The 40,951-nt window shown below is 64.3% G+C and carries 32 protein-coding genes and 1 pseudogene (1 of these 33 running past the window's edge); 24 read left to right on the top strand and 9 right to left on the bottom strand.

The window, feature by feature from the left end:
• Positions 1 to 264 precede the first annotated feature (264 nt).
• From ABIB24_RS22725 to ABIB24_RS22710, 4 genes and pseudogenes are all read right to left on the bottom strand, one after another.
• Positions 265 to 1,851, bottom strand: coding sequence for an ABC-F family ATPase (locus tag ABIB24_RS22725; RefSeq protein WP_025338972.1), 1,587 nt, complete (start codon positions 1,849 to 1,851; stop codon positions 265 to 267).
• A gap of 32 nt (positions 1,852 to 1,883) precedes the next feature.
• Positions 1,884 to 2,252: pseudogene (locus ABIB24_RS22720) on the bottom strand (site-specific integrase).
• A 3-nt stretch (positions 2,253 to 2,255) separates the two neighbouring features.
• A complete protein-coding gene (locus ABIB24_RS22715) occupies positions 2,256 to 2,423 on the bottom strand; it encodes a hypothetical protein (protein WP_170978841.1) in 168 nt (55 codons plus the stop codon).
• Between the two features lie 10 nt (positions 2,424 to 2,433).
• Positions 2,434 to 3,108, bottom strand: a complete 675-nt coding sequence (locus ABIB24_RS22710; RefSeq protein WP_137163837.1) for an SOS response-associated peptidase — start codon at positions 3,106 to 3,108, stop codon at positions 2,434 to 2,436.
• Positions 3,109 to 3,600: 492 nt separating this feature from the next.
• Between ABIB24_RS22710 and ABIB24_RS22705 the strand changes: the two genes are divergently transcribed.
• The 7 genes from ABIB24_RS22705 (at position 3,601) to ABIB24_RS22675 (ending at position 18,976) form a co-directional block, all read left to right on the top strand.
• Positions 3,601 to 3,753: a hypothetical protein gene (locus ABIB24_RS22705; protein ID WP_354317274.1), complete on the top strand. Its 153-nt coding sequence runs from the start codon at positions 3,601 to 3,603 to the stop codon at positions 3,751 to 3,753.
• A 314-nt stretch (positions 3,754 to 4,067) separates the two neighbouring features.
• Positions 4,068 to 4,400: a hypothetical protein gene (locus ABIB24_RS22700; RefSeq protein ID WP_049866762.1), complete on the top strand. Its 333-nt coding sequence runs from the start codon at positions 4,068 to 4,070 to the stop codon at positions 4,398 to 4,400.
• A 130-nt stretch (positions 4,401 to 4,530) separates the two neighbouring features.
• Positions 4,531 to 4,842, top strand: a complete 312-nt coding sequence (locus ABIB24_RS22695) for a hypothetical protein (RefSeq protein WP_354317275.1) — start codon at positions 4,531 to 4,533, stop codon at positions 4,840 to 4,842.
• 408 nt (positions 4,843 to 5,250) lie between these two features.
• Positions 5,251 to 14,376, top strand: a complete 9,126-nt coding sequence (locus ABIB24_RS22690; protein WP_354317273.1) for an Ig-like domain-containing protein — start codon at positions 5,251 to 5,253, stop codon at positions 14,374 to 14,376.
• A complete protein-coding gene (locus tag ABIB24_RS22685; RefSeq protein WP_025338979.1) occupies positions 14,376 to 15,647 on the top strand; it encodes a TolC family protein in 1,272 nt (423 codons plus the stop codon). The genes ABIB24_RS22690 and ABIB24_RS22685 overlap by 1 nt, the downstream gene beginning before the upstream one ends.
• On the top strand, positions 15,637 to 17,799 hold the full coding sequence (locus ABIB24_RS22680) for a type I secretion system permease/ATPase (RefSeq protein WP_085663644.1): 2,163 nt from the start codon (positions 15,637 to 15,639) through the stop codon (positions 17,797 to 17,799). The genes ABIB24_RS22685 and ABIB24_RS22680 overlap by 11 nt, the downstream gene beginning before the upstream one ends.
• Positions 17,789 to 18,976 carry a beta-barrel domain-containing protein gene (locus ABIB24_RS22675; RefSeq protein ID WP_354317272.1) on the top strand — a complete coding sequence of 396 codons (1,188 nt, stop codon included), beginning with the start codon at positions 17,789 to 17,791 and terminating at the stop codon, positions 18,974 to 18,976. Before ABIB24_RS22680 ends, ABIB24_RS22675 begins: the two co-directional genes overlap by 11 nt.
• Before the next feature lie 10 nt (positions 18,977 to 18,986).
• On the opposite strand, the gene ABIB24_RS22670 is transcribed toward ABIB24_RS22675, so the two are convergent.
• Positions 18,987 to 19,844 (bottom strand): LysR family transcriptional regulator, encoded by an 858-nt coding sequence (locus ABIB24_RS22670; RefSeq protein WP_354317270.1) that lies wholly within the window; start codon positions 19,842 to 19,844, stop codon positions 18,987 to 18,989.
• Between the two features lie 90 nt (positions 19,845 to 19,934).
• Here ABIB24_RS22670 and ABIB24_RS22665 point away from each other — a divergent pair, with 90 nt between their 5' ends.
• The 3 genes from ABIB24_RS22665 (at position 19,935) to ABIB24_RS22655 (ending at position 22,324) form a co-directional block, all read left to right on the top strand.
• Entirely contained in the window at positions 19,935 to 20,348 is a 414-nt protein-coding gene (locus ABIB24_RS22665) for a VOC family protein (protein ID WP_137163842.1), read from the top strand.
• A 27-nt stretch (positions 20,349 to 20,375) separates the two neighbouring features.
• Positions 20,376 to 21,644, top strand: a complete 1,269-nt coding sequence (locus ABIB24_RS22660) for a cation:dicarboxylate symporter family transporter (RefSeq protein WP_085591144.1) — start codon at positions 20,376 to 20,378, stop codon at positions 21,642 to 21,644.
• 257 nt (positions 21,645 to 21,901) lie between these two features.
• Entirely contained in the window at positions 21,902 to 22,324 is a 423-nt protein-coding gene (locus ABIB24_RS22655) for an anti-virulence regulator CigR family protein (RefSeq protein WP_013972524.1), read from the top strand.
• A gap of 306 nt (positions 22,325 to 22,630) precedes the next feature.
• Here the strand turns inward: ABIB24_RS22655 and ABIB24_RS22650 are convergent, their stop codons facing one another.
• A complete protein-coding gene (locus ABIB24_RS22650; protein WP_137164798.1) occupies positions 22,631 to 22,831 on the bottom strand; it encodes a hypothetical protein in 201 nt (66 codons plus the stop codon).
• Between the two features lie 134 nt (positions 22,832 to 22,965).
• On the opposite strand from ABIB24_RS22650, the gene ABIB24_RS22645 reads away from it, so the two are divergent.
• Positions 22,966 to 23,325 carry a hypothetical protein gene (locus tag ABIB24_RS22645; protein WP_354317268.1) on the top strand — a complete coding sequence of 120 codons (360 nt, stop codon included), beginning with the start codon at positions 22,966 to 22,968 and terminating at the stop codon, positions 23,323 to 23,325.
• Between the two features lies 1 nt (position 23,326).
• Here the strand turns inward: ABIB24_RS22645 and osmE are convergent, their stop codons facing one another.
• Both osmE and ABIB24_RS22635 read right to left on the bottom strand, forming a co-directional pair.
• Positions 23,327 to 23,683: an osmotically-inducible lipoprotein OsmE gene (gene osmE / locus ABIB24_RS22640; protein ID WP_137163844.1), complete on the bottom strand. Its 357-nt coding sequence runs from the start codon at positions 23,681 to 23,683 to the stop codon at positions 23,327 to 23,329.
• 274 nt (positions 23,684 to 23,957) lie between these two features.
• Complete coding sequence (locus ABIB24_RS22635) at positions 23,958 to 24,164, bottom strand: hypothetical protein (protein WP_025338990.1); 207 nt, start codon at positions 24,162 to 24,164, stop codon at positions 23,958 to 23,960.
• Between the two features lie 229 nt (positions 24,165 to 24,393).
• Here ABIB24_RS22635 and ABIB24_RS22630 point away from each other — a divergent pair, with 229 nt between their 5' ends.
• From ABIB24_RS22630 to ABIB24_RS22600, 7 genes are all read left to right on the top strand, one after another.
• Complete coding sequence (locus tag ABIB24_RS22630; protein WP_137163845.1) at positions 24,394 to 25,374, top strand: quinone oxidoreductase family protein; 981 nt, start codon at positions 24,394 to 24,396, stop codon at positions 25,372 to 25,374.
• Positions 25,375 to 25,387: 13 nt separating this feature from the next.
• Positions 25,388 to 26,236, top strand: coding sequence for a TauD/TfdA dioxygenase family protein (locus tag ABIB24_RS22625; protein WP_013972530.1), 849 nt, complete (start codon positions 25,388 to 25,390; stop codon positions 26,234 to 26,236).
• A gap of 54 nt (positions 26,237 to 26,290) precedes the next feature.
• Entirely contained in the window at positions 26,291 to 27,340 is a 1,050-nt protein-coding gene (locus tag ABIB24_RS22620; RefSeq protein ID WP_039613499.1) for a beta-keto acid cleavage family enzyme, read from the top strand.
• A gap of 194 nt (positions 27,341 to 27,534) precedes the next feature.
• Positions 27,535 to 28,851 carry an MFS transporter gene (locus ABIB24_RS22615; RefSeq protein ID WP_137163846.1) on the top strand — a complete coding sequence of 439 codons (1,317 nt, stop codon included), beginning with the start codon at positions 27,535 to 27,537 and terminating at the stop codon, positions 28,849 to 28,851.
• Positions 28,848 to 29,501, top strand: coding sequence for a DsbA family protein (locus ABIB24_RS22610; RefSeq protein WP_137163847.1), 654 nt, complete (start codon positions 28,848 to 28,850; stop codon positions 29,499 to 29,501). The genes ABIB24_RS22615 and ABIB24_RS22610 overlap by 4 nt, the downstream gene beginning before the upstream one ends.
• On the top strand, positions 29,498 to 29,824 hold the full coding sequence (locus ABIB24_RS22605) for a Rieske (2Fe-2S) protein (protein ID WP_137163848.1): 327 nt from the start codon (positions 29,498 to 29,500) through the stop codon (positions 29,822 to 29,824). The genes ABIB24_RS22610 and ABIB24_RS22605 overlap by 4 nt, the downstream gene beginning before the upstream one ends.
• On the top strand, positions 29,821 to 30,837 hold the full coding sequence (locus ABIB24_RS22600; RefSeq protein ID WP_137163849.1) for a YeiH family protein: 1,017 nt from the start codon (positions 29,821 to 29,823) through the stop codon (positions 30,835 to 30,837). Before ABIB24_RS22605 ends, ABIB24_RS22600 begins: the two co-directional genes overlap by 4 nt.
• Positions 30,838 to 31,099: 262 nt before the next feature.
• On the opposite strand, the gene ABIB24_RS22595 is transcribed toward ABIB24_RS22600, so the two are convergent.
• Positions 31,100 to 32,128 carry an AraC family transcriptional regulator gene (locus tag ABIB24_RS22595; protein ID WP_137163850.1) on the bottom strand — a complete coding sequence of 343 codons (1,029 nt, stop codon included), beginning with the start codon at positions 32,126 to 32,128 and terminating at the stop codon, positions 31,100 to 31,102.
• 307 nt (positions 32,129 to 32,435) lie between these two features.
• On the opposite strand from ABIB24_RS22595, the gene ABIB24_RS22590 reads away from it, so the two are divergent.
• From ABIB24_RS22590 to ABIB24_RS22565, 6 genes are all read left to right on the top strand, one after another.
• A complete protein-coding gene (locus ABIB24_RS22590; RefSeq protein ID WP_274078858.1) occupies positions 32,436 to 33,014 on the top strand; it encodes an RBBP9/YdeN family alpha/beta hydrolase in 579 nt (192 codons plus the stop codon).
• 74 nt (positions 33,015 to 33,088) lie between these two features.
• Entirely contained in the window at positions 33,089 to 35,044 is a 1,956-nt protein-coding gene (locus ABIB24_RS22585) for a DUF1302 domain-containing protein (protein WP_085616459.1), read from the top strand.
• 38 nt (positions 35,045 to 35,082) lie between these two features.
• Complete coding sequence (locus tag ABIB24_RS22580; RefSeq protein WP_025339000.1) at positions 35,083 to 36,441, top strand: DUF1329 domain-containing protein; 1,359 nt, start codon at positions 35,083 to 35,085, stop codon at positions 36,439 to 36,441.
• Between the two features lie 21 nt (positions 36,442 to 36,462).
• Positions 36,463 to 37,458 (top strand): WD40/YVTN/BNR-like repeat-containing protein, encoded by a 996-nt coding sequence (locus ABIB24_RS22575; RefSeq protein WP_137163851.1) that lies wholly within the window; start codon positions 36,463 to 36,465, stop codon positions 37,456 to 37,458.
• Positions 37,459 to 37,473: 15 nt separating this feature from the next.
• Positions 37,474 to 39,939, top strand: a complete 2,466-nt coding sequence (locus tag ABIB24_RS22570; protein ID WP_274078860.1) for an efflux RND transporter permease subunit — start codon at positions 37,474 to 37,476, stop codon at positions 39,937 to 39,939.
• Positions 39,932 to 40,951 carry the 5' portion of an acyl-CoA dehydrogenase C-terminal domain-containing protein gene (locus ABIB24_RS22565; RefSeq protein WP_274078861.1) on the top strand. It continues 759 nt past the right edge of the window, so only the first 1,020 of its 1,779 coding nucleotides appear in the window; the start codon lies at positions 39,932 to 39,934; the stop codon falls past the right edge of the window. Before ABIB24_RS22570 ends, ABIB24_RS22565 begins: the two co-directional genes overlap by 8 nt.

The raw sequence follows: 40,951 nt of genomic DNA, 5'->3' as shown, positions 1-40,951 counted from the left end.
AGGATTTGCATAGGCCTCAAGTGCGACACAGTCCCTGTGGGAGCGGGTTTACCCGCGAAGAGGCCGGCCCAGCCATACAAGATGGCCAGGCCGCCCCATCAATCAGACCAGCACACCCTGGCTACGCAGGTAATCGTCATTCGCGGGCTCGCCCGCTCCCACAGGATTTTGCATAGGCCTCAAATGCTACGCAGTCCCTGTGGGAGCGGGCATGCCCGCGAAGAGGCCGGCCCAGCCATACAAGATGGCCAGGCCGCCCATCAATCAGACCACTACACCCTGGCTACGCAGGTAATCGTCGTAGGTACCGCTGAAGTCCACCACGCCATCAGCCGACAGCTCGATGATGCGCGTGGCCAGCGACGACACGAACTCACGGTCGTGGCTGACGAACAGCAGGGTGCCCGGGTAGTTTTCCAGCGCCAGGTTCAGCGCCTCGATCGATTCCATGTCCAGGTGGTTGGTCGGCTCGTCCATCACCAGCACGTTCGGCTTCTGCAGGATCAGCTTGCCGAACAGCATGCGGCCTTGCTCACCACCGGAAATCACCTTCACCGACTTGAGAATCTCGTCGTTGGAGAACAGCATGCGCCCGAGGGTGCCGCGGATCACCTGCTCGCCGGAGGTCCACTGGCCCATCCAGTCGAACAGGGTCATGTCGTCTTCGAAGTCGTGGGCGTGGTCCTGGGCGTAGTAGCCCACTTCCGCGCTGTCGGTCCACTTCACTTCACCCTTGTCCGGGGTCATTTCACCGACCAGGGTGCGCAGCAGGGTGGTCTTGCCGATACCGTTGGGGCCGATGATCGCCACGCGCTCGCCAGCCTCGATGGTGAAGCCCAGGTCCTTGAACAGCACCTTGTCGTCGAAGGCCTTGGCCATTTTCTCGACGGTGACGGCCTGGCGGTGCAGCTTCTTGGTCTGTTCGAAGCGGATGAACGGGCTCACCCGGCTCGACGGCTTGACCTCGGCCAGCTGGATCTTGTCGATCTGCTTGGCCCGCGAGGTGGCCTGCTTGGCCTTCGAGGCGTTGGCCGAGAAGCGGCTGACGAAGGTCTGCAGTTCGGCGATCTGGGCTTTTTTCTTGGCGTTGTCCGACAGCAGCTGCTCGCGGGCCTGGGTGGCAGCGGTCATGTACTCGTCGTAGTTGCCCGGGAATACGCGTAGCTCGCCGTAGTCCAGGTCGGCCATGTGGGTGCAGACACTGTTGAGGAAGTGCCGGTCGTGGGAAATGATCACCATGGTGCTGTTACGCGCGGTGAGGATGGTTTCCAGCCAGCGGATGGTGTTGATGTCCAGGTGGTTGGTCGGCTCGTCGAGCAGCAGCACGTCCGGGTCCGAGAACAGCGCCTGGGCCAGCAGGACACGCAGCTTCCAGCCCGGTGCCACTTCGCTCATCGGGCCGAAGTGCTGTTCCAGCGGAATACCCAGGCCCAGCAGCAGTTCACCGGCACGGGATTCGGCGGTGTAGCCGTCCATCTCGGCGAATTCGGTTTCCAGCTCGGCGACGGCCATGCCGTCTTCCTCGGTCATTTCCGGCAGCGAGTAGATACGATCGCGTTCGGCCTTGACCTTCCACAGTTGGCCGTGGCCCATGATCACCGTGTCGATCACGGTGAATTCCTCGTAGGCGAACTGGTCCTGGCGCAGCTTGCCCAGGCGGGTGTTCGGCTCGAGCATGACCTGGCCGCCGGACGGCTCCAGGTCACCGCCGAGGATCTTCATGAAGGTCGACTTGCCGCAACCGTTGGCGCCGATCAGGCCGTAGCGGTTGCCGTTGTTGAATTTGACGGAAACGTTTTCGAACAGCGGCTTGGAGCCGAACTGCATGGTGATGTTGGCGGTAGAAATCAAGTGCTTGTCCTGCGGGGGTTCCAGAGGTGTATTTAGGCCATCTCGTCAGTCTTGGGCCAATTTTGGGCCAATTCGACTCGGGGCGGCAGCTTCTCCAGCTCCCTCCAGTCCGAGGAGGAGCTGATCCATTTCGCGTAGGTAGAAAGCAACATCTCGACGCTGTGACCAAGCTGGTTCGCGATGAACGCGGGTTCATCCCAGGCATCAGGCATAGGGTGGCGTAGGTGTGGCGGGTGTCGTACTGACGGCGTTCACGGATGTTCAGCGCCTTGGGCGCCGATTTGAAGTGGCGGATTGTAACACTTGGTTCGTTGATCCACAGCCCACCTTTGCTCGGCTGGAACAGAAATGGGCGGATCGGGTGCGCTGGCTTGGGATGCCCTGCGCTGGAGAGTTGCCATCCTCTAGGCCTGCTGGATGGCATTCAGCGCGCGCTCGTTGAGCAGCACTGATCTGCAGATACTTCTACGCGTCGCATAGAGGCGCGAGATCTTGGCCAGCTCGGTATGGCTGATTGCAGGGATACGGTCCTCATCGCAATGATCGCAGGCGCCGCACTTACGATCCTGCATCGCTGCGCATTCAAATCATACGCTGAAGCGGGCTCATCAGCTCGGCACCTTGGTTGCGCACATTCCCCACGGCGATACCCACCCGGTACCACTCGAAGGCTTCGGCCGGCTCACCCAGGTTGAGCACCAGTTGTTCTGCGCGCTCGCTGGGCATTGCTGCCGCGATCCACTCGTACGCCAGTTCTGGCGACAACACGACAGGCCGGCGGTCGTGAACGTCGACCATTCCGCCCTGAGCGTCCGCGGTAATGATGACGAACCCGTCGTGCACGGTGCCGGTGAACTGGCCGATCGAGGCGCAAAGGGCAGGGCGCCCATCCTGGCGGCGGATGTAGTACGGCTGCTTCTTCGGCCCACCTTCATCAACCCATTCGTACCAGCCGTCGATAGGGGTGATGGCCCGGTGCGGCCAGATCGCCCGGAAGAATGGACCATGCGCCACCTTCTCGACCCGCGCGTTGATCGGCGCAGCGCGATCGTTCGCCCAGTGCGGTCGCCATCCCCACCTCACCAGGTCCGCCCGTGGGCCTACGTCATCCATCCGCAGTACTGCCACCGGCGTGGTCGGCGCGATGTTGTACCGGCCAAGCGGCTGGTCGCCGACGTTGTTCCGCCAGGCCTCTGGCAGGCTCAGGGTTTCAACGAAGTCATGTATGCCACGGTACTGGCTGAGCCTTCCGCACATATTCGCTTCCTCCGAAACCATGAGCATAGGCCAGGGCATGGTTCCTCAGGCACATGGCAGCAGGGGGGCCGAGCATGGACGGAACGACCCTGATCGGATGTGACACGGCTTTGGAACAGCAATTGCTTTGACCCTGAGGCATTGATCATTCGGGGAACGCAAAAATGACTCAGGATGACCGCTATTACATGGCCTTCGTTGTGGTTGCCGTACTGCTCCTGGATCTGGTGGCGACACTGGTGTTCCTGAAGGCCATCGCCTGACCCCCGATTGTGGGTTCAGCCCCCCGGAATCGGGGCACCAGCAGGAAGACAATCCGGTCTTGGTCGGGTTTTGCTCGCGCTCTGGCGGGTTCATGGCCATACGGTACCGGAATGTCCTGCGCATGAAATCGCTGGCAAGAAGACCAACGGCCGGCCCCTGCCTGAACATCCCTCCTTTGTGCGGTCCAACGTAAGCAAGGCCTGGTTTCACCTGGCCGGAGGTACGCACATGAAACGCAAGACTGCATGGGTCGTAGTGTTGTCAGGGTTGCTGCTGCTCGGTGGTTGCTGGCCATATTGGCACCACGGTGGGCATCACGGCGGCGGCCATCACCGGCATTTCAACGATGGATACCATGGTGGTCAGGACTACCGCCGCTAATGATGCAGGCAGTAATCCCTTCCGTTTGCGGCCAGGCCTGTGCGAACACACTGCAAGACTACGCATGCTCGCCCAGGCTGGCCTGTCTGGAACTTGCCCGCTTATCCATGAACGAAGGTTAACTTCGCGGGGAAAGCCCGCCCTGAAACCGATATAGCAAACAAGCATATTGCCCGGCTGACGTTGAGCAGTAACATGGGCAAACAAAAACCAAAAAAAGGCATGCGGCTTGGCAACACTTTCCCAAGTTACTCGATGGGGCGGCAGGAGCGTGTCGCGTGAAGAGCTCAAGATCGGTAGCAGGTGCAATACTGATGTCCACTTTCGCCACACTGTTCATGGCAGGCTGCGCACATGACCCCGATGTGCGTGAGGGCCATGGGTATGCGGCCGGGGCCACGGAAAGAAGTACGCCGGCGTACCTGGGATGCGTCAAAAGCGAACTTCAAGGGAATGTGAAAACCTACCAGGTCGATGGCGATAACTCGGTCAGACTGTTCGTCGATAGTACCGACCCCGACAAGGCGGGTGGCCTGGTCGAGGTGCGGGGCACGGGTAACCAGCGCCAGTTTGCGGCCTATCAACGCGATGCCTGGTACGACCATGGCAGGCTGCTGGACGCCGCGCTGATGTGTTCTAAAGCATGATCAACTGACCCTCGCGAACAAAATGCCCGCCCTCGAGAGCGGGCTTTTTGCATTTGCCGACCCCAGCGGCAATAATCCGCTCATTTGAACGGAGAGCACCAGGTTGGAAGCAAGAAGCGTTGTCGCTGAAATGTTCATTGGAATGCCGACGCATTTCTGGGTGTTGCCGGTTGCCGGCCTGGTCGCCTGGTTCGGCCTGAAATGGGCGGAGCAATCCGATAACCGCGCCACCATGCTGCGGGCCGTGACCTACCTGCTGCTCATCGCGTTGGCGGTGTTGCCCAACGGCTTTTATGCGCTGTTTCCCCCGACGCCCGACATGCCCGAGCTGTTGTTGAATCGTGAACCGCTACCGAACTACGAAGGCCGCTTCTATCTGGATGCGTTCTACGTGTTCAGTGGGTGGGCACTGAGCAAAGTGGCAAAGCTCAAGTTAAGCTAGGGAAACGCTGAACGAGCCGCTCGAAGGCCAGCACCGAGCGGCCTACTGTCTCATGTTGCTCGATAATCTGCCTTGCTGTCGAGCTGGCCCAGGCTCAAGTTGAAAGGTTCGTCAAGAGCTTGAAGAAAACACGATCTGTTTGCATTTATCAAGGTGTGGGGCGGCTACTTTTCAACTAATACCTTCCTGTTAACACCAACTTTAAGTTACGCCATCCTGCAGTGAGGAAAGGGCTAACTCAAAAGTAATAGATCAAGTAGATTTTTGCGAGCCTTGATGATGATCCTCGCCGCAAGAGACCTTCCTGAAATATTTTAAAGAGCGTCTGGCGTTTTATGGGGGGCGTGCTATTTCTGGTTATACGCGTGCGATCGCTCGGTCGTGCTGTTGACAAAAGGACTGTCACGTATGTCGATTCAGGCCAAGGTATCTCCCCTCGCTCAAAGTGTTAATTCTGCCGCCCCTATCGCAATCCCCGATAACGGAATCCTGACGCTTACTCAGAGCAGTAACATTGTTCTGGATATTGCTCCCGAAAGCGTGACGAGCTACACAAAAAGCGGGGCGGACCTGATCGTACAACTGAAGTCTGGCGAGAGCCTGCGCATTGCCAACTTCTATGTCGAAGGGCAGCCGGTAAGCCAGTTGTACCTGGTAGACCGGGACAAGCTGCTGGCCGTCGACCTGCCCCCGGTCGCTGCCGATGGGCCGCTGTTGGCAGGTTATGTACCCCAGGAAACTGCGGCCGGGTTCGAGTCGCTCACTGGCGCCGACGGCACCATTGCCGGGCTCAGCCCCGGCGCTGCATTGCTGGCTGGGGCTGCGATCATTGGCAGCGGCGTCGCGATCGCCAACAGCAACGATGGCGGCGGCGGTGGTGGCGGCGGTGACGGCAGTGTGCCGCCTGACACCACGGCACCGGCGCCTGCCAGCGGACTGCAGATTGCCCCAGATGGCAGCAGCATTAGCGGCACGGCCGAGCCGGGCGCCACCGTGGGCATCGACAGCAACGGCGACGGGCAAACCGACGTCAGCGTGGTGGTCGGCCCCGACGGCAAATTCCAGATTCCACTGAATCCGCCACTGACCAACGGCGAAACGGTTACCGTGGTGGTGACCGATCCGGCCGGCAATAGCAGCCCGCCCGCGACCGTGCAGGCCCCTGACTTCCCCGATGCGCCGCAAATCAACCCGAGCAACGGCTCCAGCCTCAGCGGTACCGCCGAGCCGGGCAGCACCGTGGTGCTCACCGACGGCAACGGCAACCCCATCGGCCAGACTACTGCCGACGGCAACGGCAACTGGTCGTACACACCCGATAGCCCACTGCCCGATGGCACGGTGGTCAAAGCAGTGGTAGTGGATGCCGCCGGTAACAGCGGCCCGCCCGCCAGCATCATCATCGACGGCGTGGCGCCAGCGGCACCCGTGATCAACCCGAGCAATGGTACCGAGCTCAGTGGTACCGCCGAGCCGAACAGCACCGTGACCCTCACCGATGGCAGCGGTAACCCGATCGGCCAGGTGACGGCCGATGGCAACGGCAACTGGAGCTATACCCCCGCGACCCCGCTGCCCGATGGTACCGTGGTCAACGCGGTGGCCCAGGACGCGGCTGGCAATACCAGCGGGCAGGGCAGCACCACCGTGGATAGCGTGGCGCCGGGCGCTCCCACCATCGACCTGAGCGACGGCAGCAGCCTCAGCGGTACCGCCGAGCCGAACAGCACCGTAACCCTCACTGATGGCAGCGGTAATCCGATCGGCCAGGTGACGGCCGATGGCAGTGGCAACTGGAGCTATACCCCCGCGACACCGCTGCCCGACGGTACCGTGATCAACGTGGTGGCCCAGGATGCAGCTGGCAACACCAGCGCTCCGACGAGCACGACAGTGGATGCGCAGGCCCCGGCTGCACCAGTGGTCAACCCCAGCAATGGCACCACGATCAGTGGCACCGCTGAACCGGGCAGCACCGTTACCCTGACAGATGCCGGCGGCAACCCGATCGGCCAGGTCACCGCCGATGGCAGTGGCAACTGGAGTTTCACACCGGGCAGCCCGTTACCCAACGGCACCGTGGTGAACGCCACCGCGACCGACCCGACCGGCAACACCAGCGCTCCATCAAGTACCACAGTGGACTCGGTGGCCCCGGCCGCGCCGGTGGTACAGCCGAGCAACGGCAGCGAAATCAGCGGTACCGCCGAGCCGGGCAGCACCATCACCCTGACCGACGGCAGCGGCAACCCGATCGGCCAGACCACCGCCGACGGCAGCGGCAACTGGTCGTTCACCCCAGGCACACCGTTGCCGGATGGCTCCGTGGTCAATGCCACGGCGACCGACCCGGCCGGCAATACCAGCGGGCAGGGCAGCACCACCGTGGATGGCGTGGCCCCGGGCGTGCCCACCATCGACCTCAGCAACGGCAGCAGCCTCAGCGGCACCGCCGAGCCGAACAGCACCGTGACCCTCACCGATGGCAGTGGTAATCCGATTGGCGAAGCCACCGCTGACGGCAGCGGTAACTGGACGTTCACCCCAGCCACGCCGTTGCCCGATGGCACCGTGGTCAATGCCACGGCGAGCGACCCGGCTGGCAACACCAGCCCGGCAGCGACGGTCACCGTCGACTCCAGCGCGCCGGCTGCACCGGTGATCAATCCCACCAACGGCGCGACCATCGGCGGTACCGCTGAAGCGGGTGCCACCGTCACCCTGACAGATGGCAGCGGCAACCCGATCGGCCAAGTCACCGCCGACGGCAGTGGCAACTGGAGTTTCACACCGGGCAGCCCGTTACCCAACGGCACCGTGGTGAACGCCACCGCGACCGACCCGACCGGCAATACCAGCGCTCCATCGAGCACTACAGTGGACTCGGTGGCCCCGGCCGCGCCGGTGGTCCAGCCGAGCAACGGCAGCGAAATCAGCGGTACCGCCGAGCCGGGTAGCACCATCACCCTGACCGACGGCAGCGGCAACCCGATCGGCCAGACCACTGCCGACGGCAGCGGCAACTGGTCGTTCACCCCAGGCACACCGTTGCCGGATGGCTCCGTGGTCAATGCCACGGCGACCGATCCGGCCGGCAATACCAGCGGGCAGGGCAGCACCACCGTGGATGGCGTGGCCCCGGGCGTGCCCACCATCGACCTCAGCAACGGCAGCAGCCTCAGCGGCACCGCCGAGCCGAACAGCACCGTGACCCTCACCGACGGCAGTGGTAATCCGATTGGCGAAGCCACCGCCGACGGCAGCGGTAACTGGGCGTTCACCCCAGCCACGCCGTTGCCCGATGGCACCGTGGTCAATGCCACGGCGAGCGACCCGGCTGGCAACACCAGCCCGGCAGCGACGGTCACCGTCGATTCCAGCGCGCCGGCTGCACCGGTAATCAATCCGAGTAACGGCGCGACCATCGGCGGTACCGCTGAAGCAGGTGCCACCGTCACCCTGACCGATGGCAGCGGCAACCCGATCGGCCAGGTCACCGCCGACGGCAGCGGCAACTGGAGCTTTACCCCCGGCACACCGCTGGCCAACGGTACCGTAATCATCGCAACGGCAACCGACCCGACCGGCAACACCGGTCCGCAGGCCGCCACCACGGTGGACTCGGTAGCCCCGGCCGCACCAGTGGTCGAACTGAGCAACGGCAGCGAAATCAGCGGCACCGCCGAGCCAGGCAGTACCATCACCCTGACCGATGGCAGCGGCAACCCGATCGGCCAGACCACTGCCGACGGCAGCGGCGACTGGAGCTTCACCCCCGGTACGCCGCTGGCCGACGGAACCGTGATCAACGCCACGGCGACCGACCCGGCCGGCAATACCAGCGGGCCGGCCAGCACCACCGTGGACGGCGTGGCCCCGGGTGTACCTACCATCAATCTCAGCAACGGCAGCAGTCTTAGTGGCACCGCCGAGCCGAACAGCACCGTGACCCTCACCGACGGCAGCGGTAATCCCATTGGCGAAGTCACAGCTGACGGCAGCGGCAACTGGACGTTCACCCCAGCCACGCCGCTGCCCAATGGCACCGTGGTCAATGCCACGGCGAGCGACCCGGCGGGCAACACCAGCCCGGCAGCGACGGTCACCGTCGATTCCAGCGCGCCGGCTGCACCGGTAATCAATCCAACCAACGGCGCGACCATCAGCGGTACCGCTGAAGCGGGCGCCACCGTCACCCTGACCGACCTCGGCGGCAACCCGATCGCCCAGGTCACCGCCGACGGCAGCGGCAACTGGAGCTTCACCCCCGGCTTGCCGCTGGCCAACGGTACCGTAATCATCGCCACGGCAACCGACCCGACCGGCAACACCGGTCCGCAGGCCGCCACCACAGTGGACTCGGTAGCCCCGGCTGCACCAGTCGTCGAGCCAAGCAACGGCAGCGAAATCAGCGGCACCGCCGAGCCGGGCAGCACCGTCATCCTGACCGATGGCAGCGGCAACCCCATCGGCCAAACCACCGCCGACGGCAACGGCGACTGGAGCTTCACCCCGACCACGCCGCTGGCCAATGGCACGGTGGTCAACGCCGTCGCCCAGGACCCAGCCGGCAACACTGGCCCGCAGGGCAGCACCACGGTGGATTCGATCGCACCCGCCGCGCCAGTGGTCAATCCGAGCAACGGCGCCGTGATCAACGGTACTGCCGAGCCGAACAGCACCGTGACTCTCACCGATGGCAATGGTAATGCGATTGGCGAAGTCACTGCCGACGGCAGCGGCAACTGGACGTTCACCCCGGGCACGCAACTGCCCAATGGTACCGTGGTCAACGCCACGGCGACCGATGCCGCCGGCAATACGGGTGCTCCAGGTAGCACCACCGTGGACTCGTCGCTGCCGTCGATTCCGCAGGTCGACCCGAGTAACGGCTCGGTGATCAGCGGTACTGCCGATGCTGGTAACACCATTATCCTCACCGATGGCAACGGCAACCCGATCGGCCAGGTCACCGCCGACGGCACCGGTAACTGGTCGTTCACACCCGGCATTCCGTTGCCGGATGGCACCGTGGTCAACGCGGTGGCGCGCAACCCCGGTGGGACCGATAGTGCGCCGGCGGTCATTACCGTGGACGGCGTGGCGCCGGCCGCTCCGGTGGTCGAACCGAGCAATGGCACGGAAATCAGTGGTACTGCCGAAGCCGGCGCCACTGTCATCCTCACCGACGGCGGCGGCAACCCGATAGGTCAGACTACCGCCGACGGCAGCGGCAACTGGTCGTTCACGCCCGGCACGCCGCTGGCCAACGGCACGGTGATCAACGCCGTGGCCCAGGACCCGGCCGGCAATACCAGCGGGCCGAGCAGCGTCACCGTTGACGCCATCGCCCCGGCCGCACCGAACGTCAACCCGAGCAACGGGGTGGTGATCAGTGGTACCGCCGAAGCCGGGACCAAGGTGATCCTCACCGACGGCAGCGGCAACCCGATCGGCCAGACGACCGCCGATGGCAGTGGCAACTGGGCCTTCACGCCTTCGCCTGCGCTGGGCAACGGCACGGTGATCAACGCCGTGGCTCAGGACCCGTCCGGCAACACCAGCGGGCCGACCAGCGCCACCGTTGACGCCGTCGCGCCGGCCGCACCGGTCATCAACCCGAGCAACGGGGTGGTGATCAGTGGTACCGCTGAGGCCGGGGCCAAGGTGATCCTTACCGACGGCAGCGGCAACCCGATCGGCCAGACCACTGCCGACGGCAGCGGCAACTGGTCGTTCACGCCCGGTACGCCGCTGGTCAACGGCACGGTCATCAATGCCGTGGCCCAGGACGCCGCTGGCAACACCAGCACCCCACAAGTCAGCACCACGGTGGATGCGGTAGCCCCTGGCCAGCCGACGATCGAGCCGAGCAACGGTACTGAGATCAGTGGTACCGCCGAAGCCGGCGCCAGGGTGATCCTCACCGACGGCAGCGGCAACCCGATCGGCCAGACCACCGCCGATGGCAGTGGTAACTGGTCGTTCACGCCCGGTACACCGCTGGCCAACGGCACGGTGATCAACGCCGTGGCCCAGGACCCGGCCGGCAATACCAGCGGGCCGGCCAGCGTCACCGTTGACGCTATCGCCCCGGCCGCACCGATCGTCAACCCGAGCAACGGGGTGGTGATCAGTGGTACCGCCGAAGCCGGGACCAAGGTGATCCTCACCGACGGCAGCGGCAACCCGATCGGCGAGACGACCGCCGACGGCAGTGGCAACTGGGCGTTCACGCCTTCGCCTGCGCTGGGCAACGGCACGGTGATCAACGCCGTGGCTCAGGACCCGTCCGGCAATACCAGCGGGCCGACCAGCGCCACCGTTGACGCCGTCGCGCCGGCCGCACCGGTCACCAACCCGAGCAACGGGGTGGTGATCAGTGGTACCGCTGAGGCCGGGGCCAAGGTGATTCTCACCGACGGCAGCGGCAACCCGATCGGCCAGACTACGGCCGACGGCAGCGGCAACTGGTCGTTCACGCCCGGTACGCCGCTGGTCAACGGCACGGTCATCAATGCCGTGGCCCAGGACGCCGCTGGCAACACCAGCACCCCACAAGTCAGCACCACGGTGGATGCGGTAGCCCCTGGCCAGCCGACGATCGAGCCGAGCAACGGTACTGAGATCAGTGGTACCGCCGAAGCCGGCGCCAGGGTGATCCTCAGCGACGGCAGCGGCAACCCGATCGGCCAGACCACCGCCGATGGCAGTGGCAACTGGTCGTTCACGCCCGGTACGCCGCTGGCCAACGGCACGGTGATCAACGCCGTGGCCCAGGACCCGGCCGGCAATACCAGCGGGCCGGCCAGCGTCACCGTTGACGCCATCGCCCCGGCCGCACCGATCGTCAACCCGAGCAACGGGGTGGTGATCAGTGGTACCGCCGAAGCCGGAGCCGAGGTGATCCTCACCGACGGCAGCGGCAACCCGATCGGCCAGACGACCGCCGATGGCAGTGGCAACTGGGCCTTCACGCCTTCGCCTGCGCTGGGCAACGGCACGGTGATCAACGCCGTGGCTCAGGACCCGTCCGGCAACACCAGCGGGCCGACCAGCGCCACCGTTGACGCCGTCGCGCCGGCCGCACCGGTCATCAACCCGAGCAACGGGGTGGTGATCAGTGGTACCGCTGAGGCCGGGGCCAAGGTGATTCTCACCGACGGCAGCGGCAACCCGATCGGCCAGACCACTGCCGACGGCAGCGGCAACTGGTCGTTCACGCCCGGTACGCCGCTGGTCAACGGCACGGTCATCAATGCCGTGGCCCAGGACGCCGCCGGCAACACCAGCACCCCACAAGTCAGCACCACGGTGGATGCGGTAGCCCCCGGCGAGCCGACGATCGAGCCGAGCAACGGCACCGAGATCAGTGGTACCGCCGAAGCCGGGGCCAAGGTGATCCTCACCGACGGCAACGGCAACCCGATCGGTGAGACGACCGCCGACGGCAGTGGCAACTGGTCGTTCACGCCCGGTACACCGCTGGCCAACGGCACGGTGATCAACGCCGTGGCCCAGGACCCGGCCGGCAATACCAGCGGGCCGAGCAGCGTCACCGTTGACGCCATCGCCCCGGCCGCGCCGACTATCGAGCCGAGCAATGGTGTGGTCCTCACGGGTACTGCTGAGCCCGGCGCCACCGTCATCCTCACCGATGGTGGCGGCAACCCGATCGGCGAGACGACCGCCGACGGCAGTGGCGACTGGAGCTTCACCCCAACCACGCCGCTGGCCAATGGCACGGTGGTCAACGCGGTGGCCGAGGACGCCGCCGGCAACAGCAGTGGCCCGGCCAGTACCACGGTCGACTCGGTGGCGCCGTCGGCACCGCTGTTGAGCATCAGTGCCGACGGTGCGCTGCTGACCGGTACCGCCGAGCCGAACAGCCAGGTACGCCTCGTGATCGACGGCGATACCGCCAACCCGATCACGGTGAATGTCGACGGCGCCGGTAACTTCAGCCTGCCGTTGGCGCCACCGCTGATCACCGGCGAGCTGATCAGCGGGGTTACCGCCGACGCTGCCGGTAACATCAGCGGCCCGGCGACGATCAACGCGCCGGACCTGGCGCCGCCGACCATCAGTGTGCCGGAAGCCGCCGACACCTGGATCAACGCTGCGGAGATCAGCGACGGCATTCAGGTCGACGTGACGATCCGCCCGACCATGCAGGTCGGCCAGGTGATCACCGTCGCCTTCGCCGGGCAGAACGGCTACGAGACGCAGGCAACTCACACCATCACCGCCGGCGATATCCTGGCCGGCAGCGTCACCGTGACCATTCCCCCTGGCGGTGGCATGGGGCCGTTCCCGGAGGGCGCTTCTACCGTCACTGCAGACATCAATGGCGGTACTGCTTCGATCTCGGTGCCGTTCACCATCGACACCATCCCGCCTGCAACACCGGTGCTGTCGCTGGTGGGCAGCATCCTGACCATCTCCACCGATCCGGGAACCGAACTTACGGTTGAAGTGGACATCGGCGGCGTCACCGCCACCGCTACGGTGACAGCTGACAACAGCGGGCTGGCTTCGCTGAACCTGCTCACCGACTTGGACATCGACCTTACCCTGGACCAGTTGCTCAACGCCCAGGTCTCGGTCACCGGCGAGGATCCGGCCGGCAACACGAGCAATGTGGCGACCATCGGCGTTGGCGGCAGCATCGAGCAGCCAGTGACCATCGGCAACTTCGGCGTCGATGTCAGCCTCAACCCGCTGAACCCGCGGTTCGGTTTCAGCGGCACCACCGAGCCGGACTCCAGCGTGGTGATCCGTGTCATCACCCCGGCGCTGAACGTCGAACTGCTGCCGATCCAGGCGGACAGCTCGGGCAACTTCTCGCTGAACCTGCTGAGCCCGACCGTCCTCACCCAGTTGGGGCTGAACATCACCGATATCCTCAACCTCGGTTCGCAGATCTCGTTCAACATCGTCGCCACCGACACCAACGGCAACGACAGCTCGGCCTACGGCATCACCCTGGCCCCTAACGGGCTGTCGCTGAACATCGGCCAGATCGACGTCAACGGCACCGCCGGGGACGATGTCATGTCCGGGTCGAACGGCAGTTCGGAGCACATCAACGGAGGCGATGGCAACGACCTGATCTTCAACGTGGGGACCGGCGATCAGGTAGTGGCCGGCGACGGCAACGACGCCATCCAGATCACTGCGACCAACTTCACCAGCATCGACGGCGGGGCGGGCTTCGACACCTTGATCCTGGCCGACGGCATCGATCTTGACTACAACGCTGTCGGCGTCGGCACGCTCTCCAACATCGAGCGCATCGACCTCGGCAAGGGCGACTCGGGGAGCGTACTGACCCTGACCGCCGCGGAGGTCGACGCCATCACCGACAGTAACAACATCCTGCAGATCACCGGCGAGAGCAACGACACCCTCAACGTGGTGGGTGCCGTGAACACCGGGACCACGCAGCAGCTCAACGGCATTACCTACGATGTCTACAACTTTGGCAGCAGTACCCTGCTGATCGAGGACAACACGGTACAGGTCGTGGTCTGATGCGCGGCCTGTCCGTGCTCAAGGGACGGCGCCGTGGCGCGGGAGCCCTCTGGCTCCTGTGCCTGGGGCTGCCGTTGTCCGCCCCGGCCATCCCGCTTGACCAGGCGGTGCGGGCGGGGTTGGCGATCCACCCGCAGGTGCGTTCGGCGATGGCCGAAGCGGATCGTGCGGGCACCGAGGTGGAGATCGCCAAGGGTGGCTATTACCCCTCTGTCACCATGTCCGGAGGGCCGCAGGAGTTCGACGTTGGCGAGGTCGTCTACGACGTCACCGTCTCGCAGATGCTGTATGACTGGGGAAGGGTGACGAGCAAGGTCGACAGCGCCAGTGCCACCCGGCGCAAGCTGTCCGAGGCGGTGCTGGTGGCGCGCGACGATGCGGCGCTGGATATCGTCGAGACCTATCTCGATGTGCTTGCCTCGGAGCGCCGGGTGGAGACGGTGCGCCAGCACATCCAGCGCCTCGACGGCATCCGCGAGATGACCCAGGCGCGCGGCAGCGACGGTTACGCCGACCGCAGCGAACTGGACCGCGCCAACCTCGAACTGGCGCGTGCCCAGGAACAGCTGTCGCTGGAGAAGGGCAACCTGCAGGACGCGCGCAACCAGTACGCGATCCTGGTTGGCCAGGACCCCTCCGAACTGGTGGAGCCCGAGCCGATGTCGCTGCAGCGCTACCTGGCTGCCAGCGACATGACGCGGGTGATACGCGAGTCGCCGTTGCAGCGCAAGGCGTTGGAGGACGCCAATGTCGCCGAGGCGCAAGTCCGCGAGGCCAAGGCTTCGTTGCTGCCACAGTTGAACCTGGAGGCCTCCGCGTTGCGCCGGGAGATCGGCGGTCGCCCGGAAAGCGACTCGGTGATGTCGCTGCGCTTTCGCATGGATACCTTCCAGGGGCTTTCCAACTTCCGCCGGCCGACCGCTGCGCAACAGCGTCTGGAGTCGGCGCAATGGACGGCCGATGCGATGCAACGTGACATCCGCCGGCAGTTGCAGACGCTGTTCGATAATGGCGACACCCTGCGCTGGCGGGAACAGTCGCTGAGCCAGCAGGTGACGGAGTCGGAGCAGGTGGGCGAGCTGTACCGCGAGCAGTTCGAGGTCGGCCGGCGCGACGTGATCGACTTGCTCAACGTGCAGCGCGAACGCTTCGAGGCCGAGCGGCAATTGATCAATCTGCACATCGAGCGCAAGCGCATCGAGTACCGGGCGGCCGCGCAGGTCGGGCTGTTGGGGGCATTACTGGAGAATCGGTTGAATCATGGAAGTTGAACAATCCCCGGATAATGTCGTGACCCTGAACCACGACGACCCGCTGCGCCAGGGCCTGCTGCTGCTGTGCCGGCAACTGGGCCGGCCGCTGGGCGACGCCGAGCTGGTCGACGGCCTGGCACTGGAGCACGGACGCCTGCCGCTGCGCCTGGTCGCCCGCGCCCTGCGCCGCGCCGACATCACTGCCAGGGTCGCGGAGCTGCCGTTGCGGCAGATGGACGCCTACCTGCTGCCGGCCCTGCTGTTGCTCGATGATGGCCGCAGCCTGCTGCTGGTTGGCATCGAGGGTGAGCAGTACGAGGTGCTGGTGCCGCAGAGCGACGGCGGCCGTGAGTGCATGGCGCTGCCCGTTCTGGAGGCGCTTTACAGCGGCACGGCGGTGTTCGCCAAGTGCCGCTACCACCCCGACGGGCGGGTGGGCGACTACGCCAGCGGCCTGCCGGAGCACTGGTTCTTCGGGCCGCTCAAGCGGCTCTGGCGCTCTTATGCGGAAGTAACGGCGGCGGCCCTGGTGGCCAACGTCCTGGCCGTCGCCTCGGCGCTGTTCGCCATGCAGGTGTACGACCGCGTGGTACCCAACGCGGCCTTCGATACCCTCTGGATACTCGCCAGCGGCGTGGCCCTGGCGATCATCGTCGACGGGGTATTGCGGATCCTTCGCGGGCACCTGCTGAACGTTCTCGGCAAGCGCCTGGACCTGCAGTTGTCGAGCCTGCTGTTCGCACGTGTGCTGAGCACCCGGATCGCCGCCAAACCGGCGTCGATGGGCGCGTTCAGTACCCAGGTGCGTGAGTTCGAGTCGGTCCGCGAATTCTTCACTTCGTCCAGCGCCGCGTTGATCAGCGACCTGCCGTTCGTGGTGATCTTCCTGTTGATCATTGCCGTGATCGGTGGCCATGTGGTCTGGGTGCCGCTGGTGGCCTGCGTGTTGATGCTGCTGCCGGGGCTGCTGACCCAGCGCCTGCTGGGGCACCTGTCGCGGCAGAACCTGCGCGAGGGGGCGATGAAGAACAGCGTGCTGCTGGAAGCCTTCGAACACCTGGAGACGGTCAAGGCTGCGCGTGCCGAAGGCCGCTGCCGCCAGCAGTGGGAGACGCTCACCGGGGAACTGGCCGGTACCGCAATGAAGACCCACGCCTTGGCCTCGACGCTCAGCTATTCGGCGAGCATCGTCCAGCAACTGTGCTATGTCGGGGTGGTGGTGTTCGGCGTCTACCGGATAAGCGACGGCGCGATGACCGTCGGTGCCCTGGTGGCCTGTTCGATCCTTGCCTCGCGGGCCATCGCACCGCTGTCCCAGGCTGCTGCCATTCTTGGCCGCTGGCAGCACACCAAGGTGGCGCTGGAGGGCCTCGACCAGCTGATGTCCGCCGAGCAGGAGCGGCCCGCCGGCAAGCGCTTCGTGCACCGCGACCGGCTGCACGGGCATTACCGCCTGGAGGCGCTGCGCCTGGCCCACGGCGACAGCCCACCGGTGGTCGACGTGCAGGCGCTGAACATCCAGGCCGGCGAGCGGGTGGCGCTGCTTGGCGGCAACGGCGCCGGCAAGTCGACCCTGCTGCGGCTGCTCAGCGGCCTGCTCGACGCGCAATCCGGCCGGCTGTTGCTGGACGATATCGCCCTGAGCCAGCTCGACCCGGCCGACCGCCAGCGCGGCATCGGCTACTTGCCGCAGGACGTGGCGCTGTTCCACGGCAGCCTGCGCGAAAACCTCAACCTGGCCAACGCCGCGCTGGGTGACGAGGAATTGCTGGAAGCCCTCGATGGCGTGGGGCTGGGCACTTTCGTACGCGCCCACCCGTTGGGGCTGGACATGCCGATCCAGGGCAACGCCAGCCTCTCCGGTGGCCAGCGCCAGGCGGTGGGGTTGGCCCGCGTACTGTTGCAGGACCCGCCGATCCTGCTGCTCGACGAGCCGACCGCGGCCTTCGACCAGAACAGCGAGAAGCAGGTCATCGACTACCTGCAGAAATGGCTGGGCCGCCGTACCCTGATCATCACCACCCACAAGAAAAGCGTCTTGGCGCTGGTGGACCGTGCAGTGGTGCTGCGCAACGGCCAGGTGATCATGGACGGCCCGCTGAACCAGGTGGTGCTGGGCAACCAGGTGCAGGCGCCGCAGGTCGCCGAAGGAGCCGGCCATGGCAGCTGAAAAAAGTTCTGTAGTGCTGCGCCGGCAACTGGCCGACCCCTTGCTGGCGACCACTCACCCGGCCTATCGCCCGCTGCTCTGGACCCTGCTCGGCAGCGTCTTGCTGTTCGTCGCCTGGGCCGCCTGGGCAGAGCTCGATGAAGTGACGCGCGGCGATGGGCGGGTGGTGCCGTTCAGCCGTATCCAGAAGATCCAGAGCCTGGAAGGGGGCATTCTCGACCGTCTGCTGGTGCAGGAGGGCGACCTGGTGGAGGTCGGGCAGCCGCTCCTGCGCCTGGACGAGACGCGCTTTCTCACCAATTTCCAGGAGTCGGCCAACCAGGCCGGCGTGCTGCGCGCGGCCATCGCCCGGCTGGACGCCGAAGTGCTGGGCAAGGCGGCCATCGAGTTTCCATCGGACATCGACCCGCAAGGGCCGCTGGCGCGTTCCGAGCGCGAGCTGTTCAAGTCGCGGCGGGACAAGCTGCTCGAAGGTAGCCAGGCGATCCAGAGGCAGATCAGCCTGGCCCAGAGCCAGCTCGACCTGGTTCGCCCGCTGGTGGCCAAGCGTGCGGTGAGCCAGATGGAGGCGCTGCGCCTGAGCCAGGACATCGCTACCCTCAACGGCAAGCTCACCGAGCTGAAGAGCAGCTACTTCCAGGATGCCTACACCGAACGCTCACAGCGCAAGGCCGACCTCAGTGCCCTGGAGCCGATCGTCCAGCAGCGCCAGGACCAGTTGCGCCGTACCGGGATCGTTTCGCCGGTGCGTGGGCGGGTCAACACCGTGCTGATCAACACCCGTGGCGGGGTGATCCAGCCCGGCGAGGCGATCATGGAAGTGATCCCGGTGGAGGACCGCCTGCTGGTCGAAGCCAGGATCAAGCCGCGCGACGTGGCCTTCCTGGTGCCGGGCATGCCGGCCAAGGTGAAGATCACCGCCTACGACTTCAGTATCTATGGCGACCTCAAGGGCACCCTGGAGCAGATCAGCGCCGACACCATCGAGGAGGACACCCCGCACGGCAAGGAGTCGTACTACCAGGTGCTGATCCGCACTGACGGCAGCCAGCTCAAGCGCGGTGAGGAGGTGCTGCCGATCATCCCCGGCATGGTTGCCGAGGTGGATATCCTCAGCGGCAAGCGCAGCGTGCTCAATTACTTGCTGCGCCCGCTGATCAAGGCCCGTCTGTACTGAACTGGGGGTGTCAGGCCATCAGTACGGATGCCAGCAGCTTGATTGCCGATGTGCGGTGATGGCCGGCACTGTAGGCCAACACTATGTCGCGGCAGTACCTGGGTTCTTCGCTCAGAATCCGGGCGGTTGGCGATTGCTCCAGCAATGACGGCCATTGCGGTACCAAGGAAACACCTTGCCCCAGCGACACCAACAGGCTGATGGCCTCGAGCGCATCCAGGTCGCAAGCCACGCTGGGCGCGAGGCCCAGATCGTCCAGATAACGCTGGGTTATCAGGCCGCCCCAGGAGTCCACGGCATATCGGATATAGGGCCCGGTGGCGAGCATTGCCTGCGCTTCAGCCTGGGAGGCCGCGGCAGGTGCCAACAAGCACAGCGGTTCGCTGCGCAACGTGAGCGTTCTCAACGATTTTGCTGTCTTGAAGGGTGGCGCCACCAGAATTGCCGCATCCAGTTCCTGATTGATCAGCTTGTCATGAAGCAGTTTCGAGTCACCGGGCGTGATGGTGAGTTTGAGGTCGGGCGCGGAGGATGACAAATGCTCCAGTGCTGCCGGTACAAGGCCGGTGAGGGCGGTTGATATGGCGCCAATGCGCAGTTCCCCGGTCAGCGTATCGGCGTTCAGGTCGTTCCTGAGCTGATTGGCATGCTCGACGATGCAACGTATCCGTGGAATCAATGCCATCAGCTTTTCTGTCGGCCTTATCGCGTGTGCCTCTCTACTGAAGAGAGTGCAGCCCAAGTGTTTCTCCAGGTTTCGAATGCGCAAACTTATTGCAGCGGCTGAAACATTTGCTTTCTTTGCCGCACCCGCAATGGAGCCGCATTCAACAACAGATATGAGGCTTTCCAGATTTTGAATGTCCATAAGTAATGCTTATGCTCAGGCCAAGTGTCAGTTGGTGTACATGAATGCCGGGCGGTGTGAGGATAGTGGCTCCGTTTGAGGAGTACCATCATGTTGACACCCTTTCATGTTGCTTATCATGTCAAAGATCTGGATGAAGCAAGAAAATTCTATAAAGAGGTTCTTGGCTGTGTCGAAGGGCGTAGCACTGATACGTGGGTAGACTTCGAGTTCTTTGGTCACCAGATATCTCTGCATGTGGGCAAGCCCTTTGAAACCAGCCGCACTGGCAAGGTCGGCCCGCACCTTGTACTGATGCCTCATATCGGGGTGATATTGCCTCTGGATCGCTGGCAAGCCTTGGCTGAACGCCTTGAAGTTCTGGGCGTGCAGTTCGAAATTCCACCGGTTGTACGTTTCGAGGGTGAGCCTGGCGAGCAGAGGACAATGTTTTTCCTGGACCCAAGTGGTAACCCGATCGAAATCAAGGGGTTCAAGAATTTGAGTGCAGTCTTTGCTTCCTAGTGTCTTATAAAAACAGAGATCAGTCCTGTGAGAATAAAAATAAATTTAATCACGCAAATTGCAATTGGCCTGGCTGTCGGTATATGCGTTGGCGTGTTGTTGAATCATTTTCCCGATTACAAGGGGTGGTGGATCGAACAAGTGCTACAGCCGGCGGGCGACGCGTTTATAAAACTGATGAAAATGATCATCGTGCCGCTGGTGTTTTCCTGCATGGTGGTAGGCATAGCCGGCTCTGGCAAGCGCGCCCTGGGGCGGGTGGGAACAAAGAGTCTTGTCTATTTCTTTGTTGTGACCGGGGTCGCAATCATTTTCGGCTTGTTGGTCGGTAACGTGCTCCAGCCAGGCGCCGGTGCGGGTTTCGCCGTTTCATCGGCGAGTGAAGCAGTGCCACCGGTGCAAAATGGTTCGGCAGGGCTCGGCAAGGTATTGTTGGGCATCATTCCTGATAATGTAGTGGCCGCAATGGCAGAGGCGAAGCTGTTGTCGGTACTGTTCTTCGCCATCTTGTTCGGGGTGGCACTGTCTACGCTGGATGAACCCAGGAGGCAGCCTTTGGTTGCCGTGCTGCAGACGGTAGTGGATACCATGTTCAAGGTCACTCATATGGTCATGGCCTACTCACCGATCGGCATCTTTGCCCTGATAGCTGTCACCGTGTCGACCTTCGGGATTGATTCACTGATGCCGCTGGCAAAGCTGATAGCCATTACTTATGTGGCGGTACTGTTCTTCGCGATTGCCGTGCTGGGCCTTGTTGCCAGGGCTGTTGGCGAGAATATCTTCGAGATCATCAAGGCCTTCAAGGATGAACTGATACTGGCCTTCAGCAGCGCGAGTTCCGCCACCGTCATGCCGCAATTGATGGCCAAGACCGAAGCACGGGGTGTGCCGCGAGCTATCACATCGCTGGTGATCCCGTTGGGTTATTCATTCAATCTGGATGGCGCGTCGCTGTTTGCGGGCCTGGGTACACTGTTTATCGCGCAGGCCTACAATATTGAACTGGCCCTGGCCGACCAGGTCATGCTGGTATTCATCATGGTATTGACGTCCAAAGGCGCTGCCGGAGTGCCCGGGTTCATGTTTGTGATTCTGACTGCAACCCTGACAGCGGCAGGTTTGCCATTGGAAGGCGTGGCTCTGATTGCAGGGGTATATCGATTGATGGACATGCCCGTTACGGCATTGAACGTGCTCGGCAATGCGCTGGCGCCGATCGTGGTCGCAAAATGGGAAAGCCGCGCCGGAACATTGCCGGCTGATGTCGTGGTTACGGAGCAATCATCTCGATAGCAGAGGGGAGGCTCGTTCAGCCAAGCGTTTGGAACGGGAATTGCTGCATCCCTGAAAACCTGCCCATTTGGGGATGCGGCCATGTTTCCAGAAGATCTGTACTTCATGTTTCTCTTCGCCGTTGCCGTGTTGGCACTCGATGTGGCAGCCATCATGCTCTATCGGAGTGCCAAGCCCTGACCCGGGTTTGGGGACTTTCACCCTGAACCGGGTTTTGGTCTACAGTGCTGGGACGTCTCTGGTGTAAGGAAACAGCTATGGCAAAGCGTCGATGGGCAGTTATCGCTACCTCGATCGCGCTGGCAGTGGGGCCGGCGCTTACTTATGCCGACCCGGGTAATGGTAAAGGGCAGGGCCACGGCAAGGACAAGGGCCAGCATGGTCAAGGTCACGGGGGCTCGTATGGTGGGCCCTCGATAAACCGTGGCGATGTGCTTGGCATTCTTGACGGGCACCGCAGCTACTGGAGCGCAGGGCCGGCGCTGCCCCCCGGCATTCAGAAGAACCTGGCCCGTGGCAAACCGCTGCCGCCGGGTATCGCCAAGAAGCTGGATGGCAGGCTGCTGGGGCAACTGCCTCATTACGATGGCTATGAATGGATGCAGGCGGGTGCGGACCTGATCCTGGTGGCAGTTGCTACGGGGATTATCTACGAGGTGTTGAACGGCGCGCTGGATTGACGTCAGGCGCAGGTGTCAGCGAGCGCCCCGGCAGGTGACGCGGTGGTTGGCACCGGCTGCGCCCACAGGTACAGCGCATTCTTTCGGCAGGTGGGGGCCTTGTGGGAGCGGGCATGCCCGCGAAGCAGGCGACGCGGTGGCTGGCACCGGCTGCGCCGGTGTTCGCGGGCACGCCCGCTCCCACAGGAACGGTGCATTCTTTCGGCTGATGGGGTCCCTGTGGGAGCGGGTTCACCCGCGAAGCAGGCGACGCGATGGCTGATACCGGATACGCCGGTGTTCTCGATAGCGCCCGTTCCTCCAAAATCAGGTTTTTTCCTGCACGTTCAGTACTGAACCCTTATCGTCCGTGGTCAGCAAGCCGCTGGAGTGCGTGCCTTCCGTCTGCAGTTCGGCGAGTGGTACATCTGTAATACGGAAAAAGCTGCGACCTTGTTCACCAACCCTCAGGGTGATCAGTTTTCCATTCTGATAGAAGAATTGCGTTCTGTTGGTGTTCCTTTGCATGGTGTGTGCTCCGAAGGCTATTGGCAGATTCACTTTCCCAGCCTTCACTCACCCAGGCCACTGGCAGAAATATCAGTTGCGGCCCGTGCAGCGAGACTTTGGTTGATTGGTAAGCCAATACAACTCCCGTTAAAATGCCGCGTATCCTTGATGGCCAACTGCAAATGTCTACGTTTCGTATCTTTCTCGCCGCCGTGCTGGTCACCGGCCTTGCCGGCTGCGCAACCCCTAGCAAACCCACTGCCAGCAAACTGACCCACAAATCGCCCCAGCAGTACGCCGCCTGCGTACTGCCCAAGTGGCAAGCGCTGGCGCCACAGGCCACGCAGAAATCGATCGCCCACGGCTACCGGCTGACGGCTCCCAGCGCCGTGGCATCCGATGATGTGCTGGACGTAGTCGATTCCCGCGAGGGCAGCCGCGCGACCTTCTACAAGGGCAGCTTCCTGTCTGGCGACAAATTGCGCCAGGCTGCCAGGGAATGCCTGGACTGACTCAGTAACCCGATCCGCTAGAGCCGCCCATGCTGGGCAGGCGGGCCCTGCGCTGAGCATTGCTCCACTCGGCGCAGGTCATGAAAGCGGTATTGTCCACTTTGCCGGTGCCGTCGAAACTCACGCTGTAGGGTTGCCGGTTGTCGGCCTTGGTCAGCATGTAGTCGAAGCAGGTGCCGGGCACCACGGTGCGTTCGGTCTCGGCAGCGGGCTTGCCGCCGATCTGCATGACCTGGTCTCTGCTCATGCCGTTGGCGACTTTCGCCACCAGCGGCTGGTCGTGGTACAGCGCGGAATTGGACGAGCAGGCAGAAAGCGCTGCCAGTGCAAGGATCAGCGCGTGAAAGGGTTTGTTCATGGCAGTGCTCCGGTAGAGGACGCCGATGAAGGCAGGTGCTCCCCGCGCGAATGTGCGACCCCTGGCTCTGCGATCACACCATCAATCCGCTCGGCTTTCCATCATACTCCTGTCACGAACACGTGCCCCCTGTAGGAGCGGCCTTGTGTCGCGATGGGCTGCGTAGCAGCCCCCGGATCTTGCGTCGATGCACAGGTTGCCGGGGCCGCTACGCAGCCCATCGCGACACAAGGCCGCTCCTACAGGGATCGCACAGCCGTCTGGATTCTGGGTATCAGCCTGCATCACCGCGTTTGTTCATCTGCTCGCACTGCATCAGTGCATCCGTCCTGCTTGGATAACTGGGCTTGAGCCGCTCCTTCGCTTGGTTATCGTAAATGTCGAAACCCCCACAAACGGTAGCGGCGTAATAGCGGCTACCCACGCGGAACGACTCCTTTTCGATCGGCACAGCGGGAACGATAACGAATCTTGGTTGCATTTTTCGTGCCTCCCCAGGCAGAGACTTAAGTATTAGTCTGGCCATGGATAACCATCAAGGAGACTCATGAATAAAACACGGTTTTCGTGATCGGCAGGTCGACACCCGTACTGTCATCAAATGAAAACCCGCTGTCGTCCGATGCGAAGCACCCCGCACCCCAAGGGCATACAGTCCAATCACCCAGAACTGACGCCATGCGTCCAGATCGATGATTGGAGAGACAAGCATGTCCAAAGTCGTACGTTTCCATCAGACCGGTGGCCCCGAGGTGCTGCGCTACGAGGACGCCGAGGTCGGCGAGCCCGGCCCGGGGCAGGTGCGCTTGCGCCAGGTGGCGGTGGGCCTGAACTACGCCGATACTTATTTCCGCAACGGCACCTACCCGATCCCGCTGCCCAATGGCATCGGCGTGGAAGCGGCCGGCGTGATCGAGGCGCTGGGCGAGGGCGTGACCCAGGTGGCGGTCGGTGACCGGGTCACCTACACCGGCTTCCTCAACACCCTGGGCGCTTATTGCACCGAGCGCCTGATCCCTGCCGCCGCCCTGATCAAGCTGCCGGATACCATCGCCTTCGAAACCGCCGCCGCCATGACCATGCGCGGCCTGACCTCCGCCTACCTGCTGCGTCGGCTGCATGACTTCAAACCCGGCGACAGCGTGCTGCTGCATGCCGCTGCTGGCGGGGTCGGCCTGATCGTCGCGCAGTGGGCGCAGCTGCTGGGGCTGAACGTGATCGGCACGGTGTCCACCGAAGCCAAGGCTGAAGTGGCTCGCGCCCATGGCTGCAACCACGTCATCAACTACAGCGTCGAGGACGTTGCCACGCGCGTGCGTGAGCTGACCGACGGGGTGGGGGTGAACGTGGTGTTCGACAGCGTTGGCAAGAACACCTTCATGGGCTCGCTCGATTCGCTCAAGCGCCGCGGCCTGATGGTTTGCGTCGGCACGGCGTCAGGCACCATCCCGCCGTTCGACCCGCAGTTGCTGGCGATCAAGGGCTCGCTGCAGCTCACCCGCCCGGCACTGGCCGACTTCATCGCCGACCCGGCGGAAAAGGCCGACCTGGCCGGCGAGCTGTTCGATCACGTCGGCAGCGGGCGCATCCGTATCGAGATCAACCAGCACTACGCACTGCAGGATGCCGTCCAGGCCCACCGTGACCTGGAAGCGCGCAAGACCACCGGCTCGTCGATCTTCGTCATCTGAAGAGGGCAACAGCATGCACATCGAACAACTGACCTGCGCGATCGGTGCCGAGGTAAGTGGGGTCAACCTGGCCGACGCGATCCACGACGACGACCTGTTCGCCCAGCTTCGCGCGCAGTTGCTCCGGCACCGTGTGCTGTTCCTGCGCGACCAGCACTTCAGCCGCGCCGAACACGTGGCGTTCGCCCGTCGCTTCGGCGACCTGGAGGACCACCCGGTGGCCGGCAGCGACCCGGAGCATCCGGGCCTGGTACAGATCTACAAGCGCCCGGACCAGCCCAATGACCGCTATGAAAATGCCTGGCACACCGACGCCACCTGGCGCGAGGCCCCGCCGATGGGCTGTGTGCTGCGCTGCATCGAATGCCCGCCCGTGGGCGGCGACACGATGTGGGCGAACATGGTGCTGGCCTATGAAAACCTGCCAGGCGATGTGAAGGCCAAGATCGAAGGCCTGCGCGCCCGTCACAGCATCGAGGCCAGCTTTGGCGCCGCCATGCCGCTGGAAAAGCGCCTGGCGCTGAAGGCGCAGTTCCCCGATGCCGAGCACCCGGTGGTGCGCACCCACCCGGAAACCGGCGAGCAGGTGCTGTTCGTCAACGCCTTCACCACCCATTTCAGCAACTACCACACCCCGCAGCGGGTGCGCTTCGGGCAGGACGCCAACCCCGGTGCCAGCGACCTGCTGCGTTACCTGATCAGCCAGGCCTACCTGCCGGAGTACCAGGTGCGCTGGCGCTGGAAGCCCAACAGCGTGGCGATCTGGGACAACCGCAGCACCCAGCACTACGCCGTCATGGACTACCCGCCGTGCCACCGCAAGATGGAGCGCGCCGGGATCAAGGGCAGCCCCACGTTCTGAGTTCGTCGCCGTCGCTGGCGGCAACCGCACAATAACAATAGCGAGGACTACAGCATGCAATTCTTCGACGATTCGTTGCACCCGGAAAACATGGAAAAGGTGGTGATCACCGTGGCCCCCTATGGCCCGGAGTGGATGCCCGAAGATTTCCCTGAAGACATTCCCCTGACCATGGACGAGCAGGTGCAGAAGGCCGTCGACTGCTTTGATGCAGGTGCCACCGTACTGCACCTGCACGTGCGCGAACTGGACGGCAAGGGCTCCAAGCGCCTGTCCAAGTTCAACGAGCTGATCGCCGGGGTGCGCGAAGCGGTGCCGGACATGATCATCCAGGTTGGCGGATCGATTTCCTTTGCCCCGGAAAGCGAAGGCGAGGCGGCCAAGTGGCTGTCGGACGACACCCGGCACATGCTCGCCGAGCTGACGCCGCGCCCCGACCAGGTGACCGTGGCCATCAACACCACGCAGATGAACATCATGGAGTTGCTGTACCCCGAGTACCTGGAAGGTACCTCGCTGGCCAGCCCGGCGATTCATGCCGCCTATAGCGAGATGACTGTGCCGGCCGGCCCGGCCTGGGTCCGCGAGCACCTGCGCCGCCTGCAGGCCAGCAACATCCAACCGCATTTCCAGCTGACCGGCATGCATGCCCTGGAGACACTCGAGCGCATCGTCCGCCGTGGTGACTACATGGGCCCGCTGAACCTGACCTGGATCGGCATTGGCGGCGGTTTCGACGGCCCCAACCCGTTCAACTTCTTCAACTTCATCCACCGCGCGCCGGACGGTTGCACCCTGACCGCCGAATCGTTGCTGAAGAACGTGCTGCCGTTCAACACCATGGCCCTGGCCATGGGCCTGCACCCACGCTGCGGCAACGAAGACACCATCATCGACCAGCATGGCAAGCGCTTCACCTCGGTGCAGCAGATCCAGCAGACCGTGCGTGTGGCCCATGAGCTGGGCCGCGAGATTGCCAGCGGCAAGGAAGCACGCGCCATTTACCGCATCGGGCAGCAGTACGACAGCATCGAGCAGACCCTCGAGGCCAACGGCATGGCGCCGAATCGCCAGCCGGGCGTGAAGGGCGTGCCGCAGCGCTGACTTCACTGGCCTGCGCTGGCCTTTGTAGGAGCGGCCTTGTGTCGCGACAGGGCTGCACAGCAGCCCCGGCAATAGTTGAGTTGACGCTTCACTCGGGGGCCGCTTTGCGGCCCATCGCGACACAAGGCCGCTCCTACAGGGGGCGTGCCAATGCATAAGAACAAGAAAAACCCACATCACCCCAAGGAGGCAACATGGCCACCTATCTCGCCAGTGCCGAAGATTCCGGCACCGACACCGCCCACAGCGTCCCCCGGCGCTATGCCTGGGTGGTCTTCGCCCTGACCTTTGGGCTGTTGATCTCCGACTACATGTCGCGCCAGGTGCTCAATGCGGTGTTCCCGCTGCTCAAGGGCGAATGGGCATTGAGCGACAGCCAGCTCGGCCTGCTCAGCGGTATCGTCGCGCTGATGGTCGGTCTGCTGACCTTCCCGCTGTCGCTGCTGGCCGACCGCTTCGGCCGGGTGCGCAGCCTGGTGCTGATGGCTGTACTGTGGAGCCTGGCCACCCTCGGCTGCGCCCTGGCGGAAAACTACCCGCAAATGTTCGTCGCGCGGTTTCTGGTGGGGGTAGGCGAGGCGGCCTACGGCAGTGTCGGCATCGCCGTGGTGGTCGCCGTGTTCCCCCGCGACATGCGCTCGACCCTGGCCGGCGCGTTTATGGCCGGTGGCATGTTCGGCTCGGTGCTGGGCATGGCCATGGGCGGTGTACTGGCCCAGCACCTGGGCTGGCGCTGGGCATTCGCCGGCATGGCGCTGTTCGGCCTGGTGCTGGCGATGCTGTACCCGCTGATCGTCAAGGAGGCGCGTATTGCGCCTAAATGCGTGCAGCAGTCGCAAGGCAAGGCCGGCCGCCCGCTGCGCACCCTGTACAGCAGCCGTTCGGTCATCGCGGCCTACGTCGGCAGCGGGCTGCAGCTGTTCGTCGGCGGCACCGTGATCGTGTGGATGCCCAGCTACCTGAACCGCTATTACGCCATGGGCACCGACCGCGCCGGGGCTATTGCGGCAGTCATCGTGCTGTGCAGCGGCATCGGCATGATCCTCTGCGCCATGCTCTGCGACCGCCTCGGGCGGCAGCGCCCGGACCGCAAGATCAGCCTGGCCATCGCCTACTGCCTGGGCAGCTGCGCGCTGTTGTCCCTCGCTTTCGCGCTGCCAGCCGGCACCGCCCAACTGGTGCTGATCTGCCTGGGCATGATGATCGCCGCCGGGACCAACGGCCCATCCAGTGCCATGGTCGCCAACCTCACCCACGCCTCGGTGCACGGCACCGCGTTTGCCACCCTGACCCTGGCCAACAACCTGTTGGGCCTGGCCACCGGGCCGCTGATCACCGGGCGCGTTTCCGACCTGGTCGGCCTGCATGCCGCCTTCCAGCTGGTGCCGCTGATGAGCATCGGCGCAGCGGCGGTGTTTTTCCTCGCCAAACGTCATTACCACCGCGACATGGATCGTCTGCACGCACCGGCACACGACGCTGCCGACGCACCCCGGGAGTTGAAACCGTGAAACAGCTGTTGTCCGTCGAAGTGTTCTTCGATTTCGTCTGCCCGTGGTGCCTGATTGGCCAGCGGCACCTGCAGGCCGCCCTGTTGCTGTTGCAGCGCGAACAGCCGCAAGTGCAGGTACAACTGCAATGGCGAGGTGTGCAGTTGTTGCCTGGCTTGCCCGCCGCTGGCGTGCCGTTCCATGCCTTCTATCTGCAACGCCTGGGAAGCGAGGAGGCGGTACGCGAGCGCCAGGCCCAGGTGCGCGGCGCTGCCCGTGTGGTAGGCGAGGACATCGACTTCTCGCGTATCCGCCGCATGCCCAACACCGGCAATGCCCATCGGCTGCTGCAGCGGGCTGCCCAGTTGCTCGAAGCAGCGCAACTGGAAGCCTTGCTGGCGCAGCTGTTCATCGCCTATTTCCACCAGGGCCGCGACCTGGGGGATAGCCGCACCTTGCTCGACGTCGCACAGTGTTGCGGGCTGGATGCCGCGCAGGTAGTCGACTGCCTGCGTGACGACGGCAGCCCGTTCCTCGATGGGGCCGGGCGCGCTGGCAGTGCCGTGCCGCGTTTCCGTTTCAATCAGGGGCCGCTCGTTGCGGGTGCACAGCCTGCCGAGGTGCTGTATGCGGCCATGACCGAAGCGCTGCAAGAGGTTGAGAGGGCATGACCCGGCGCATTGCATTGGCCCCCCATCAGGTGCCGGAACGTGACGGCCGTGTGCTGTTGGCCTGCGAAGGGCGCAGCGTGGCGCTTTTCAACGTTGCCGACTCGTTCTATGCCATCGAAGACAGCTGCCCGCACCAGGGCGCGTCGTTGTGCGGCGGGCGGCTGGAAGGCCGTGTCATCCAGTGCTGCGCGCATGGCCTGCGCTTCGACCTGGCCAGCGGCTACCTGGTCAATTCCAGGGCCTTGAAAGTTGCCAGCTACCCGGTCGAGCAGCAGGGCGGGCAGGTCTACATCGTGTTTGACAGTGAGGAGGCGGGGCAATGAATACACTGGCACTTGGCGCTACCCATCAGCGTATCCGCACCCTCGCCCCGGGGGTGGTGGTCAGCCTTGTCGTCGGCGCGGCCGCCAGTTTCCTCGGTGAGCATTACGCGGCCCCGGTCATGCTGTTTGCCTTGCTATTGGGGATGGCGCTGAACTTTCTCGCGGTCGACGGCCCCTGCAAGGCCGGTATCGAGTTCACCGCCCGCACGGTACTGCGCCTGGGCGTGGCGCTGCTTGGCATGCGCATCACCCTTGACCAGATTGCCAGCCTGGGCTGGAAGCCCGTGGCCCTGGTCGTGACCCTGGTGGTGGTGACCATCCTGGTCTCGGTGGTGGTGGCCAAGGTGCTGGGGTTTTCACGGCTGTTCGGCATGCTCACCGGCGGTGCCACGGCCATTTGCGGTGCCTCGGCTGCGCTGGCGCTGGCAGCTGCCTTGCCACAGCACCCGCGCAAGGAGCATGCAACGCTGTTCACCGTGATCGGCGTGTCGGCGCTGTCGACCCTGGCGATGATCCTCTACCCGATGATTGCCCAGTGGTTGCACCTGTCCCCGGCGCAGGCCGGGGTCTTCCTCGGTGCGACCATCCACGACGTGGCGCAGGTGGTGGGGGCGGGCTACAGCATGTCTACCGAGACCGGCGACATCGCCACGGTGGTCAAGCTGATGCGGGTGGCCATGCTGTTGCCGGTCATTGTCTGCGCGGCCATGATCACCCGGCGCCAGGGCCTCAAGGCCGGTGGCCAGCGGCCGCCCTTGCTGCCATGGTTCGCGGTCGGCTTCCTGCTGCTGGCGTGCGTCAACAGCACAGGCTGGGTACCCACCGCGGTGCAAGCCGGTATCAACGACCTGTCGCGCGGCTGCCTGGTGGTGGCGATCAGTGCCCTGGGCATGAAAACCCAACTCAAGGCGCTGGCCGCGGTCGGGCTGAAACCCATTGCGCTGATGGTGGGGGAGAGCGTGTTTCTTGTGCTTTTGGTGCTGGCGTTGATGAATTGGGTGGGTTCGGCTTGAGATGTGTGGCGCCTGTGAGATCGAGCGCCGCCCGCGCGGCGCTTCGCAGCACAAGGCTGCTCCTACATCTGTTTCGGGCCAATAACGCCTGTTCCAATGCACGCGACCGCCTTGTTTGCCCGGCACAATATCGAGGTGGGCACCAAGGGCCCGCGCGCGTCTGCCTCAGGAATAACTGGCCCGAAACAGATGTAGGAGCAGCCTTGTGCTGCGAAGCGCCGCGCGGGCGGCGCTCGATCTCACAGGCACCGCAAATCTAAGCTCAGGCGCCTGGCGGCCCTGACGCGATCTGATCAAAATTCTGTGCCCGCCAACTAGCCGGCGGCATGCCGAACTGGGCGATGAACCAGCGGGTGAACGAGCTGGGCATCGAATAACCCAGCATGTCGGCGATACGCCCCAGCGAATAGCCGGGGTTTTCCAGGTAGCGCATCACCAGGTCACGGCGCACGCTGTTGATCAGGTCCTTGAAGGTCAACCCGCTTTCTTCCAGGCGCCGCTGCAGGGTGCGCACGTTCATGCCCTGGGTCTGTGCCACCTGCTCGATGGTGGCGCGGCCCATGGGCAGCAGCAGGTAGATGGTCTTGCGCAACTCCAGCTCCAGGGACGGCGTGCCGCCCGCCGGCAGGCTGTCCAGATAGCGCTGCGCCAGGCGCGCCATGGCCTCGTTGGCCTGCGGGCTGGCGCTGTCGAGGTCGGCGGCCGGGCAGACGATACCGTTGAACTCGCTGCCGAACACCAGCGTGCAGCCGAAAATGCGCCGATGGGTGGCCAGGTCGGCGGGAGGCGCGTGGGTGAAGTTGGCGCTGATCGGGTGCCAATGCGCACCTAGCAGCGCCGCGCACAGGCGCATCATCACGCCGATCGCCAGCTCGGTGGCCTGGCGGCTGCAGGGCGCGCGTTCGTTGATCACCTCCTCACGGATGACCACGGTCTTGCCGGCTTCCTCGATATGAATGGCCAGGGCGTCATTGAGCAGGTGACGGTACTGCACGATTACCTGCAGCGCATCACGCAGGGTGCGTTGGTGGCTGAGCAGCAGGCTGATTTCGCCGAAGTCCGACAGTTGCCGCAACTCGGCCATGCGCAGGCCGAAACTTTCGCAACGGGTGGTGCTGGCGGAGGCTTCCAGCAAGGTAATGACGCTGGCAACCGGGATACGCCGGTTGGGGTCATCGAGCAACGCGGCGCTGAGGCCAACCTGTGCCAACAGTGCATGGGGATTGAGGCCCAGGTGGCGGGACACCTCAAGGTAATTGGTCAAGCTGGCGGCACGGACTAGGGCAGGCATTTTTTGTTGTTATCCATGTTTTCCAGGCTAACTGCTGCTTTTTTGTAGGAGCAGCCTTGTGCTGCGAAGAGGCCGGTACGACCGACATCACTGTTATGGCCTTTAGGGCCTCTTCGCAGCACAAGGCTGCTCCTACAAAAAGCGAGCGGCTGATTGGTTTTATAGCCTGCGTGTCATGAATTGAAAAGCAAAGCCCTGTCTTGGCCATTGTCATCAAATGAAAAGCCCCTGACGCCCAATGTGAAGCACCCGGTGGGTGGGCTGTTTACTGTGAACCTCAAGAGCTACACCGCACACGAGGTTCACCGTGGAAAAACTGCAAACCACTGCCACCGTGCTGATCGTCCCCGGCCTGCGCGACCATGTCGCCGAACACTGGCAGACCCTGCTCGCAGGCCGCCTGGCCAAGGTGCGCAGCGTACCGCCACTGCAAGTCGACGGCCTGAGCTGCACGGCCCGGGTCGAGGCGATCCAGCGCGAACTGGACCAGATCGATGGTGAAGTGATCCTGGTAGCGCACAGCGCTGGCGTGCTGATGGTCGCCCACTGGGCGGCGCGCTACCGGCGGCCGATCAAGGGTGCATTGCTGGCGGCGCCGCCCGACCTGAACGCGCAATGGCCGGCCCACTACCCAAGCCCGGCCAGCCTGGCCGAGCACGGCTGGTCACCATTGCCCCAGGCGCCGCTGCCGTTCCCCAGCATTGTCGCGGCCAGCAGCAACGACCACCTGGCCAGCTTTGCCGCGGCCAGCGCCCTGGCCCAAGGCTGGGGTAGCGAACTGGTCGCACTGGGGGCCGTCGGCCACCTCAACCCGGCCTCCGGCTTCGGCCCTTGGCCGCAGGCCGAGGCGTTCATCCAGCGACTGGACCAGCCCAACCTGCAATAGCGCATGGACGCCCCAGCCACGCTCGCAAAAGACGAGCGGCGAAAAAAACAATAACAATACGTGGAGCCATCGTAATGCCAGAACACCGCATTCACCGTGCTGTGAAACCACAGCGCTGCCTGCTCGCCTGCGCCATCGGCCTGCTCACGCTGCCCGCCGCCCAGGCGTTCGAAGTCGATACCGGTAATGAAAACTGGGCCGTGCGCTTCGACAACACCGTCAAGTACAACTACGGCGTACGCACCGAAAGCGCCGACAAGCGCATGCTGGGCACGCCCAACAGCAACGACGGTGACTACAACTTCCGCAAGGCCGGCACCAACATCACCAACCGGGTCGACCTGCTGACCGAACTGGATGTGGTCTACCAGGGCAATACCGGGTTCCGCGTCAGCACCGCCAGCTGGTACGACAAGGCCTATGACAACACCGGTTCCAATAGCAACCCGTTCGTCAACGGCAACGGTGACCAGTCCGGCATCAACCCCAGCCTCAATGGCCTGCCCGGCACCGGTGTGCCGTTGGGCAGCCCGCACCTGAGCAACTACGCCCAGCGTTACTACAGCGGCCCGTCCGGTGAAGTGCTGGATGCCTTCGTGTTCTTCAGCCGTGAAGTCGGCGAGGCTTCACAGGTCAGCGCCAAGCTGGGCCAGCACAACCTGTTCTGGGGTGAAACCCTGCTCAACCCGGTGCACTCGCTGAGCTACGGCCAGTCGGGCCTCGACCTGGCCAAGCTGGCCGCTTCGCCGGGCACCGAGGCCAAGGAGCTGTTCGTGCCGCGCAACCAGCTGTCGACCTCGTTCCTGGTCAACTCCGAACTGACCCTGGGCGCCCAGTACTTCTTCGACTGGGACGCCGCCCGCCTGCCCGAAGCCGGTACCTACTATGGCGGCTCGGACGTGGTAGGCGAGGGCGCCCAAAGCTTCCTGCTCGGCCACACCGGTACACCCGGGCTGATCCCGGTGCGCGGTGCGCTGACCACCATCCGCCGTGGCCATGACCTGAACCCGGGCAAGAGCGGCGACTGGGGCATCATGGCCAAGTGGTCGCCCGAGTGGCTGGGCGGCACCCTCGGCTTCTACTACCGCAAGACCTCCGAGATCCTCCCGCAGGCCTGGCTCGACGCGCGCGGCATGACCGTCGCCAACGGCCCGTTCGGCAACCCGCCGGGCAGCCGCCAAGGCGCAGTTGGCAACCTGTACAACTCGCTGCAAAGCACTACTTACCAGTTCGCCTACTCCGACGACATCGACATCTATGGCCTGAGCCTGTCCAAGGATGTGGGCGGCATCAGTGTCGGCAGCGACCTGAACATCCGCCACAACATGCCGCTGGCGAGCATCCCGGCAATCGTCAGCGCCCCCGGCCAGGGTGGCCTGGGCGGCGGCTTCGGCCTGCTGCCGGCACGCCTGCCCAGCAGCGGGGTGATCTACGACGTGCCCAAGGATGGCGACGGCCTGAGCGCCACCGGCGACACCCTGCACTGGACCTTGAACGGCCTGATGACCATTGGCGATACGCCGCTGTTCGATTCGGCAACCCTGCTAGGCGAGCTGTTCTACAGCAACCTGCTCAAGCTCGATAGCCACAACGAGGCCTTGTACAAGGGCAAGAGCAGCTACCGCGGCATCGACAAGGCCACCCGCGACAACTGGGGCATCGCCGTCAACTTCACCCCTACCTGGTACCAGGTACTGCCTGGCATGGACCTGAGCATGCCGCTGTCGGTCAACGTCGGCCTCGACGGCGTGTCGCCGGTGCAGGGCGGTGGCGCCGAGAACACCGGCAACTATGCGGTGGGCGTGAGCGCCGCGATCTACAACCAGTACTTCGTCGACCTCAAGTACGTCGACAGTTTCGGTGAGACCAAGGCCTGCAAGGACGGCCAGACCGACGGCAGCACCCCCAACGCCCTGGACGGCGAACAGGATTACACCTGCTACGGCGGCGGCTACGCCTCCTTCTCCGGCGGTGGTGCCACCACCGAGGACCGTGGCGCCCTGTACCTGACCGTCAAGACGACCTTCTGAGTCATGTTTCCTACAGCCTACACAGGAAGACAACCATCATGAATTTCGTACGTACCCTGCTGGCCTCGTGCCTGTCACTGGCCGCCCTGAACGCTGCCCAGGCCGCCGTTTCCACTGACCAGGCCGCGCGCCTGGGCACCAGCCTGACCGTCATCGGCGCGGAAAAGGCCGGCAACGCCGATGGCTCGATCCCGGCCTACCAGGGCGGCCTGCTGACGCCGCCAGCCAGCTACCAGAGCGGCGCCAGCATGCGCCCCGACCCGTTCGCCAGCGACAAGCCGCTGCTGGTCATCGATGGCAAGAACGCCGAGCAGTACAAGGGCCAACTGACCGCCACCACCCTGGAACTGCTCAAGCGCTACCCCAGCTACCGCGTCGATGTGTACCCGACCCACCGTAGCGTGGCGCTGCCGCAAGCGGTACTCGACAACACCCGCAAGAACGCCACTGCCGCCAACAGCAAGGAGGGCGGCACTGCGGTAGACAACGTGCTGCCGGGCATCCCGTTCCCCATTCCGCAGAACGGCGCCGAGGCCATGTGGAACTTCCTGCTGCGCTATCAGGGCGTGAGCATGACTGCCAAGTACGACTCGTGGAACGTCGACGCTGCTGGCAAGCCATCGCTGTCGACCACCGGCCAGGCCAATATCAGCTACCCGATCTACGAAGACATGACCAAGCCGATCGGTGCCAAGGACACCTACTACCAGATGAAACTGGTGTACACCGGGCCCGCACGCCGTGCCGGCGAAGCGATGATGCTGCGCGATGCCGCCAACCCGCTGGTGCAGCCACGCAGTGCCTGGCAGTACCTGCCGGGCCAGCGCCGGGTCAAGCTGGCGCCGAACCTGGCCTACGACACGCCCAACCCGGGCACCTCCGGTTCGGGTACCTACGATGACGTGTTCGTCTTCAACGGTGCGCTGGACCGCTACGACTGGACCCTGGTCGGCAAGCAGGAAATGTACGTGCCGTACAACACCTACCAGCTGACCTACAACACCGACGTCAAGCAGGTGATCACCCCCAACCACCTGGCGCCGCAGTTCGTGCGCTGGGAGAAGCACCGGGTGTGGGTGGTGGAAGGCAAGCTCAAGGACGGTGCGCGCCATATCTACCACAAGCGCCGCTTCTACCTCGACGAAGACAGCTGGATCGCCCTGGCCTCGGACCAGTACGACGCCCGTGGCCAGCTGTACCGCGGCTCGTTCGCCTTCCTCACCCAGAGCTACGACAAGCAGACCCCGGACGCCACGCCGTTCATGATCTACGACCTGATCGGCGGCACCTACAACCTCAATGGCGTGGTCGGCGCCTACGGCGGCATCCGCTACATCGACCCGCTGTCGAAAACCCAGTGGTCGCCCGAGTCGCTGGCCGGCAACGGCATTCGCTGAACGCACGGAGCAGAGGTGGCAATGTCTGTCTTCAAACGATGCAGCGTGGTAGTTCTGGCTTTGGCCGCGCTGCAGGGCGCGGCCCAGGCTGCGCCCTTCACCGATGTGCTGGACCTGCCCGCCATGCCCAGCGCCCTGGTCGCCAGCAGCGCCTTGCGCGATGTAACCCTGGCCGGCCAGCGCCTGGTCGCTGTGGGCCCGCGTGGGCACATCCTGTACTCCGACGACCACGGCGCGCACTGGCAGCAGGCTCAGGTGCCGGTCAGCGCCGACCTTAATGCCGTGAGCTTCGCCACGCCCGAGCTGGGCTGGGCGGTTGGCCACGATGGCGTGGTGCTGCACAGCCGTGATGGCGGCGTGCACTGGCAGAAGCAGCTGGATGGCCGGGCGCTGGCCGAACAACTGCCGGGCACGGGTAGCGACAATGCCTTGCTCGACGTGTGGTTCAGCGATGCCCGCAATGGCTATGCGGTCGGCGTGTTCAACCTGCTGTTGCGCACCGTTGACGGCGGCGAGCACTGGCAGCCCTGGCTCGACCACAGCGATAACCCGCAAGGCCTGCACCTGACCAGCCTGGCCGCGGTGGGTGACGAGCTGTACATCACCGGCGAGCAAGGCCTGCTGCTGAAGCAGGACGGTGAGCGCTTCAGCCGTGTCGAGACACCCTACGCCGGCACACTGTTCGGTGCTGTCGGCAAGCCTGGCGTACTGCTGGTCTACGGCCTGCGTGGGCATGCCTACCGCAGCACCGATGGCGGCCGGCAATGGCAACCGGTCAGCACGGGTGTGAACACCAGCCTCACCGCCGCCGGTGTCGACCGTGACGGCCAGCTGTGGCTGGCCAGCCAGGCTGGCGACCTGCTGCTCAGCCGGGATGATGGCGCAAGCTTCAGCCCGGTGCCGCAAAGCGCCCGTGGCCCGGTGACCGCGCTCGCCACCGATACCGGCAACGGCCTGGTACTGGTGGGCGAGCGGGGCGTGCGCAACCAGGCCGGTAACCCCACGCTGCACCCATAACAAGAGAAGACCCTGATGGCCGCTACCCGCCAAGACACCCTGCCGGTAATCCGCAACCTCGACGATTTCGACCCACGCTCGGGCAATTGTCTGGAGCGCCTGGTGTTCAACCATCGCCTGCCGTTCCTGCTGTGCATGCTGCTGGCGACCCTGGTGCTGGGCTACATGGCGCTGACCCGCCTGGAGCTGCGCCCCAGTTTCGACAAGATGCTGCCGCAGAGCCACCCCTACATCCAGAACTACCTGGAAAACCGCCCATCACTGCGTGGCCTGGGCAACGCGGTGCGGGTGGTGGTGGAGAACACCCAGGGCGACATCTTCGACCCGGGCTACCTGCAGACCCTGCGCCATATCAACGACGAGCTGTTCCTCAGCCAGGGCGTGGACCGGGCCTGGGTGAAGTCGCTGTGGAGCCCTGCGGTGCGCTGGACCGAGGTGACCGAGGAGGGCTTCCAGGGCGGCCCGGTGATGCCCGATGGCTACCAGGGCGCTGCGGGTGACATCGAGCAGCTGCGGCAGAACATCGAGCGCGCCAACATCGTCGGCAGCCTGGTGGCGCGCGACTTCAAGTCGAGCATGCTGGTCGTGCCGCTGCTCGACCAGGATTCGGCCACCGGCAAAGGCCTCGACTACCACGCCTTCTCGCAGAAGCTCGAACAACTGCGCAGCCAGTATCAGGCCAGCGGCCAGTACCGCATCCATGTGATCGGCTTCGCCAAGCTGATGGGCGACCTGATCGACGGGCTGATCCAGGTGATGGCGTTCTTCGCCCTGGCGGTGCTGACCAGTCTGCTGATCATTTACTGCTATACCCGTTGCGTACGCAGCACCCTGCTGGTGGTGCTGTGTTCGCTGACCGCGGTGGTGTGGCAGCTGGGCATCGTCGCCTGGCTGGGCTACGCCATCGACCCGTATTCGATCCTGGTGCCATTCCTGATCTTTGCCATCGGCGTATCCCATGCGGCGCAGAAGATGAACGGCATCCTCCAGGACATCGGCCGTGGAACCCACCGTCAGGTGGCAGCGCGCTATACCTTCCGCCGCCTGTTCGTGGCCGGGGTGACTGCGTTGCTGGCCGATGCGGTGGGCTTTGCCGTGCTGATGCTGATCGACATCCCGGTAATCCAGGACCTGGCGATCACCGCCAGCATCGGCGTGGCGGTGCTGATCTTCACCTCGCTGCTGCTGATGCCGGTGGCGCTGTCTTATGTTGGTGTTGGCCGCAAGGCTGCCGAGCGGGCCCTGCATATCGACGCCCGCGCAGCCCAGCACCGCGGCTTCGGCCGGCTGTGGGACCTGCTCGACCGCTTCACTGAACGCAAATGGGCCAGCGCCGCACTGCTGGTGGCCCTGGCCCTGGGCGTCCTCGGCATCTGGGGCAGCCTGCAACTGAAAATCGGCGACCTCGACAGCGGTGCCCCCGAGCTGCGCGCCGACTCCCGCTACAACCTCGACAACGCCTACATCACCCAGCACTACGCGCTGTCCAGCGATACCTTCGCGGTCATGGTCAAGACCGCTCCGGAAGGCTGCCTGCAATACCAGACACTGGTCCTTGCCGACCGCCTGGCCTGGGAGCTGCAGCAATTGCCGGGTGTGCAGACCACCGTGTCGCTGGCCAACGCAGTGCGCCAGATCACCGCCGGCACCTACGAAGGCAACCCGCGCCTGAACAGCCTGCAGCGCAACCAGGACGTGCTCAACTACGCCGCCCAGCAGGCCTCGGTCAATGCCCCCGAGCTGTTCAACAACGACTGCTCGCTGATGCCGGTAATCGCCTACCTCAAGGACCATCGCGCCGACACCCTGGCCCAGGTGGCCGCCGTGGCCGAGCGTTTTGCCCAGGCCAACAGCAGCGCCGAACAGCAGTTCCTGCTGGCCGCCGGCAGCGCCGGCATCGAGGCCGCCACCAACGTAGTGGTCCGCGAGGCCAACCACCGCATGCTGTTGCTGGTGTACCTGGCGGTCACGCTGTTCTGCCTGTTCACCTTCCGTAGCTGGCGCGCCACGCTGGTGGCGATCCTGCCGCTGATGCTCACCTCGGTGCTGTGCGAGGCGCTGATGGTAGCCATGGGCATTGGCGTCAAGGTCGCCACCTTGCCGGTGATCGCCCTGGGCGTAGGCATCGGCGTGGACTACGCGCTGTACCTGCTCAGCGTGCAACTGCACTACCAGCGCGCCGGGTTGAGCCTGGCCCAGGCCTACCAGAAAGCCGTGGCCTTCACCGGCCGGGTGGTCGGGCTGGTCGGCATTACCCTGGCCGCCGGCGTGGTCGGCTGGGCCTGGTCGCCGATCAAGTTCCAGGCCGACATGGGCCTGCTGCTGACCTTCATGTTCCTGTGGAACATGCTCGGTGCGCTGGTGTTGATCCCTGCGTTGTCGCATTTCCTCCTGCGTGGCCAGGCCGCCCCGGCGCCTGCCGAGGTCCAGGCCACGCCGCTTCCGCAAACCCAAGAAACCGAGTGTTCGCCTCATGTCTGATTACCTTCCGCCACTGCGCGACATGGATTTTCTGTTCAACGAAGTGTTTGACATCCCGGCATGGTGGGCGCAAACGCCCGCGCTGGCCGAGCAGGTCGATGGCGACACTGCCCGGGCCGTGCTCGAACAGGCCGGCCGGCTGATTGCCGAGGTGGTGGCGCCGCTCAACCGCAGTGGCGACGAGCAGGGCTGCCGCTGGGAGGCCGGCCAGGTACACACCCCCGACGGCTTCGCCGATGCCTACCGGGCATTTGCCGCAGATGGCTGGGTGGGTGTGGCTGGTGCCCCGGAATATGGGGGCATGGGCATGCCGAAAGTGATCGGTGCCCAGCTCGAAGAAATGCTCAATGCCGCCAACCTGTCGTTCGGCCTGTACCCGATGCTCACGGCCGGAGCCTGCCTGGCGCTGCTCAACCATGCCAGCGAGCCGTTGAAGGCGCTGTACCTGCCGCCCATGTACCAAGGGCGCTGGACCGGTTCGATGTGTCTGACCGAGCCGCACGCTGGCACCGACCTGGGCCTGATTCGCACCCGCGCCGTGCCGGTTGCCGATGGCCGCTATCGCATCAGCGGGACCAAGATCTTCATCACTGGCGGTGAGCAGGACCTGACCGAGAACATCATCCACCTGGTGCTGGCGCGGCTGCCGGATGCGCCAGCCGGGCCCAAGGGCATCTCGCTGTTCCTGGTGCCCAAGGTGCTGGTTGACGCCGACGGCGTGCTGGGCGAGGCCAATGCGGTGAGTTGCGGGTCGATCGAGCACAAGATGGGCATCAAGGCCTCGGCCACCTGTGTGATGAACTTCGACGGTGCAATCGGCTACCTGGTCGGCGAGCCGAACAAGGGCCTCAACGCGATGTTCACCATGATGAACTACGAGCGCCTTGGTGTAGGTATCCAAGGCCTGGCCCTGGGCGAACGCTCCTACCAGGGCGCCATCGCCTACGCCCGTGACCGCCAGCAGGGCCGTGCGCCGACCGGTGCCGAAGCGCCGGGGCAAGGTGCTGACCCG

This window comes from Pseudomonas sp. UYEF17, assembly GCF_040546125.1.
Lineage (GTDB): Bacteria > Pseudomonadota > Gammaproteobacteria > Pseudomonadales > Pseudomonadaceae > Aquipseudomonas > Aquipseudomonas putida_Z.
The sequence above is the reverse complement of the archived record's forward strand: the minus strand, read 5'-3'. Positions and strand labels throughout refer to the sequence as shown.

What these genes read in the sequence shown, in the direction of transcription:
- osmE (WP_137163844.1), bottom strand. Translation starts at nt 23,683, where the DNA reads ATGAACAAACCCTTTCACGCGCTGATCCTTGCACTGGCAGCGCTTTCT.
- ABIB24_RS22580 (WP_025339000.1), top strand. Translation starts at nt 35,083, where the DNA reads ATGAATTTCGTACGTACCCTGCTGGCCTCGTGCCTGTCACTGGCCGCC.
- ABIB24_RS22575 (WP_137163851.1), top strand. Translation starts at nt 36,463, where the DNA reads ATGTCTGTCTTCAAACGATGCAGCGTGGTAGTTCTGGCTTTGGCCGCG.
- ABIB24_RS22685 (WP_025338979.1), top strand. Translation starts at nt 14,376, where the DNA reads ATGCGCGGCCTGTCCGTGCTCAAGGGACGGCGCCGTGGCGCGGGAGCC.
- ABIB24_RS22670 (WP_354317270.1), bottom strand. Translation starts at nt 19,844, where the DNA reads ATGGACATTCAAAATCTGGAAAGCCTCATATCTGTTGTTGAATGCGGC.
- ABIB24_RS22635 (WP_025338990.1), bottom strand. Translation starts at nt 24,164, where the DNA reads ATGCAACCAAGATTCGTTATCGTTCCCGCTGTGCCGATCGAAAAGGAG.
- ABIB24_RS22595 (WP_137163850.1), bottom strand. Translation starts at nt 32,128, where the DNA reads ATGCCTGCCCTAGTCCGTGCCGCCAGCTTGACCAATTACCTTGAGGTG.
- ABIB24_RS22645 (WP_354317268.1), top strand. Translation starts at nt 22,966, where the DNA reads ATGCCGCGTATCCTTGATGGCCAACTGCAAATGTCTACGTTTCGTATC.
- ABIB24_RS22655 (WP_013972524.1), top strand. Translation starts at nt 21,902, where the DNA reads ATGGCAAAGCGTCGATGGGCAGTTATCGCTACCTCGATCGCGCTGGCA.
- ABIB24_RS22690 (WP_354317273.1), top strand. Translation starts at nt 5,251, where the DNA reads ATGTCGATTCAGGCCAAGGTATCTCCCCTCGCTCAAAGTGTTAATTCT.
- ABIB24_RS22695 (WP_354317275.1), top strand. Translation starts at nt 4,531, where the DNA reads ATGTTCATTGGAATGCCGACGCATTTCTGGGTGTTGCCGGTTGCCGGC.
- ABIB24_RS22585 (WP_085616459.1), top strand. Translation starts at nt 33,089, where the DNA reads ATGCCAGAACACCGCATTCACCGTGCTGTGAAACCACAGCGCTGCCTG.
- ABIB24_RS22620 (WP_039613499.1), top strand. Translation starts at nt 26,291, where the DNA reads ATGCAATTCTTCGACGATTCGTTGCACCCGGAAAACATGGAAAAGGTG.
- ABIB24_RS22650 (WP_137164798.1), bottom strand. Translation starts at nt 22,831, where the DNA reads ATGCAAAGGAACACCAACAGAACGCAATTCTTCTATCAGAATGGAAAA.
- ABIB24_RS22700 (WP_049866762.1), top strand. Translation starts at nt 4,068, where the DNA reads ATGTCCACTTTCGCCACACTGTTCATGGCAGGCTGCGCACATGACCCC.
- ABIB24_RS22680 (WP_085663644.1), top strand. Translation starts at nt 15,637, where the DNA reads ATGGAAGTTGAACAATCCCCGGATAATGTCGTGACCCTGAACCACGAC.
- ABIB24_RS22705 (WP_354317274.1), top strand. Translation starts at nt 3,601, where the DNA reads ATGAAACGCAAGACTGCATGGGTCGTAGTGTTGTCAGGGTTGCTGCTG.
- ABIB24_RS22710 (WP_137163837.1), bottom strand. Translation starts at nt 3,108, where the DNA reads ATGTGCGGAAGGCTCAGCCAGTACCGTGGCATACATGACTTCGTTGAA.
- ABIB24_RS22625 (WP_013972530.1), top strand. Translation starts at nt 25,388, where the DNA reads ATGCACATCGAACAACTGACCTGCGCGATCGGTGCCGAGGTAAGTGGG.
- ABIB24_RS22570 (WP_274078860.1), top strand. Translation starts at nt 37,474, where the DNA reads ATGGCCGCTACCCGCCAAGACACCCTGCCGGTAATCCGCAACCTCGAC.
- ABIB24_RS22715 (WP_170978841.1), bottom strand. Translation starts at nt 2,423, where the DNA reads ATGCAGGATCGTAAGTGCGGCGCCTGCGATCATTGCGATGAGGACCGT.
- ABIB24_RS22605 (WP_137163848.1), top strand. Translation starts at nt 29,498, where the DNA reads ATGACCCGGCGCATTGCATTGGCCCCCCATCAGGTGCCGGAACGTGAC.
- ABIB24_RS22630 (WP_137163845.1), top strand. Translation starts at nt 24,394, where the DNA reads ATGTCCAAAGTCGTACGTTTCCATCAGACCGGTGGCCCCGAGGTGCTG.
- ABIB24_RS22615 (WP_137163846.1), top strand. Translation starts at nt 27,535, where the DNA reads ATGGCCACCTATCTCGCCAGTGCCGAAGATTCCGGCACCGACACCGCC.
- ABIB24_RS22600 (WP_137163849.1), top strand. Translation starts at nt 29,821, where the DNA reads ATGAATACACTGGCACTTGGCGCTACCCATCAGCGTATCCGCACCCTC.
- ABIB24_RS22675 (WP_354317272.1), top strand. Translation starts at nt 17,789, where the DNA reads ATGGCAGCTGAAAAAAGTTCTGTAGTGCTGCGCCGGCAACTGGCCGAC.
- ABIB24_RS22665 (WP_137163842.1), top strand. Translation starts at nt 19,935, where the DNA reads ATGTTGACACCCTTTCATGTTGCTTATCATGTCAAAGATCTGGATGAA.